This window comes from Amphibiibacter pelophylacis, from assembly GCF_037688875.1.
In the GTDB taxonomy this organism is placed as follows: domain Bacteria; phylum Pseudomonadota; class Gammaproteobacteria; order Burkholderiales; family Burkholderiaceae_C; genus Amphibiibacter; species Amphibiibacter pelophylacis.
Map to the genome: position 1 here is coordinate 1 of NZ_JAWDIE010000023.1, position 43,759 is coordinate 43,759.

Annotated in this window: 55 protein-coding genes and 1 pseudogene; 43 read left to right on the plus strand and 13 right to left on the minus strand. The window is 64.1% G+C overall.

What is annotated here, in order from left to right:
- Positions 1-61: 61 nt before the first annotated feature.
- From rpsJ to RV045_RS12805, 32 genes and pseudogenes are all read left to right on the plus strand, one after another.
- Positions 62-373: a 30S ribosomal protein S10 gene (rpsJ, locus tag RV045_RS12650; protein WP_423236153.1), complete on the plus strand. Its 312-nt coding sequence runs from the start codon at positions 62-64 to the stop codon at positions 371-373.
- 118 nt (positions 374-491) lie between these two features.
- Positions 492-1,160, plus strand: coding sequence for a 50S ribosomal protein L3 (rplC, locus tag RV045_RS12655; protein WP_423236154.1), 669 nt, complete (start codon positions 492-494; stop codon positions 1,158-1,160).
- Positions 1,160-1,780: a 50S ribosomal protein L4 gene (rplD, locus tag RV045_RS12660; protein WP_423236155.1), complete on the plus strand. Its 621-nt coding sequence runs from the start codon at positions 1,160-1,162 to the stop codon at positions 1,778-1,780. Before rplC ends, rplD begins: the two co-directional genes overlap by 1 nt.
- Complete coding sequence (gene rplW / locus RV045_RS12665; RefSeq protein WP_423236156.1) at positions 1,777-2,091, plus strand: 50S ribosomal protein L23; 315 nt, start codon at positions 1,777-1,779, stop codon at positions 2,089-2,091. The genes rplD and rplW overlap by 4 nt, the downstream gene beginning before the upstream one ends.
- Complete coding sequence (gene rplB / locus RV045_RS12670; RefSeq protein WP_423236157.1) at positions 2,091-2,915, plus strand: 50S ribosomal protein L2; 825 nt, start codon at positions 2,091-2,093, stop codon at positions 2,913-2,915. The genes rplW and rplB overlap by 1 nt, the downstream gene beginning before the upstream one ends.
- 9 nt (positions 2,916-2,924) lie before the next feature.
- Positions 2,925-3,200 carry a 30S ribosomal protein S19 gene (gene rpsS, locus RV045_RS12675; protein ID WP_423236158.1) on the plus strand — a complete coding sequence of 92 codons (276 nt, stop codon included), beginning with the start codon at positions 2,925-2,927 and terminating at the stop codon, positions 3,198-3,200.
- A gap of 2 nt (positions 3,201-3,202) precedes the next feature.
- On the plus strand, positions 3,203-3,538 hold the full coding sequence (gene rplV / locus RV045_RS12680) for a 50S ribosomal protein L22 (protein ID WP_423236159.1): 336 nt from the start codon (positions 3,203-3,205) through the stop codon (positions 3,536-3,538).
- Positions 3,539-3,555: 17 nt separating this feature from the next.
- Positions 3,556-4,308 (plus strand): annotated as a pseudogene (gene rpsC, locus RV045_RS12685) (30S ribosomal protein S3); the annotation flags it as partial.
- A 38-nt stretch (positions 4,309-4,346) separates the two neighbouring features.
- Positions 4,347-4,763, plus strand: a complete 417-nt coding sequence (gene rplP, locus RV045_RS12690) for a 50S ribosomal protein L16 (protein ID WP_423236160.1) — start codon at positions 4,347-4,349, stop codon at positions 4,761-4,763.
- A gap of 10 nt (positions 4,764-4,773) precedes the next feature.
- A complete protein-coding gene (gene rpmC, locus RV045_RS12695) occupies positions 4,774-4,977 on the plus strand; it encodes a 50S ribosomal protein L29 (protein ID WP_423236161.1) in 204 nt (67 codons plus the stop codon).
- Complete coding sequence (gene rpsQ / locus RV045_RS12700; protein WP_423236162.1) at positions 4,974-5,255, plus strand: 30S ribosomal protein S17; 282 nt, start codon at positions 4,974-4,976, stop codon at positions 5,253-5,255. The genes rpmC and rpsQ overlap by 4 nt, the downstream gene beginning before the upstream one ends.
- Before the next feature lie 213 nt (positions 5,256-5,468).
- Positions 5,469-5,837, plus strand: a complete 369-nt coding sequence (gene rplN / locus RV045_RS12705; RefSeq protein WP_423236163.1) for a 50S ribosomal protein L14 — start codon at positions 5,469-5,471, stop codon at positions 5,835-5,837.
- A 24-nt stretch (positions 5,838-5,861) separates the two neighbouring features.
- Complete coding sequence (gene rplX, locus RV045_RS12710) at positions 5,862-6,188, plus strand: 50S ribosomal protein L24 (RefSeq protein ID WP_423236164.1); 327 nt, start codon at positions 5,862-5,864, stop codon at positions 6,186-6,188.
- A gap of 11 nt (positions 6,189-6,199) precedes the next feature.
- Complete coding sequence (rplE, locus tag RV045_RS12715; RefSeq protein WP_423236165.1) at positions 6,200-6,757, plus strand: 50S ribosomal protein L5; 558 nt, start codon at positions 6,200-6,202, stop codon at positions 6,755-6,757.
- A 7-nt stretch (positions 6,758-6,764) separates the two neighbouring features.
- A complete protein-coding gene (gene rpsN, locus RV045_RS12720) occupies positions 6,765-7,070 on the plus strand; it encodes a 30S ribosomal protein S14 (protein WP_423236166.1) in 306 nt (101 codons plus the stop codon).
- A 21-nt stretch (positions 7,071-7,091) separates the two neighbouring features.
- Positions 7,092-7,487 carry a 30S ribosomal protein S8 gene (gene rpsH, locus RV045_RS12725; protein WP_423236167.1) on the plus strand — a complete coding sequence of 132 codons (396 nt, stop codon included), beginning with the start codon at positions 7,092-7,094 and terminating at the stop codon, positions 7,485-7,487.
- A 13-nt stretch (positions 7,488-7,500) separates the two neighbouring features.
- Positions 7,501-8,031 (plus strand): 50S ribosomal protein L6, encoded by a 531-nt coding sequence (gene rplF / locus RV045_RS12730; protein ID WP_423236168.1) that lies wholly within the window; start codon positions 7,501-7,503, stop codon positions 8,029-8,031.
- An 11-nt stretch (positions 8,032-8,042) separates the two neighbouring features.
- Positions 8,043-8,405 (plus strand): 50S ribosomal protein L18, encoded by a 363-nt coding sequence (gene rplR, locus RV045_RS12735; protein WP_423236169.1) that lies wholly within the window; start codon positions 8,043-8,045, stop codon positions 8,403-8,405.
- A gap of 17 nt (positions 8,406-8,422) precedes the next feature.
- Positions 8,423-8,944, plus strand: coding sequence for a 30S ribosomal protein S5 (rpsE, locus tag RV045_RS12740; protein WP_423236170.1), 522 nt, complete (start codon positions 8,423-8,425; stop codon positions 8,942-8,944).
- Positions 8,945-8,955: 11 nt separating this feature from the next.
- Positions 8,956-9,141, plus strand: a complete 186-nt coding sequence (rpmD, locus tag RV045_RS12745; RefSeq protein ID WP_423236171.1) for a 50S ribosomal protein L30 — start codon at positions 8,956-8,958, stop codon at positions 9,139-9,141.
- A gap of 8 nt (positions 9,142-9,149) precedes the next feature.
- Positions 9,150-9,581, plus strand: a complete 432-nt coding sequence (rplO, locus tag RV045_RS12750; RefSeq protein ID WP_423236172.1) for a 50S ribosomal protein L15 — start codon at positions 9,150-9,152, stop codon at positions 9,579-9,581.
- Between the two features lie 30 nt (positions 9,582-9,611).
- Complete coding sequence (gene secY / locus RV045_RS12755) at positions 9,612-10,940, plus strand: preprotein translocase subunit SecY (protein WP_423236173.1); 1,329 nt, start codon at positions 9,612-9,614, stop codon at positions 10,938-10,940.
- 12 nt (positions 10,941-10,952) lie between these two features.
- The gene (infA, locus tag RV045_RS12760; RefSeq protein WP_114403589.1) at positions 10,953-11,171 is read left to right on the plus strand and encodes a translation initiation factor IF-1; all 219 of its coding nucleotides are present in this window, start codon (positions 10,953-10,955) and stop codon (positions 11,169-11,171) included.
- A 17-nt stretch (positions 11,172-11,188) separates the two neighbouring features.
- Complete coding sequence (rpmJ, locus tag RV045_RS12765) at positions 11,189-11,302, plus strand: 50S ribosomal protein L36 (RefSeq protein ID WP_011830995.1); 114 nt, start codon at positions 11,189-11,191, stop codon at positions 11,300-11,302.
- Between the two features lie 15 nt (positions 11,303-11,317).
- The gene (rpsM, locus tag RV045_RS12770) at positions 11,318-11,680 is read left to right on the plus strand and encodes a 30S ribosomal protein S13 (RefSeq protein ID WP_423236174.1); all 363 of its coding nucleotides are present in this window, start codon (positions 11,318-11,320) and stop codon (positions 11,678-11,680) included.
- Between the two features lie 35 nt (positions 11,681-11,715).
- Positions 11,716-12,117, plus strand: coding sequence for a 30S ribosomal protein S11 (gene rpsK / locus RV045_RS12775; RefSeq protein ID WP_423236175.1), 402 nt, complete (start codon positions 11,716-11,718; stop codon positions 12,115-12,117).
- A 125-nt stretch (positions 12,118-12,242) separates the two neighbouring features.
- Positions 12,243-12,866 (plus strand): 30S ribosomal protein S4, encoded by a 624-nt coding sequence (rpsD, locus tag RV045_RS12780; RefSeq protein ID WP_423236176.1) that lies wholly within the window; start codon positions 12,243-12,245, stop codon positions 12,864-12,866.
- A gap of 94 nt (positions 12,867-12,960) precedes the next feature.
- Positions 12,961-13,947, plus strand: coding sequence for a DNA-directed RNA polymerase subunit alpha (locus RV045_RS12785; RefSeq protein ID WP_423236177.1), 987 nt, complete (start codon positions 12,961-12,963; stop codon positions 13,945-13,947).
- Between the two features lie 91 nt (positions 13,948-14,038).
- Complete coding sequence (gene rplQ, locus RV045_RS12790; protein WP_423236178.1) at positions 14,039-14,431, plus strand: 50S ribosomal protein L17; 393 nt, start codon at positions 14,039-14,041, stop codon at positions 14,429-14,431.
- A gap of 109 nt (positions 14,432-14,540) precedes the next feature.
- Positions 14,541-16,598, plus strand: coding sequence for a protein-disulfide reductase DsbD (dsbD, locus tag RV045_RS12795; RefSeq protein ID WP_423236179.1), 2,058 nt, complete (start codon positions 14,541-14,543; stop codon positions 16,596-16,598).
- A complete protein-coding gene (murI, locus tag RV045_RS12800; RefSeq protein WP_423236180.1) occupies positions 16,537-17,520 on the plus strand; it encodes a glutamate racemase in 984 nt (327 codons plus the stop codon). Before dsbD ends, murI begins: the two co-directional genes overlap by 62 nt.
- 11 nt (positions 17,521-17,531) lie before the next feature.
- Positions 17,532-20,156 (plus strand): ABC transporter permease, encoded by a 2,625-nt coding sequence (locus RV045_RS12805; protein ID WP_423236181.1) that lies wholly within the window; start codon positions 17,532-17,534, stop codon positions 20,154-20,156.
- A 15-nt stretch (positions 20,157-20,171) separates the two neighbouring features.
- On the opposite strand, the gene RV045_RS12810 is transcribed toward RV045_RS12805, so the two are convergent.
- From RV045_RS12810 to RV045_RS12835, 6 genes are all read right to left on the minus strand, one after another.
- Positions 20,172-21,023, minus strand: coding sequence for an ABC transporter permease (locus RV045_RS12810; RefSeq protein ID WP_423236182.1), 852 nt, complete (start codon positions 21,021-21,023; stop codon positions 20,172-20,174).
- Complete coding sequence (locus RV045_RS12815) at positions 21,007-22,248, minus strand: ABC transporter permease (RefSeq protein ID WP_423236183.1); 1,242 nt, start codon at positions 22,246-22,248, stop codon at positions 21,007-21,009. The genes RV045_RS12810 and RV045_RS12815 overlap by 17 nt, the downstream gene beginning before the upstream one ends.
- A 24-nt stretch (positions 22,249-22,272) precedes the next feature.
- Positions 22,273-23,340 carry an ABC transporter substrate-binding protein gene (locus RV045_RS12820; protein ID WP_423236184.1) on the minus strand — a complete coding sequence of 356 codons (1,068 nt, stop codon included), beginning with the start codon at positions 23,338-23,340 and terminating at the stop codon, positions 22,273-22,275.
- 45 nt (positions 23,341-23,385) lie between these two features.
- Positions 23,386-24,477 (minus strand): ABC transporter ATP-binding protein, encoded by a 1,092-nt coding sequence (locus tag RV045_RS12825; protein ID WP_423236185.1) that lies wholly within the window; start codon positions 24,475-24,477, stop codon positions 23,386-23,388.
- Positions 24,478-24,511: 34 nt separating this feature from the next.
- A complete protein-coding gene (locus RV045_RS12830; RefSeq protein ID WP_423236186.1) occupies positions 24,512-25,729 on the minus strand; it encodes a M24 family metallopeptidase in 1,218 nt (405 codons plus the stop codon).
- A 175-nt stretch (positions 25,730-25,904) separates the two neighbouring features.
- Entirely contained in the window at positions 25,905-26,879 is a 975-nt protein-coding gene (locus RV045_RS12835) for a GlxA family transcriptional regulator (protein ID WP_423236187.1), read from the minus strand.
- Between the two features lie 84 nt (positions 26,880-26,963).
- Between RV045_RS12835 and RV045_RS12840 the strand changes: the two genes are divergently transcribed.
- From RV045_RS12840 to RV045_RS12880, 9 genes are all read left to right on the plus strand, one after another.
- Positions 26,964-27,920: a GlxA family transcriptional regulator gene (locus tag RV045_RS12840; RefSeq protein ID WP_423236188.1), complete on the plus strand. Its 957-nt coding sequence runs from the start codon at positions 26,964-26,966 to the stop codon at positions 27,918-27,920.
- Between the two features lie 88 nt (positions 27,921-28,008).
- Positions 28,009-29,268, plus strand: a complete 1,260-nt coding sequence (glyA, locus tag RV045_RS12845; RefSeq protein WP_423236189.1) for a serine hydroxymethyltransferase — start codon at positions 28,009-28,011, stop codon at positions 29,266-29,268.
- 17 nt (positions 29,269-29,285) lie between these two features.
- Positions 29,286-30,665 (plus strand): L-serine ammonia-lyase, encoded by a 1,380-nt coding sequence (locus RV045_RS12850; RefSeq protein ID WP_423236190.1) that lies wholly within the window; start codon positions 29,286-29,288, stop codon positions 30,663-30,665.
- Positions 30,666-30,675: 10 nt separating this feature from the next.
- Complete coding sequence (locus RV045_RS12855) at positions 30,676-31,920, plus strand: sarcosine oxidase subunit beta family protein (protein WP_423236191.1); 1,245 nt, start codon at positions 30,676-30,678, stop codon at positions 31,918-31,920.
- A 10-nt stretch (positions 31,921-31,930) separates the two neighbouring features.
- Entirely contained in the window at positions 31,931-32,224 is a 294-nt protein-coding gene (locus RV045_RS12860; RefSeq protein ID WP_423236192.1) for a sarcosine oxidase subunit delta, read from the plus strand.
- A complete protein-coding gene (locus RV045_RS12865; RefSeq protein WP_423236193.1) occupies positions 32,221-35,223 on the plus strand; it encodes a sarcosine oxidase subunit alpha family protein in 3,003 nt (1,000 codons plus the stop codon). The genes RV045_RS12860 and RV045_RS12865 overlap by 4 nt, the downstream gene beginning before the upstream one ends.
- Complete coding sequence (locus tag RV045_RS12870) at positions 35,216-35,806, plus strand: sarcosine oxidase subunit gamma (protein ID WP_423236194.1); 591 nt, start codon at positions 35,216-35,218, stop codon at positions 35,804-35,806. The genes RV045_RS12865 and RV045_RS12870 overlap by 8 nt, the downstream gene beginning before the upstream one ends.
- A complete protein-coding gene (locus RV045_RS12875) occupies positions 35,803-36,693 on the plus strand; it encodes a formyltetrahydrofolate deformylase (RefSeq protein WP_423236195.1) in 891 nt (296 codons plus the stop codon). The genes RV045_RS12870 and RV045_RS12875 overlap by 4 nt, the downstream gene beginning before the upstream one ends.
- 51 nt (positions 36,694-36,744) lie before the next feature.
- On the plus strand, positions 36,745-37,332 hold the full coding sequence (locus tag RV045_RS12880; protein WP_423236196.1) for a nitroreductase family protein: 588 nt from the start codon (positions 36,745-36,747) through the stop codon (positions 37,330-37,332).
- 10 nt (positions 37,333-37,342) lie between these two features.
- Here RV045_RS12880 and RV045_RS12885 read toward each other — a convergent pair whose 3' ends face one another.
- Genes RV045_RS12885 through rocF form a run of 3 tightly spaced genes read right to left on the minus strand, consistent with a single transcriptional unit; the run spans position 37,343 to position 39,467 of the window.
- Entirely contained in the window at positions 37,343-38,086 is a 744-nt protein-coding gene (locus RV045_RS12885; RefSeq protein ID WP_423236197.1) for a class I SAM-dependent methyltransferase, read from the minus strand.
- Positions 38,087-38,101: 15 nt separating this feature from the next.
- Positions 38,102-38,491, minus strand: a complete 390-nt coding sequence (locus RV045_RS12890; protein WP_423236198.1) for an MAPEG family protein — start codon at positions 38,489-38,491, stop codon at positions 38,102-38,104.
- A gap of 49 nt (positions 38,492-38,540) precedes the next feature.
- Complete coding sequence (gene rocF, locus RV045_RS12895) at positions 38,541-39,467, minus strand: arginase (protein ID WP_423236199.1); 927 nt, start codon at positions 39,465-39,467, stop codon at positions 38,541-38,543.
- 94 nt (positions 39,468-39,561) lie between these two features.
- Here rocF and RV045_RS12900 point away from each other — a divergent pair, with 94 nt between their 5' ends.
- Both RV045_RS12900 and RV045_RS12905 read left to right on the plus strand, forming a co-directional pair.
- A complete protein-coding gene (locus tag RV045_RS12900) occupies positions 39,562-40,062 on the plus strand; it encodes a flavin reductase family protein (protein WP_423236200.1) in 501 nt (166 codons plus the stop codon).
- 41 nt (positions 40,063-40,103) lie between these two features.
- On the plus strand, positions 40,104-40,742 hold the full coding sequence (locus RV045_RS12905; RefSeq protein WP_423236201.1) for an MOSC domain-containing protein: 639 nt from the start codon (positions 40,104-40,106) through the stop codon (positions 40,740-40,742).
- Here RV045_RS12905 and RV045_RS12910 read toward each other — a convergent pair.
- The 4 genes from RV045_RS12910 to RV045_RS12925 all read right to left on the minus strand — a co-directional run.
- Positions 40,732-41,307, minus strand: a complete 576-nt coding sequence (locus tag RV045_RS12910; RefSeq protein ID WP_423236202.1) for a hypothetical protein — start codon at positions 41,305-41,307, stop codon at positions 40,732-40,734. The genes RV045_RS12905 and RV045_RS12910 overlap by 11 nt on opposite strands.
- A gap of 36 nt (positions 41,308-41,343) precedes the next feature.
- On the minus strand, positions 41,344-42,531 hold the full coding sequence (locus tag RV045_RS12915) for a hypothetical protein (protein ID WP_423236203.1): 1,188 nt from the start codon (positions 42,529-42,531) through the stop codon (positions 41,344-41,346).
- Positions 42,532-42,559: 28 nt separating this feature from the next.
- On the minus strand, positions 42,560-43,120 hold the full coding sequence (locus tag RV045_RS12920) for a hypothetical protein (protein WP_423236204.1): 561 nt from the start codon (positions 43,118-43,120) through the stop codon (positions 42,560-42,562).
- A gap of 108 nt (positions 43,121-43,228) precedes the next feature.
- A partial coding sequence (locus RV045_RS12925; RefSeq protein ID WP_423236205.1) for a DUF1415 domain-containing protein occupies positions 43,229-43,759 on the minus strand: 531 nt, incomplete at its 5' end.

The window sequence follows — 43,759 nt, forward strand, 5'->3', positions numbered from 1 at the left end:
CCGCACGGTGGGCGCTGGCGTTGTGGCCAAGGTCCTGGAATAAGACTGAACAGGAATAACCATGGCCAAGCAAAAAATCCGCATCCGCCTCAAGGCATTTGACTATCGCCTGATCGACCAGTCCGCACTGGAAATCGTTGACACCGCCAAGCGCACCGGCGCCGTGGTCCGTGGCCCCGTGCCGCTGCCCACGCGCATGAAGCGCTTTGACATCCTGCGCTCGCCGCACGTCAACAAGACCTCGCGTGACCAGTTCGAGATCCGCACGCACCAGCGCCTGATGGACATCGTCGACCCGACCGACAAAACGGTTGACGCTCTGATGAAGCTGGACCTGCCCGCAGGTGTGGACGTCGAAATCAAGCTGCAGTAAAAGCAACAAGACGGTGATTTTGGTGCGCTGCGCCTTGCCGACCAGCGGGCTGGCGTGTCATAATCATCGACTTTCTTAACGCCGCCCGGCCAATCGAAGCCGGGATTTGGAGAAAACAATGAGTCAAAGCAGTCGATTGGGCCTGCTTGGGCGCAAAGTTGGCATGATGCGTCTCTTCACGGACGACGGGGATACCATCCCGGTCACTGTGCTTGATGTGTCGAACAACCGCGTGTCCCAAGTCAAAACCGAGGCCAACGAAGGTTACAACGCCATTCAGGTGGCGTACGGTGTACGCAAGTCCAGCCGTGTGACCCAGCCGCAGCGCGGCCACTTCGCAAAAGCCAGTGTTGAAGCGGGCCAGCTGGTTCGTGAATTCCACCTGAGCGCCGAAGAGCTGGCCAGCTACCCCGCAGGCACCGCCATTCCCGCTACCCTGTTTGCCGCCGGCCAGAGCGTCGACGTGCAGGGCACTTCGATCGGTAAAGGCTTCGCCGGTACCATCAAGCGCCACAATTTCGGATCGCAGCGTGCCTCGCACGGTAACAGCCGCTCGCACAACGTGCCCGGCTCGATCTCGATGGCGCAGGATCCGGGTCGGGTGTTCCCGGGCAAGAAAATGTCGGGTCACCTCGGTGACGTGACGGTGACGGTGCAGAACCTCTCCGTGGTTCGTGTGGACGAAGCCCGCCAGCTGCTGCTGGTGCGTGGCGCCGTTCCCGGTTCGAAAAACGGGTTCGTGGTGGTCAAGCCGTCGGTGAAGTCGCAAGGCAAGGGGGCTGAATAATGGAACTGGACCTCTTGAACGCACAAGGTCAGGCTTCTGGCAAAGTCAGCGCGCCTGACGAGCTGCTGGGCCGCGACTACAACGAATCCCTGGTTCACCAGCTGGTGACGGCCTACCGGGCCAACGCCCGTCAGGGCACGCGCTCGCAAAAGACGCGCGCCACCGTCGCTCATACGACGAAAAAGCCGTGGAACCAGAAGGGCACCGGCCGCGCTCGCGCCGGTATGACGTCTTCCCCGATCTGGCGTGGGGGCGGTCGCGCTTTCCCGAACCAGCCCTGGGAGAACTTCACCCAGAAGGTCAACAAGAAGATGTACCGCGCCGGTATGGCCAGCATCTTCTCGCAGCTGGCCCGTGAAGGCCGCCTCGTGGTGGTGGAAACCATCGCCGTCGACGCGCCCAAGACCAAGATGCTGGCGGACAAGTTCAAGTCCATGGGCCTGGAGTCGGTGATGTACATCGCCGCTGAGGTTTCGGACAACCTGTACCTGGCTTCGCGCAACCTGCCCAACGTGCTGGTGACCGAGACGCGCTACGTCGATCCGATGTCCCTGATCTTCTACAAGAAGATTCTGGTGACCCAGGAGGCTCTCGACCAGCTCAAGGAGATGTTCGCATGAACGCGCAAGTGAAAGACGAGGGCCGTCTGGCCCAGGTGCTGCTGGCGCCGATCATTTCCGAGAAGGCCACGATGGTGGGCGAAAAGCGCAACCAGGTGGTGTTCAAGGTGCTGCGCGACGCGACCAAGCCCGAGATCAAGGCGGCCGTCGAGCTGCTGTTCAAGGTCAAGGTTGACAAGGTCGCCGTGATGAATGTCAAGGGCAAGATCAAGCGCTTCGGACGCTCGGTGGGCCGCCGTGACCACGTCAAGAAGGCCTATGTCTGTCTGCAAAAGGGAGAAGAACTGAACTTCTCCGGGGAGTCCGCATAATGGCCGTCGTTAAAGTCAGACCCACCTCGCCCGGCCGCCGTGGCGTGGTGAAGGTTGTCCACAAGCATCTGCACAAGGGCAAGCCCGAAGCGTCGCTGCTCGAGCCTCAGAAGCAGAATGCCGGCCGCAACAACAACGGCCACATCACCATCCGTCACCGGGGCGGTGGTCACAAGCATCATTACCGCGTGGTCGATTTCGTCCGCAACAAGGACGGCATCCCGGCCAAGGTCGAACGCATCGAGTACGACCCCAACCGCACGGCCCACATCGCGCTGCTGTGTTACGCCGACGGCGAGCGCCGCTACATCATTGCCCCGCGTGGCATTGAAGTGGGCGCCACGCTGGTGTCGGGCGCGGAAGCCCCGATCAAGGCCGGTAACGCGCTGCCCATCCGGAATATTCCGGTGGGCTCGACCATCCACTGCGTCGAAATGATGCCGGGCAAGGGCGCGCAGATCGCCCGTTCGGCAGGCACTTCGGTGACGCTGATGGCCCGTGAAAGCGCTTATGCCCAGGTTAGGCTGCGCTCGGGTGAGGTCCGCAAGATCCACATCGACTGCAAGGCCACGATTGGCGAGGTCAGCAACGAAGAGCACAACCTGCGCCAGTACGGCAAGGCCGGTGCGATTCGCTGGAAGGGCATCCGCCCGACGGTGCGTGGCGTGGCCATGAACCCGGTGGATCACCCGCACGGCGGTGGTGAAGGTCGTACCGGCGAGGGCCAGGCGCCCGTTTCGCCGTGGAACACCCTCACCAAGGGCTACCGTACGCGCAGCAACAAACGCACGCAGGGCATGATTGTCTCGCGTCGCAAGAAATAAGGGGGCACCATGAGTCGCTCACTGAAAAAAGGTCCGTTTGTTGACCATCACCTGATGGCCAAGGTCGAGAAGGCCGCTGCCGCCAAGGACAAGCGTCCCATCAAGACCTGGTCGCGCCGCTCCACCATCCTGCCCGAGTTCATCGGACTGACGATTGCCGTGCACAACGGCAAGCAGCACGTGCCGGTGTACGTCACCGACCAGATGGTCGGTCACAAGCTGGGTGAATTCGCGCTGACCCGCACGTTCAAGGGTCACCCCGCGGACAAGAAGGCCAAGAGGTAATCATGCAAAACGAAACTCAAGCCGTTGTGCGTGGCGTGCGCCTGTCGGCCTTCAAGGGTCGCCTGGTGGCGGACATGATCCGCGGCAAGGACGTGGCTACGGCCATCGATATCCTGACCTTCACGCCCAAGAAGGCCGCCGGAATCATCAAGAAAGCGCTGGAGTCGGCCATCGCCAACGCCGAGCACAACAACGGAGCCGACATCGACGAGCTGCGCATCACGCGCATTTACGTTGAAGAAGGCACGGTGCTCAAGCGCTTCTCGGCCCGTGCCAAGGGCCGCGGCAACCGCATCAGCAAACCCACCTGCCACGTCTACGTGGCGGTTGGCCAGTAAGAAAGATCAGGTTCAACATGGGACAGAAAATCCACCCGACTGGGTTTCGCCTGCCGGTGACCAAAGCCTGGTCTTCGCGCTGGTACGCCTCTAACCGCAATTTCAGCAAGATGCTGGCTGAAGATCTGGAAGTGCGTGAATTCCTGCGCAAGCGTCTGAAGAACGCTTCCGTGGCGCGCATCCTGATCGAGCGTCCGGCCAAAAGTGCCCGCATCACCATCTTCTCGTCGCGTCCCGGTGTCGTGATCGGCAAGAAGGGCGAGGACATCGAAAAGCTGAAGGCCGAGCTGAACGCCCGTCTGGGTGTGCCCGTTGCCGTCAACATCGAAGAAGTGCGCAAGCCCGAAATCGATGCCCAGCTGATCGCTGACAGCATCACGCAGCAGCTCGAAAAGCGCATCATGTTCCGCCGTGCCATGAAGCGCGCCATGCAGAACGCCATGCGTCTGGGTGCCAAGGGCATCAAGATCATGTCGGCAGGTCGTCTGAACGGCATCGAGATCGCGCGCACCGAGTGGTATCGCGAAGGCCGTGTGCCGCTGCACACGCTCAAGGCAGACATCGACTACGGCACGTCCGAAGCCGAAACCACCTACGGCATCATCGGTGTCAAGGTGTGGGTCTACCGCGGTGATAACCTGACCAAGGGCGAGGCTCCGGCCGCGACCCGTCCGGACACCAGCCCGGCCGAAGAGCGCCGTCCGCGCCGTCCCCGTCGTGAAGGCGAAGTCCGCCGCGATGGCGATGCGCCGCGCCGTGGTCCCCGCCGTGCCGAGGCCGCTGACGCCGACGCCAAGGGAGAATAAGCATGCTGCAACCATCCAGAAGAAAATTCCGCAAAGAGCACAAAGGCCGCAACACCGGCGTTGCCACCCGTGGCAACGAGGTGTCCTTTGGCGAATTCGGCCTGAAAGCCACCGAACGTGGCCGCATCACGGCGCGTCAGATCGAATCTGCACGTCGGGCGATCTCGCGTCACATCAAGCGCGGTGGCCGCATCTTCATCCGCATTTTCCCCGACAAGCCCATCAGCCAGAAGCCGGCTGAAGTGCGTATGGGTAACGGCAAGGGCGGGGTCGAGTACTACGTCGCCGAAATCCAGCCGGGCAAGATGCTTTACGAAATCAACGGTGTTCCCGAGCAGTTGGCCAAAGAAGCCCTGCTGCTGGCGTCCGCCAAACTGCCTCTGCGCACGACGTTTGTCGTGCGTCAGATTGGCACCTGAGGAGTGAGGGATGAAAACATCTGAACTCAGAGAAAAGTCGGTCGATCAGCTCAAGACGGAAGCCGTCAGCCTGCTGAGAGCCCATTTCGGTCTGCGCATGCAAAAGGCCACCCAGCAGCTGGGCAACACCGCGACCCTCAAGGCCCTGCGCCGTGACGTGGCCCGCGTGAAGACCATCATTGCCGAGAAACAGCGTAACGGGGCCCAAAAATGAGCGACATCCAGCAAGAAGTTCGCGCCAAGGTGCGCCGCACCTACGTGGGTCGCGTGGTCAGTGACAGCCGCAACAAGACGGTGTCTGTGCTGGTCGAGCGCCGCGTCAAGCACGCCCTGTATGGCAAGTTTGTGACGAAGTCGCAAAAGTTTCACGCGCACGACGAAAGCAACACCTATCAGGCGGGCGATGTGGTCGAGATCGTGGAATCGCGCCCCATTTCCCGCACCAAATCGTGGGTGGTGGAGCGTCTGGTGAAGAAGGCCGGTCTGGTCTGATTCGCCAGCGGACCTGCCGCTGTACTGCGGCGGTCCGTTGTTTTTGTGCACAACGTTAAAAAAGTCTGCAACAGGCTTGACGGGCCTGCCAAAAGCGTCGATACTGCAAGGCTTGACCAAGCGATCGCTTGGTTTTCTTCTCTGCGCAAGGCGCTCGCCTTTCGCACTACGAGGCCAAGACTGACAGCCCAAGGCTGTCAAGTTGGAGTACACATGATTCAAATGCAATCGCGACTGCAGGTCGCAGACAACACCGGCGCCAAGTCGGTGATGTGTATCAAGGTGCTTGGCGGTTCCAAGCGGCGCTATGCCGGCATCGGCGACATCATCAAGGTGTCGATCAAGGATGCTGCTCCGCGTGGTCGTGTCAAGAAAGGCGAGGTTTACAGTGCCGTCGTCGTGCGTACCGCCAAGGGCGTGCGCCGTCAGGATGGTTCGCTGATCCGCTTCGATGGCAATGCCGCCGTGTTGCTGAATGCCAAGCTGGAGCCCATCGGCACCCGCATCTTTGGCCCGGTGACCCGTGAGCTGCGTTCCGAGCGTTTCATGAAGATCGTGTCGCTGGCCCCTGAGGTCCTGTGATCGTCCCGGCGCAAAGAGAGCGAAATGAACAAGCTTAAAAAGAATGACCAGGTCATTGTTCTGACCGGCAAAGACAAAGGCAAGCGCGGCACCGTGTCGCAGCGCGTCGATGACAACATGCTCCTCGTTGATGGCATCAATCTGGTGAAAAAGCATGCTAAACCCAATCCCATGAAAGGGATCGAGGGCGGCATCATCACCAAGTCCATGCCCATCCACCAGTCCAACGTGGCCATCTTCAACCCGAAGACGTCCAAGGCGGATCGCGTGGGTATCCGCGAGGTCGAGGAAAACGGCAAACGCGTCAAGCAGCGCGTTTACAAATCCACCGGCGACGTGATTCAGGCGTGAGTGAGGACAAGATGAGCGAAAAATCCGAGCTGGCGCGTCTGCATGCGCACTACCTGAATACCGTGGTGCCCGCGCTGAAAGAGCAATTTGGTTTCAAGTCGGTCATGCAAGTGCCGCGCCTTGAGAAAATCACCCTGAACATGGGTGTGGGCGAGGCTGTTGCCGACAAGAAGGTTATGGACCACGCGGTCAGTGATCTGACAAAAATTGCAGGCCAGAAGCCTGTGGTGACCAAGTCCAAGAAGGCTATTGCGGGTTTCAAGATCCGCGACAACGTCCCGGTGGGCTGCATGGTGACCCTGCGTGGCAAGCGCATGTATGAATTTCTGGACCGCTTTGTGACGATCGCACTGCCTCGCGTGCGCGATTTCCGTGGTGTTTCGGGTCGTGCTTTTGATGGCCGTGGGAATTACAACATCGGCGTCAAGGAACAGATCATCTTCCCGGAAATCGAATATGACAAGATCGACGCTTTGCGCGGTCTGAATATCTCGATCACGACCAGTGCGAAAAACGACGAAGAGTGCAAGGCGCTGTTGTCGGCTTTCAAATTCCCCTTCAAGAACTGAGCGTCATATGGCTAAAGTATCTTTGATTCAGCGCGAACTCAAGCGCAAGAAACTGGTGGAAAAGTTTGCCAAGAAGTACAGCGAACTGAAAGACATCAGCAACGACGCCAAGCGCAGCGATGAAGAGCGGTATGCCGCACGTCTTGAACTGCAAAAGCTGCCGCGCAATGCGAACCCCACACGCCAGCATGCCCGCTGCAATCTGACCGGTCGCCCTCGTGGCACTTTCCGTCAGTTCGGCTTGGGTCGCTCCAAAATCCGCGAACTGGCGTTCAAGGGTGACATTCCTGGCGTCATCAAGGCCAGCTGGTAATCGCGATCTGGAGAATATCTGATGAGCATGAGTGATCCTATCGCTGATATGCTGACCCGTATTCGCAACGCCCAGAGCGTTGAGAAAGCCACGGTGTCCATGCCGGCGTCCAAACTGAAAATGGCCATTGCCCGTGTTCTGCACGAGGAAGGCTATATCGATGGTTTCAATGTTTCTGGCGATTCCGCCAAGAAAGAATTGACCATCACCCTGAAATACTATGCAGGTCGCCCCGTGATCGATTCTATCGAGCGCGTGAGCCGTCCGGGTCTGCGCATTTACCGGGGCTCAGGCAACCTGCCCAAGGTGATGAATGGCCTCGGTGTGGCGATTGTGACCACGCCCAAGGGCGTGATGACTGACCGCAAAGCACGCTCCGCCGGTCTCGGTGGCGAAGTGCTGTGCTACGTGGCCTAAGGGAGAGAGCAAGATGTCCAGAATCGGGAAAATGCCCGTGGCTCTGCCCGCAGGGGTTGAAGTCAAGATCGGCGACAGCATCGTGGTCAAGGGTTCGGGCGGTACGCTCAGCCTTAAGGCCAACGCGCTGGTGACCGTCCGTCAGGATGGCGCCCAGCTGCTGGTTGATGCGGCCAATGACAGCACCGAAGCCAATGCACTGCGCGGCACCTTTCGTGCCCTGCTGAACAACATGGTGACCGGCGTGACCAAGGGGTTCGAGCGCAAGCTAAACCTGGTTGGCGTGGGCTATCGTGCCCAGGCGCAAGGTCAGGCGCTGAACCTGCAGGTCGGCTATTCGCACCCGGTATCCAAAAAGATGCCCGAAGGCGTGAAAGTCGAAACCCCGACGCCCACCGAGATTGTGCTGAAAGGCGCCAATCTGCAGGTGATCGGTCAGGTGGCTGCTGAAATCCGTGCCTTCCGTCCGCCTGAGCCTTACAAAGGCAAGGGGATCCGCTACGCCGACGAGCGCGTGGTGATCAAGGAAACCAAGAAGAAATAAGGGATCACGTCATGCTGAACACCAAATCCCGCCGCGAACGCCGCGCCCGCCAGACGCGGGTGCGTATCGCCAAACAAAACGCCGTGCGCCTGTCGGTTTTCCGTTCGAATACGCACATTTACGCCTCGCTGATTTCACCGTGTGGCACCAAGGTGCTGACATCGGCTTCGACACTGGAAAAAGACCTGCGCGCCGAACTCGGCGACGCACCGTCCTCCAGCGTGGCTGCTGCCGCACTCGTGGGCAAGCACATCGCTGCCAAAGGCCTTGCCGCTGGCGTCAAGGAAGTGGCTTTCGACCGTTCAGGCTTTGCCTACCACGGTCGTGTGAAAGCTCTGGCTGACGCCGCCCGCGAAGCGGGTCTGCAGTTCTAATCCAGACAAGGTACATCATGGCAAGCAAACATCAAGCCAAAGCGCAAGAAGAAGCCCGCGACGATGGCATGAAAGAGAAGATGATCGCCGTCAATCGCGTGACGAAGGTGGTCAAGGGCGGCCGCATCCTGAGTTTTGCGGCTCTGACGGTGGTCGGTGACGGCGAAGGCCGCATCGGCATGGGCAAGGGCAAAGCCCGTGAAGTGCCTGTCGCCGTGCAGAAAGCCATGGAGCAGGCCCGCCGCAACATGGTCAAGGTCAGCCTGCGCAACGGCACCGTCCAGCATGACCTGCATGGTCAGCATGGCGCCGCGCGTGTTCTGCTGGCTCCGGCTGTCGCTGGTACCGGTGTGATCGCAGGTGGCCCGATGCGCGCCGTTTTCGAAGTGATGGGTGTGACCGATGTCGTGGCCAAGAGCCACGGTTCGTCCAACCCGTACAACATGGTTCGTGCCACGCTGGATGCGTTGAGCAAGAACAACACCCCGGCCGAAATTGCTGCCAAGCGCGGCAAGTCGGTTGAAGACATCCTGAACTGAGCGAGACTGACATGAGCAACTCCGCGTCCGTCGTCACCGTCAAGCTGGTGCGCAGCGTCATTGGCACCCGTCAATCGCACCGCGACACCGTCCGTGGTCTGGGCCTGCGTAAGGTGGGCAGCCAAGCGACCCTGGAAGATACGCCTGCCGTGCGCGGCATGATCAATAAGGTGTCCTACCTTGTTCAAGTGATTTGAGGTTATCCATGCAGCTCAATACGATTGCCCCCGCTTCCGGGGAAAAACACGCCCGCCGCCGGGTGGGCCGTGGTATTGGTTCCGGTCTCGGTAAAACCGCAGGTCGTGGTCACAAGGGCCAGCACTCGCGTGCCGGTGGCTATCACAAGGTGGGTTTCGAAGGCGGTCAGATGCCTTTGCAGCGTCGCCTGCCCAAGCGCGGTTTCAAATCAATGGCAGCTGGCACTGTAGCCGACATCACGCTGGCAGCACTGGAGCTGCTGCAGGCCCCTGAAGTTGATATCAATGTGCTGAAGGCCGCTTCGGTGATTCCTTCACACATCCGTGGCGTCAAGGTCATCAAGTCGGGTGAGATCACTCGTGCGGTCAAGCTGAACGGCATCGCGGTGTCGGCCGGTGCCAAAGCGGCGATTGAAGCCGCTGGCGGCTCGGTCGCCTGATAGCAGCAGCGACAGACGGGATACAAGCGCGTGGCGACCAACTCTCTTGCACTGGCGGCTGGAAAAAACAAGTTCGGCGAACTCAAGTCGCGCCTGATTTTTCTGCTGCTGGCCTTGCTGGTGTATCGCATCGGCTCGCATATCCCTGTGCCGGGAATTGATCCGCAGCAGTTGCAACAGCTTTTCAGTGGCCGCCAAGGCGGCATTCTGAATCTGTTCAATATGTTTTCGGGCGGTTCACTGTCGCGGTTTGCGGTGTTTGCGCTGGGCATCATGCCCTATATTTCAGCGTCCATCATCATGCAGCTGATGACCCATGTGGTCCCCATGCTGGAAGCGCTGAAAAAAGAGGGCGAGTCAGGCCGCAAGAAAATCACGCAGTACACGCGCTATGGCACGTTGTTTCTGGCTTTGTTCCAGTCTTACGGTATTGCCGTGGCTCTGGAAGCGCAGCCCGGGCTGGTGATTGATCCGGGCATGATGTTTCGCCTGTCCAGCGTGGTCAGTCTGACGGCGGGGACGATGTTCCTGATGTGGCTGGGCGAGCAGATCACCGAGCGTGGCATTGGCAATGGCATTTCTGTGCTGATTTTCGCGGGTATTGCTGCTGGCCTGCCGCATGCTTTGGGCGGTCTGGCAACGATGATCAATACGCAGGCAGTCAGCTATGGCGCTGCGCTGATTATTGTGGCGCTGGTTTTGCTGGTGACCTGGTTTGTGGTGTTTGTCGAACGTGGTCAGCGCAAAATTCTGGTGAATTACGCCAAGCGCCAGCAAGGCAACAAGGTGTACGGCGGGCAATCGTCGCACCTGCCGCTCAAGCTGAATATGGCGGGCGTGATCCCACCGATTTTCGCTTCTTCCATCATCCTGTTGCCGGCCACACTGGCAAGCTGGCTGTCTTCCGGACAGAACAGAGGGGCGATTGCTCGCTGGATCAATGATGCGTCCGGGGCTCTGGCTCCGGGACAGCCCGTGTACATCCTGCTCTTTGTGTCGATGATTGTTTTTTTCTGTTTTTTCTATACGGCACTGGTGTTCAACAGCCGTGAGACAGCCGACAACCTGAAGAAAAGCAACGCCTTCATTCCGGGCATCCGCCCGGGCGATCAGACGGCCCGTTACATTGACCGCATTTTGTTGCGCCTGACGCTGGCGGGTGCGATCTACATCTCGGCGGTGTGTCTGGTCCCCGAATTTCTGATCCTGGAGTACAATGCTCCGTTTTATTTCGGTGGCACATCGCTGCTGATTATTGTTGTGGTCTCGATGGACTTCTGGGAGCAGGTTCGCTCCTACATGATGAGTCAGCAGTACGAGTCCCTGCTCAAGAAGGCAAACTTCAAGGGCAAGTTTTAAGAAAGCGAATTTGTGGCAAAAGACGATGTGATCCAGATGCAGGGGGAGATTGTTGAAAACCTCCCCAATGCGACCTTTCGGGTCAAGCTCGAAAACGGTCATGTCGTCCTCGGCCACATATCCGGCAAGATGCGCATGCATTACATTCGCATTCTTCCCGGTGATAAGGTCACTGTGGAGTTGACGCCCTACGATCTCTCGCGGGCTCGTATTGTGTTCCGGGCCAAGTAAGCCCAAGGAGAAAAGAAATGAAAGTCGCAGCATCCGTCAAGAAAATGTGCAGAAACTGCAAAGTCATCCGTCGCAAGGGTGTCGTGCGGGTGATCTGCACGGATCCCCGTCACAAACAACGTCAAGGTTAATCGTTAGGTATCGCTATGGCACGCATTGCAGGCATCAACATTCCGCCGCACAAACATGCGGAGATTGGTCTGACCTCCATTTTTGGTGTGGGTCGTCCGACGGCTCAGAAAATTTGTGACACGGTCGGCATTCCCTATTCCAAAAAGATCAAGGAGTTGACCGATTCCGATCTGGAAAAGATTCGTGACGTTCTGGGTCAGATCACCATTGAAGGTGATCTGCGCCGTGAAAACTCGATGAGCATCAAGCGCCTGATGGACTTGGGCTGCTATCGCGGTTTCCGTCACCGTCGCGGTCTGCCCGCGCGTGGCCAGCGCACCAAAACGAATGCCCGCACCCGCAAAGGTCCGCGCAAAGCCATCGCTGGCAAGAAATAAGCAAATCTGACGTTCTGTAGAACTGGACTCGACAAATGGCCAAAGCCTCCAACTCCGCTGCACAGCGCGTGCGCAAAAAGATTCGCAAGAACATTGCGGACGGTATCGCGCACATTCACGCCTCGTTCAATAACACCATCATCACCATCACGGACCGACAGGGTGGCGCCTTGTCGTGGGCGTCGAGCGGGGGTCAGGGCTTCAAAGGGTCGCGTAAATCGACCCCGTTTGCAGCCCAGGTGGCGGCCGAAGTGGCGGGCCGTGCGGCACAGGAGCAGGGCATCAAGAACGTGGACGTGCAGATCAAGGGCCCCGGCCCGGGTCGCGAGTCCTGCGTGCGTGCTCTGGGCACGCTGGGCATCCGGATCAATTCCATCTCTGATCTGACGCCTGTTCCCCACAATGGCTGCCGCCCCCAGAAGCGCCGCCGTATCTGATTTTTCATGAAGACCACTGTCCGTTGAGCATCCTTTTTGCGGGATGCCATCAACGGACTTGTGTCGTTTGTGGTCCAGCTTTTTGATCCACACGCGACATCAGCTCAACGTTCAAAGGAACCACCGTGGCACGTTACCTCGGCCCCAAGGCCAAACTCTCCCGCCGTGAAGGCACCGACCTTTTCCTGAAAAGCGCCCGTCGCTCGATCTCGGACAAAGCCAAATTTGACACCAAACCCGGCCAGCATGGCCGCACGTCGGGTTCACGGACGTCGGATTACGGCATCCAGCTGCGTGAAAAGCAGAAGGTCAAGCGCATGTACGGCGTCCTGGAAAAGCAGTTTCGTCGCTATTTTGCTGAGGCTGAGCGCCGTCGCGGCAATACGGGTGCCAACCTGCTGAGCCTGCTGGAATGTCGCTTGGATAACGTCGTGTACCGCATGGGCTTTGGTTCCACCCGCGCTGAAGCCCGTCAGCTGGTTTCCCACAAGGCGATTTCGGTGAACGGCCAGCTGGTCAATATCCCGTCTTATCTGGTCAAAGCCAATGACGTGGTGGCTGTGGTCGAGAAATCCAAAAACCAGCTGCGCATCACGGATGCCCTGAAACTGGCCGAATCGATTGGTCTGCCCGATTGGGTTCAGGTCGATGCCAGCAAAAAAGAAGGCGTCTTCAAGAAGGCTCCGGACCGCGACCAGTTTGGCGCCGAGATCAACGAATCCCTGATCGTCGAACTGTACTCGCGCTGATTTTTCGCTTGCTCCCCCGAAGGTGACTGTTCTGGTCACCTTTTTCAGCCTTACCGGTGTAACGAGCCGAGGGTATTGAAACCAGAGAACCCCTATGCAAGTCAACCTGCTCAAACCCAAAGCCATTCAAGTCGAACCTCTGTCGGGCAACCGCGCCAGAGTGGTGCTGGAGCCGTTCGAACGGGGCTATGGGCACACCCTGGGCAACGCCCTGCGCCGCGTGCTGCTGTCGTCCATGGTGGGCTATGCGCCGACCGAAGTGTCCATCGACGGTGTCCTGCACGAGTACTCGGCGCTGGACGGCGTTCAGGAAGACATCGTGCATGTCATGCTGAACCTCAAGGGTGTGGTGTTCAAGCTGCACGGCCGTGACTCCGTGACGCTGTCGCTGCGTAAAACCGGGGAAGGCGCTGTGCTGGCGTCTGACATCCAGGTCCCGCACGACGTGGAAATCATCAATCCCGCGCACGTCATTGCCAATCTGTCGCAGAACGGCCGCCTGGACATGCAGATCAAGGTTGAGCAGGGCCGTGGCTATGTGCCGGGCACCATGCGCAAGTTTGTCGACGAAACGTCGGCGGGTGTGGGCCGCATCGTGCTGGACGCTTCCTTCTCGCCAATCCGCCGTGTCAGCTACGCGGTCGAGAGCGCCCGCGTCGAGCAGCGCACCGACCTCGACAAGCTGGTGATGGAGATCGAAACCAACGGCGCCATCACACCCGAAGATGCGATCCGCGAATCGGCCAAGATCCTGCGCGAACAGCTGGCCGTATTTGCCCAGCTGCCGGGCTTCAGCGGCGAAGAGGCCGAAGATCTGCCCACGTCCGAAGTGCAGTTCGACCCCATCCTGCTGCGTCCTGTCGACGAGCTTGAGCTGACCGTGCGTTCGGCCAACTGCCTGAAGGCCGAGAACATTTACTACATCGGCGATCTGATCCAGCGTACCGAAACCGAGCTGCTCAAGACGCCCAACCTGGGCCGCAAATCGCTCAACGAGATCAAGGAAGTGCTGTCTACGCGCGGCCTCTCGCTGGGTGTGCGCCTGGAAGCCTGGCCGCCGCAAGGTCTGGACAAGCGCTGATTCCCTTTTTTCCTGGGGCACTGCCCCATTTTGTGCAACACCAGGTACCTTGATCCGGCCTGGCTGATTTTTACTGATAAGGAAGCACATCATGCGTCACCGCAATGGTCTGAAGAAACTCAACCGCACCAGTTCGCACCGCACCGCCATGTTCCGCAACATGAGCGTGTCGCTGATCACCCACGAGGCGATCAAAACCACTCTGCCCAAGGCCAAGTCCCTGCGCGGCGTGGTCGAGCCCCTGATCACGCTGGGCAAGGTCGACACCGTGGCCAATCGCCGTCTGGCTTTTGCCCGCCTGCGCGACGATGCCGCCGTGGCCAAGCTGTTCACAGTGCTGGGCCCGCGTTATGCCGCGCGTCCGGGCGGCTACACCCGCGTGCTGAAAATGGGTTTTCGCGTGGGTGACAACGCGCCCATGGCTTTCATGGAGCTGGTGGACCGTCCTGACGAAACCACCGACGAGGCGACGGCCGAGGCCTGACCCTGACGATTCCCGGAGCGCCCCGCGCGCTTCGGCTGCATCAAGGCCAGCTCTGTCTGGCCTTTTTTTATGCCAGACTGGCTGGCTGTGAACGAGAGGTGGCGTTGTGATGGAAGGCAGGCAGATCCTGAAAACAGGGCGACTGGCCCGGCTGTTGGGTTGGCTGCCCCTGCTGATGCTTCTGGCGCTGCTGCCCGGGCGCGCAGCCATCGCGGCGGGGGACAAGCCGCCGCCGATGCCCGATCTGGCAACGCTGGCCGCCGATGGCACGGCATTGGATGGACCGCAGTTCCTGGCCCCGCGTGAGGCCTTCGCGCTGAAGGCGGATGGGCCGGATGGGGCGGATGCGGCGGATGCGGCGGACGGGCGCACGCTGCACCTGCACTTTGACATTGCGCCGGGCTATTACCTCTACCGTGAGCGCATTGCCGTGCACCTGGACGCTTCGACAAAGCCGTGGCCGGTGTCGCTGCCGCAGGGCGAATCCAAGCAGGATCCGACTTTCGGGCACGTGCAGGTCTTCCACCACAAGCTGGCTTTTGATCTGCCACTGGATGCGGTGCAGCCGCTGCCTGCCTCGGTTCGGGTGTCCTTCCAGGGCTGTGCCGATGGCGGCATCTGCTATCCGCCGGATCAGGCGGTGCTGTCTCTGAGCGCGGGGGAGGGAGCGGCTGGGGCCCTGAGTGCGAAGCTGGTCTCCTACCAGTCCGACAGCGACGTGGCGGCGGTTCAGGGCGGTGGTGTTGGCGCAGCGCTGGCCGGTGCGCTGGCCCAGCCCGCTGCCCCCATCGCAAAGCCCGCCCCGGCCACCGCGACAGCGTCCAAAGCCAATGCCATGCCCGAAGAGGGCTGGTGGCAGACCCTGCAGGACTACTACGACAGTCCTCAGGCGCTGTTCGACCGCGACAACTCGCTCTTGCTGGCAGGGATTTTCTTCGTGCTGGGCGTGCTGCTGTCGCTGACGCCCTGCGTGCTGCCCATGCTGCCGATTCTGTCGGCGATTTTGACGCGCCAGCACGGCCAGAACGCGCGACCGGGCCACGGCTTTCTGCTTTCGCTGGCCTACAGCGTGGGCGTGATGGCGGTCTACACGCTGCTGGGCGTGCTGGCGGGACTGGCCGGGCAGGGGCTGGCGCCTCTGCTGCAGACGCCGTGGGTGATGGGCGTGTTTGCGTCGGTGATGGCGCTGCTGGCGCTGTCCATGTTCGGGGTGTACGAGCTGCGCCTGCCTCACAAGCTGTCGCAACGCCTGGACGCCACGAGCCGCCGTCTGCCCGGTGGGCAGTATGGCAGCGTGCTGTTGATGGGCGGGGTGTCGGCGCTGTTGGTCAGCCCCTGCGTGAGTGCGCCGCTGGCGGGGGCGATGCTGTTCATCAGCCAGAGCCAGGACGTGCTGCTCGGGGGCCTGGCGCTGATGATGCTCTCGCTGGGCATGTGTGTGCCGCTGCTGCTGCTGGGCGCTTCGGCGGGCTGGCTGCTGCCCCGAGCGGGGGCCTGGATGGATGGCGTCAAGGTGCTGTTTGGCTTCATGCTGCTGGCAGTGGCGCTGTACATGATCCAGCCCTTCATTCCGACCGCGTGGACACTGGCGGGGGCCGGAACGCTGCTGCTGATGGCCGGCTACTGGCTGCGCCCCTTCGCGCCAGATACCGATCTGAGCCTGCCGCTGGTGCTGCAGCGTGCGCTGGCCCTGCTGCTGCTGGCGCTGGGACTGATGCAGTGGGTGGGCGTGAGCACCCAGGGCCGCAGCGTGCTGCAGCCGCTCTCGGGCCTGAGCGCCCGGGCTGCGGCACCGGTGAACGCGCAAGGACCGGTTTTCCAGCCAGTGGACAGCGTGGCTGATTTTGATGCCCGCGTGGCGCAGGCGAACAAAGCGGGCCAGCGCGTGGTGCTCGATTTTTACGCCGACTGGTGCGTGAGCTGTGTCGAAATGGACGAGCAGACCTTCCCGCAGCCCGATATTGCGAAGCGCCTGGGCCGTGCCGTGCTGCTGCGCGCCGATGTGACGGCGATGACGCCACCGCAGCGCGAGCTGCTGAGGCGCTTTCGCCTCTTCGGGCCGCCGGGGCTGATTTTCATCGACCTGCAGGGCCGCGAGCAGCATCGTGTGGTGGGCTTCCAGCCCCCAGCGCGCTTCGAGCGCAGCCTGGCTGCAGCCGGGCTGTAAGGGCCGCACTGTGCCGCAGGCCCGTCTTGCCAGCGTGGGGGTGTTTGATTCGGGCCTCGGCGGCCTGTCGGTGCTGGAGGCATTGCGGCGCGAGCTGCCGCACGAATCTTTCCTTTATGTCGCCGACTCGCGCAACGCGCCCTATGGCAACAAGCCCGAGGACTGGATCGTCGCCCGCTGCCGCGAACTGGCGCACGATTTCGCCCGCGTCCCGATCAAGAGCTGGGTCTGGGCCTGCAACACGGCCACGGGCGTGGCGGTGCACACGCTGCGCGAAGTCATGCCTGGGTTGATCGGGCGCGAGGCTTTTCCCATCGTCGGGCTGGAACCCGCGCTCAAGCCCGCCGTTCTGGGCACGCAGACGGGCGTGGTCGGCGTGCTGGCCACGGCGCGCACGCTCGCCAGCGACAAATACCGCCGCCTGCGCGAGCGCGCCTTCAGCGACTGGGCGCCGCTCAATCCGCAGGCGCGGGCGCTGCGTGTCATCGACCAGGTCGGGGCTGGGTTTGTTGAAACCGTCGAAGCCGGCGCGGTCAGCGGGCCGCAGGTCCAGGCGCTTGTGCATGCGGCCGTGGCTCCCCTGCTGGCGGCGGGGGCCGACACGCTGGTGCTGGGCTGCACGCACTATCCCTTTCTGGCGGACGCCATCCGGGAGGTGATCGCCACCTGCGCGCCGCGCCAGCCTGTCGCGCTGATCAACCCCGCTGCGGCCGTCGCGCGTGAGCTGCGCCGACGCCTGCAGGCGGCGGACCTGCTCGCCCCCGAAACCGGCCCCGCGCCCGCACAATGCCTTACGGTCTATTGCAGTACTGCGCCTGTGGAATCATCGCGGCAGATTTTTGCCCGGCTGCTGGGTTACGGGGTGGATGTCCATCTGTGGCCTGACTGGCTGGATCGGCGCCAAGCGCCAGGACGGGATTGAAAGGGGCCGCCATGGTGTGGCAATGGGCTTGGAAGCAGACGTGGCGCGACTGGCGCGCGGGGCAGTTGCGCCTGCTGGCGCTGGCTTTGTGGCTGGCGGTGGCTGCGGTGACGTCGGTGGGATTTCTCTCGCAGCGCGTGCAGCTGGGTTTCGAGCGCGATGCGCGCGCACTCCTGGGCGGCGACTTGGCTCTGAGCGCTGACCAGTCGCTGCCTCCCGATTTTGCGCAGGAGGCGGCTCGGCTGGGCCTGAAAGTCAGCCAGACCCTGGATTTCCCCAGCGTTGCGCGCGCGCCGCAGGACAAGGGCGGACAGGTGCGCCTGGTCAGCCTGAAAGCGGTCGATGCCGCCTGGCCCTTGCGTGGCGCGGCCAAAGTCACTCCCGCGCCGGGCGAACCCGCCGGACGGGCGCGTCCCGCACCCGGCACCGCCTGGGTAGACCCGGACGTACTGCCCGCTCTGGGCCTGAAGCTGGGCGATCGCCTGCTGCTGGGTGACAGCACGCTGCGCATCAGCCACACCCTGGTCAGCGAACCCGATCGCGGCGGGCAGCTGGCCTTCTTCACCCCGCGTGTGCTGATCAACAGCGCGGACATCGCGGCCACGGGCCTGGTCCAGCCAGCCAGCCGGGTGCGCTACCGCCTGGCGGTGGCCGCACCGCAGTTCGAAGCCAACCCGCCCGCTGTCGAACGCTTTGGCGCCTGGGCTTCGAAGGAGATCAAACGCACCGGCCTGCGCGGCGTGCGCACCGAAACGCTGGAAGACGGCAACCCGCAGATGCGCCGCACGCTGGAGCGCGCCGGGCTTTTCCTGCGTCTGGTGTCGCTGCTGGCGGCGCTGCTGTGCGCCGTGGCGGTGGCCGTGGTGTCGCGCGATTTTGCCCGCCAGCAGCTGGACACCTGCGCGCTCCTGCGCGTGCTGGGCCAGCCGCAGCGGCGCATTGCCACGCTGTATGCGCTGGAATTTTTCATCATCGGCGTGCTGGCCAGTGGGGCCGGGGTGCTGGCCGGGTGGGCGTTGCACGGCGTTTTTGTGCAGCTGCTGACCGGGCTGATCGACGCGCAACTGCCCGCACCGGGCGTGCAGCCTGCGCTGGTGGGCGGCCTGCTGGGGCTGAGTCTGATGGTGGCGTTTGGCCTGCCGCCGGTGTTGCGGCTGGCGCAGGTCTCGCCGCTGCGCGTGCTGCGCCGCGATCTGGGCGCGCCGGGCTGGCCGGCGATGGGCGTGCTGCTGCTGGGCGGCCTGGGCGTGGGCGCGCTGCTGTGGGGTGTGGCGGGCGATGCGCGCCTGGGCTCGTGGGTGATCGGCGGCTTTGTCGCGGCGCTGGCCCTGTTTGCGGCGGTGGCTTATGCGGTGGTCTGGGGTTTGCAGAAACTGCTGGCGCGCGTGGGCGACACGCCGCGCCCGGCGCTGCAGACGCTGCGCCTGACGGTGCGGCAGATGGCCTCTCGGCCGGGTCTGCTGACGCTGCAGGTCGCGGCCCTGAGCGTGGGGCTGACCGCGCTGGTGCTGCTGGTGATCCTGCGCACCGACCTGATCCAGCAGTGGCAGGATTCGGCCCCGGCCGACGCACCCAACCGCTTCGTCATTAATATCCAGCCCGATCAGGCGCAGACCTTCCAGCAGCAGATTCGCACCGAAGGCGTGGGCCCCTACGACTGGTCGCCGATGGTGCGTGGGCGCCTGGTGAGCATCAACGCCACGCCTGTGAACGCCGAGAAGTTCGAAGACCCCGACGCGCGGCGCATGGTCGAGCGCGAGTTCAACCTGAGCTACACCCCCGCCATTCCGCCGCACAATATTCTGGAAGAAGGCCAGTGGCGGCCTGGCCCGCAGAGCGCCGACGGCGTGGCGCCGGGGCAGACGCCAGTCATCAGCGTCGAATCCGGGCTGATGCAGCGCCTGGGCCTGAAGCTGGGCGACACGCTGCACTTCGATGTCGCGGGGCAGATGCTCAGCGCGCGCATCAGCAGCACGCGCAAGGTGGATTGGGCGTCGATGCGGGTCAACTTCTTCGTGCTTTTCCCCTACCGCACGCTGCAGGCCGATGCGCCTGGGGCGGCTGTGCCGGGCGCGCCGGTGATGGCCGGGGACAGTGGCCTGCCCGCGACCTGGATTTCGGCTTTTCACGCGCCCGCTGATCCGGCCTTTGACGCGCGCATGATGCAGCGCTTTCCCAACATCACGCTGATGAACATCGAGCAGACGCTGCAGCAGGTGCGCGCCGTGCTCAACCAGGTGGTGCGTGCGGTGGAGCTGCTGTTTGTCTTCAGCCTGGCTGCGGGCCTGGTGGTGCTGGTGGCGACCATGGCTTCGACGCGGCAGGAGCGCCTGCGCGATCTGGCGCTGATGCGCGCTTTGGGCGCTTCGCGTGCGCTGCTGGGGCGCATGCAGCGGCTGGAGCTGCTGGCGCTGGGCGCACTGGCCGGGGTGCTGGCCAGCGTCTGCGCCAATGCCGTGGCCTGGGGCCTGGCGACGCAGGTCTTCAGCTTCGAGAACTGGACCCCCGCCTGGACGACGTCGCTGGTGGCCGTGCTCGGCGCCAGCCTGCTGTGCGTTGCCGTGGGCGGCTGGCAGTTGCGCGGCGTGGTTCACGCCAGCGTCACGCAGACATTGCGCAATGCCGGGGCGGGTTGAGCAAGCGCGGCTGGTTTATTCCGCCATGCCGCGCAGCCTCATGCTGCGGCGGCGCAGGGCTTCCAGCGTCAGCAGCATCAGCACCGAGATCAGGATCAGCACCACCGCCGCCGCCAGAATGGTGGGGCTGAGCTGTTCGCGCAGGCCGGTCCACATCTGGCGCGGGATGGTGCGCTGCTCGACGCTGCCCAGAAAGAGCACCACCACCACCTCGTCAAACGAGGTGGCAAAGGCGAACAGCGCGCCCGAAAACACCCCCGGCCAGATGATGGGCAGGGTGATGCGCCGGAACGCCGTCCAGGGCGAGGCCCCCAGGCTGCGCGCGGCGCGGAACAGGCCCTGATCGAAGCCCGCCAGTGTCGCGCAGACGGTGATGACGACAAAGGGCGTGCCCAGCACGGCGTGCGCCAGCACGATACCCGTCAGGCTGTTGGCGATGCCCAGGGTGGAGTAGAAAAAGTAGGCGCCCACCGCCACGATGACAATCGGCACGATCATGGGCGAGACCAGAAACGCCGTGATCAGCGCGCGGCCCGGCAGGTTGCGCTGCGTCAGCCCCACCGCGGCCAGCGTGCCCAGCGTGGTGGCAATTGCCGTGGCCGAGATCGCGATCATGAAGCTGTTTTTCACCGCGATCTGCCAGACCTCGTCGGTGAAAAACTCGTGGAACCACTTCAGGCTCCAGTCGTGGATGGGGTAGGTGAAATAGGGGTCGGCGTTGAAGGCCAGCGGAATCACCACAAGCACCGGCGCCATCAGGAAAATCAGCGCTGCCACACAGAACGCCAGCAGCGCGTAGTGCGCGATTTTCCCGCCTGCACTCACGTAGGGCGGGAAGCGGGCGACTGACTTAGCCGAGGCGGACATTGGCGATCCCCACATATCGTTCGTAAACCGTGTACAGCACCAGCACGCCCGCCAGCAGCAGGCCGCCCAGCGCCGAGGCCAGGCCCCAGTTCAGGCTGCGCGTGAGGTGGTCAGCGATGAAGTAGCTCATCATTTGGTCCTCGGCGCCGCCCACCAGCGCGGGCGTGATGTAGTAGCCGATCGACAGGATGAACACCAGCAGCACCCCGGCGCTGATGCCGGGCACCGACTGCGGCAGGTAGACCCGCACGAATGCCGTCAGCGGCGACGCTCCCAGCGAGCGCGCGGCGCGCACGTAGCTGGGCGGAATCTGGCGCATCACCGAGACCAGCGGCAGGATCATGAAGGGCAGCAGGATGTGCGTCATGGCGATGACCACGCCAAAGCGGTTGAAAACCAGATCCAGGGGCGCATGGATCAGGCCGGTGGCCAGCAGCAGCGAGTTGACCACGCCCTCTTTCTGCAGCAGCACCACCCAGGCCGTGGTGCGCACCAGCAGCGAAGTCCAGAACGGCAGCAGCACCAGCACCATCATCAGGTTGGCGGTTTTGGGCGGCAGGTGCGACAGCCAGAACGACAGTGGATAGCCGATGGCCAGGCACAACAGGGTGACCAGCAGGCTGACCCAGAAGGTGCGCGCAAACACGTCGACATAGATACGGCTGTCTGCGGCCTCGCGCTGGATGTGGCCCTGGTCGTCGCGTGTCAGATCAACGGCGTGCAGGTAGTAGTCGGCGGTGTAGCGGTGACTGGTCTGTCGCAGCACCGACCAGATCTTGGGCTCGCCCCAGGCGGGGTTGATCTCCAGGAAGGCCGGTTTCCACGGCCCGTGCTCCACATTGACGATCTGGCGCGTGGTGGACATGAACAGAGAGCGCAGTCCGCTGCGCTCGTAATTGATGCGGCTGCCCACCTGGCTGGCCGTCTGGGCCTCAGTGGCCTCTTTCATGTCGGCGGCCAGGGCGGCGAACACGGGCTCATCCGGAATGGCGGTACTGTCCGGCGCGGCACGCAGCAGCGCCGTGGTGCGAGGCAGGGTGCCCGAGACCACCGGATCATTGACGCTGTTGAACAGCATCATCGCGATCGGGACCAGAAAGGTCAGCAGCGTGAAACCGAACAGCGGCAGGATCAGGGCGTAGGCCCGCAGACGCTGACGCATCTCGGCCCGGCGCAGCTTGCTGCGCAGTCCGGCGGCGCTGTCAGGCAGGGTGGCAGTGGTCATCGGGGGCTCTTTGGTGCGTGTCGCTTATTTCGCCAGCCAAGCGGCAAACTTCTGATTCAGCTCGTCGGCATGGTCAGCCCACCAGCCCGCATTGGTCTGGAAGGCGCGCCCCGGATGGGAGGCGCCGGGCAGCCAGGGCTTGATCTTGTCATCGACCAGTGCCAGCGACGATTTGCGCGCCGGGGCGTAGGGGATGAATTTGGTCTGCTCGGCCAGCGGCTTGGTGCTGGTGGCGAACATCACGAAATCCATCGCTGCCTTGGTGTTCTTCGAGCCTTTGACGACAGCGAACAGGTCGGGCACGGTGATCTGGCCGTCCCACAGTACGGCGAAGTTCTTGCCGTCCTTGACATTGGCGTCGTAAATGCGGCCGTGGTAGACCGAGGTCATGGCGACTTCGCCCGAAGCCAGCAGCTGCGGCGGCTGGGCGCCCGCGCTCCACCACACAATCTGCGGCTTGATGGTGTCCAGCTTTTTGAAGGCGCGATCAACGCCGGCCGGGGTGGACAGCACCTTGTAGACGTCAGCTGCGGGCACGCCGTCGGCCATCAGTGCCCATTCCAGGTTCACGCCCGCTTCTTTCTTCATGCCGCGCTTGCCGGGGAATTTCTTCAGATCGAAAAAGTCTTCCAGTTTCGTCGGGGCATTGGCGCCCATCTTGGCTTTGTCGTAGGCCACGACGTTGGCGTAGGAGATGTTGGCGATGGCGCAGGCGTTGACCATGCCAGGCAGGAAATCGGCTTTGGCGTCGCTGCCATCGTCGCCTTTGGGCAGTTTGCTGGCGTCGATTTTCTCAAAGAGGCCCTCGTCGCAGCCGCGCAGCGCTTCGGCCAGTTCCACGTCCACCACATCCCATTTGATGTTGCCGGTTTTGACCTGCGCCTGAATCTCGGCAAGCCCCCCGTTGTAATCCTCGCTGAGCACCTTCACGCCGGTTTTGGCGGTGAAGGGCTTGTGCATGACTTCGACCTGGCTTTTGCCGTAGGCCCCGCCCCACGAGGTCACGGTGATCTGCTGGGCGCTGGCGCCCGCAGCGGACAGGGCGGCGATGGCCGCCACGGCCAGCGGTTTCAGACTGGATCGCATTGTCATGGGTGTCTCCAAAAGAGAGGGTCGCGTTGAAAAAACTGTAAAAAATCAGGCTGCCGGGGCGTCCAGCGCGTGGCAATCGCTCATGCGCCAGCCGATGCGCACCGCGTCGCCTTGGGCAAACGGACGCTCCTGCGTGGCGTTGGGGTGCTTGACGACAATGTCCTGCCCGCCAAATGCACTGACGTGCAGGCGCAGGTGATCGCCCAGATAGGTCACGTCGCTGATGCGGGCGTCGGCGTGCACGTCGCACTGGCCTTCGCGGGGATGCAGCACGATGCGCTCGGGGCGCAGCGACAGCAGCGTGCGCGCACCCGGCGCCAGCGCCGCCACCGCCTGGGCGCGCACCGGCGTGCCGTCGGCCAGAACCACGCTGCAGGACTCGCCATCGCGCTCTTTCAGGGTGCCGATGAGCTTGTTGTTCTCGCCGATGAAGCTGGCCACGAAGGCGTTGGCCGGGTGCTCGTACAGGCGCTCGGGCGTGTCCAGCTGCTGGATCACCCCGGCATTGAACACGGCAACGCGGTCGGACATGGTCAGCGCCTCGGCCTGGTCGTGCGTGACGTAAACCACCGTCACGCCCAGGCGCTGGTGCAGCTGCTTGATCTCGTACTGCATCTGCTCGCGCAGCTGTTTGTCCAGCGCGGAGAGCGGCTCGTCCATCAGCACCAGCTTGGGCTCGAAAACCAGCGCGCGCGCCACGGCCACGCGCTGCTGCTGTCCGCCCGAAAGCTGCGCGGGCCGCCGGTCGTTGAAGCCCTTCAGCCCGACCAGGGACAGGATGTTGGTCACACGCTCGCCAATCGCGCTGCGCGGAACGCCGCGCACCGTCAGCGGAAAGGCCACGTTCTCGGCCACCGTCATGTGCGGGAAGAGCGCATAGCTCTGGAACACCATGCCGATGTTGCGGGCCTCCGGCGCCAGACGATTGATGGGCTGGCCGTCCAGGAAGATTTCACCGTGCGTCGCGGTCTCGAAGCCCGCCAGCATCATCAACGTGGTGGTCTTGCCCGAGCCCGACGGCCCGAGCAGGGTCAGGAATTCGCCCTCGCGGATGTCGAGGTTCAGATCCTTCACGACCAGGCTGTCGCCGTCGTAGGTTTTCTGCACGCCTTTGAGCTGGACGATGTTCTGGGTCACTGCGCGATCCTTGTGCGGCGGCGGCGGTCTGCCGTCAGGCCTTGATGATGTTGTGCTCGGGGCCGTAGGGGAAGGCCGTCAGGTTGCGGTTGCCGTCGGGCGTGATGACCAGGATGTCGTGCTCGCGGTAGCCGCCCGCGCCGGGCAGGCCCTCGGGCAGCATCAGCATGGGCTCCATGGAGATGACCATGTCCGGTTCGAGCACGGTGTCGATGTCCTCGCGCAGCTCCAGCCCCGCCTCGCGGCCGTAGTAGTGGCTGAGCACGCCAAAGCTGTGGCCATAGCCGAAAGTGCGGTACTGCAGCACGTCGTGCGCGGCGAAAATCTGGTTGAGCTCGCGGGCGATGTCGCTGCAGCGTGCACCGGGCACGAGCAGCTTTTTGCCCTCGTCGTGCACCTTGCAGTTGATCTCCCACAGGCGCAGGTGGGCGTCGCTGGCGTGATCCAGGAAGAGCGTGCGCTCCAGCGCCGTGTAGTAGCCGCTGATCATGCTGAAGCAGTTCAGGCTCAGGATGTCGCCCTTCTGAACCTGGCGCGTTGTGACCGGGTTGTGCGCGCCGTCGGTGTTGATGCCGCTCTGGAACCAGGTCCAGGTGTCCATCAGTTCGGTGTGCGGGTAGCGTTTCGCGATTTCGCGCACCATGGCCTGGGTGGAGGCCAGTGCCACTTCGTGCTCTGGCACGCCCTCTTTGACGGCCGCCACCAGCGCCGCACCGCCGATGTCGCAGACCTGCGCGCCGTTGGCGATGAAGTCGATTTCCTCGGCGCTCTTGATCATGCGCATCTTCATGCAGGCCGGGGCGATATCGACAAAGGTGGCCTGCGGCAGTGTCTGTTCCAGCGCCTTCAGGCGGTCCACGGGCAGGTGGTCGAACTCCAGCCCGATGCGGCCGCGTGCGGGCAGGCATTCGGCGACGGCCCGGAAGTAGTTACCGCGCTGCCAGTCGGTGTAGGTCAGCGCGTCGTCGGCCACGCCTTTGCGCCAGGGTTGGGCGCCGTCGATGTTGGCGGCGATGACGGTGGTTTTGTCGTGCGTGACGGCCAGGCCGTAAAAGCGGCCAAACGAGCAGAACAGGAAATCGCTGTAGTAATTGATGCAGTGGTAGGACGTGAACAGCACCGCGTCAATCTGCTGTTCGGCCATGTGGCGGCGCAGTTTCTCCAGGCGGCGGGCATATTCGGCAGCGGAGAACGTGTTCTGGACTTTTTCTCCGTTACGCAGGCGGATCAGGGCAGGCATATTGTCGATCATCGGGACACTCCGGTTTGAAATCCGATGGCGAATCATGGCCAGACCAAGGAATGGACGCCATTCATTTTGCGACAGAGAATGTCACGTTTGCGTCATGACCCGCCCCGTGTTTTCCCTTGGGTTTTCCGCTTGAAGGGAAAGCTTGTTGAAACCCTTAAGGGTTTATCCGCGCTGATTATTCCGGGCGGCTGGCCCGGTCAGCCGCCGGAGTTTTGCCATAAGCCTGGCGATATCGCGCGATGAAGTGGCTGGTCGAGGCAAACCCCGCCGACTGCGCCACCTCGTCCACCGGGCGGTTGCCGCGCAGCAGCGCCAGCCGCGCGCGCTCCAGGCGGATCTGCAGGTATTTCTGCCCGGGCGACTGGCCGGTCTGGCGCTGGAAGAGGCGCTCCAGCGTGCGCCGCGCCAGGCCCAGATGGTGGGAGATTTCGGCCAGGCTCAGGGGTTCTTCGACGTTGTTTTCCATCATTTCCAGCGCGTCGATCAAAAGGCCGGGCGATTGCGCCTGACGCTGCAGGCGGCACAGGGCCTGGCGCTCGTCCGGGCGTCGCTGCTGGGCCAGCAGCAGGTCGGCCACCTGCGCGGCCATGGCCGGATGACCGGGCGGGCGGCTGAGCAGCCGGATCATCAGATCAATCGGGCTGACGCCGCCGCTGCAGGTGTAGCGGTCGCGGTCGATTTCGGCCAGACAGGTCGAGACGATGAGCTGCGGAAAGGCCTCCAGCAGCAGATCGCGGTCTTCCCAGTGGATGGTGCAGCGGTAGCCGTCCAGCAGCCCGGCCTGGGCCAGGTAGTAGCTGCCGGTGTCCACGCCGCCCAGCGCCGCGCCGCGTGCGGCCTGACGGCGCAGCCAACCGGTGATCTCTCCCAGGCCGTTGCGCTGGATCGGGTTGGGGCCGATCACGAACACAGCATCCAGCCGGCCGCTGTCGGCCATGGCGCAGTCGGGCACGACGCGGATGCCGTCGCTGGACGCCACGGCCTCGGGCCCCAGGCCCAGCGTCACGTACTCGTACACCCGGCGGCCCAGCACGCCGTTGGCCAGCCGCAGGGGGTCAACGACCGCGCCCAGCGCGATCAGCGAAAACTGCGGCACCAGCAGCAGGCCGTAGCGCTGGGGCTCGGTGGGCGGTGGGGCGGTGGTTTTCAAGGCGAGAGGTCACCGAAGAAGTCAAAGCCGATGCATTATCACGGGGCTTCGGCCACACTCCGCCCATTTCAAAAGCCTGCTTTCATGACCCCAAGCCCCATCCGCCCCCTGCGGGTTGGTTTCATCCTGGCGCCGCGCTTCACGCTGACGGCGTTTTCGGGCTTTGTCGATGCCCTGCGCCTGGCCGCCGACGAGGGCGACCGCAGCCAGCGCGTGCACTGCGACTGGGAGGTGCTGGGCCCGCCGCAGTCGCCCATTGTGTCCAGCAGCGGAGTGGCTGTGCTGGCCACAGCGGAGCTGGACGACCCCAGCCGCTTTGATCTGATCGCCGTGGTGGGCGGCCTGCTGGACGGGCACCGCCAGGTCAGCGCGCAGACCTGGCGCGACCTGCAGCGCGCCGCGCAGGCGGGCGTGACGTTGGCGGGGCTGTGCACGGGCTCTTTCCTGCTGGCGCGGGCGGGGTTGCTGGAGGGCTATCTGACTTGCGTGAGCTGGTTTCACCGCGAGGAGTTCGAGGCCGAATTCCCGAACTGCCGCGTCACTTCCAACCAGATGTATGTGCTGGACCGCGACCGCATGACCTGCGCCGGGGGCACCAGCGTGGTCCACCTGGCCGCGCACCTGATCGCGCAGCGCATGGGCCGCTCGGCCTCGGTCAAGGCGCTGCGCATCCTGCTGGAAGACCAACCCCTGCCGTCGCGGGCGCTGCAGCCCGAGGGGGTGCTGACGCACAAGTCGCGCGACCCCATCGTGCACCGCGCCATGCTGCTGATCGAGCAGCACATGCAAAAGCCCGGCCCGGTCAGCCAGTGCTTCGGCAGCATGGCCGTGGGCATGCGCCAGCTGGAGCGCCGCTTCCTGGCCGACATCGGCATGAGCCCGGCGCGGTACCGCACCCTGCTGCGTCTGCAGCGCGCGCAGTGGCTGTTGAAGAACACCCGCATGGGGGTGGCGGCGGCAGCGCTGGAGTGCGGCTTTCAGGAGGCTTCGTCGCTGTCGCGGGCGCTCAGGCAACACCAGGGTAATCCCGAAATGTCGTAAAAATCAGGAAATCTGTCGTGATTGGTCTGGCTGCGGCGGGGGCAACAGGACACCATGAGCGACATTTCCCGCTTTGCAGGAGCGACACATGTTCAGCCACACGTCCGACAGTCTTCCCAACAGTGACCCTGACCTGTGGGCCGTGATCCAGCAGGAGCACCAGCGCCAGGAGGATCACATCGAGCTGATCGCCTCCGAGAACTACACCAGCCCCGCCGTGATGATGGCGCAGGGCAGCCAGCTGACCAACAAGTACGCCGAAGGCTACCCCGGTCGCCGCTACTACGGCGGCTGCGAGTTTGTCGATATCGCCGAGCAGATGGCCATTGACCGCGTCAAGCGCCTTTTTGCTGCCGACGTGCACGGCTGGGGCGCCAACGTGCAGCCTCACTCGGGGGCGCAGGCCAACGAGGCCGTTTTCATGGCCTTCATGAAGCCTGGCGACACCTTCATGGGCATGAACCTGGCCGAAGGCGGGCACCTGAGTCACGGCATGGCGCTGAACATGTCGGGCAAGTGGTTTAACGTCGTGCCGTATGGCCTGAACGAGCGCGAAGAAATCGATTACGACGCCATGGAGCGCCTGGCGCATGAATCGCGTCCGAAAATCATCATCGCGGGCGCGTCGGCCTATGCCTTGCGGATTGATTTCGAGCGCTTTGCCCGGGTCGCCAAAGACGTCGGCGCGCTGTTGATGGTGGATATGGCGCACTACGCGGGCCTGATCGCGGCGGGCGAGTATCCCAGCCCGATTCCGCACGCCGACATCGTCACCAGCACCACGCACAAAAGTCTGCGCGGCCCGCGCGGCGGCATCATCCTGATGAAGCCGGAGCACGAAAAAGCCATCAACAGCGCCATTTTCCCTGGTCTGCAGGGCGGCCCGCTGATGCACGTCATCGCGGCCAAAGCGGCGGCTTTTCACGAGGCGCTGCAGCCGGGTTTCAGGATCTACCAGCAGCAGGTGGTGAAGAACGCCGCCGCGCTGGCCGAAACGCTGGTGCAGCGCGGTCTGCGCATCGTGTCGGGCCGCACCGAAAGCCATGTGATGCTGGTCGATCTGCGCGCCAAAGGCCTGACGGGCAAGGCCGCCGAAGCGCTGCTGGGCGCGGCGCACATCACCGTCAACAAGAACGCCATTCCCAACGACCCGGAAAAACCCATGGTGACCAGCGGCGTGCGTCTGGGCTCGCCCGCCATGACCACACGCGGCTTCAAAGAGGAGCAGGCCCGCCAGGTGGGCCACTGGATCGCCGACCTGCTCGACGCACCGCAGGACGCCGCAGTGCTTGCGCAGGTGCGCGCGGCGGTGGGCGATCTGACCCGCGCTTTTCCCGTCTACGGCTGACCGGGCTGGACGCCACCATGGCCATCAGCACATTCGACATTTTCAAGGTGGGCATCGGGCCCAGCAGCTCGCACACCGTGGGCCCGATGCGGGCGGCGGCGATGTTCGTGCGCGATCTGCGCGCCAGTTGCTGGCTCAAGGCCACGACGCGTGTCTGCTGCGAGCTGTATGGCTCGCTGGGCGCGACGGGCAAGGGCCACGGCAGCGACAAGGCCGTGCTGCTGGGCCTGGAAGGCCACGAGCCGGACCGCATCGACCCCGACGAGATCGCGCCGCGCATGGCGGACATCCGCGCCAGTGGCCAGCTGCGCCTGGGCGGACGCCAGAGCATCGCCTTCGACGAGAAGACCGACCTGATCTTCCTGCGTCGGGAGACGCTGCCGTTTCACTCCAACGGCCTGCGCATCACGGCCTGGGACGCTGCGGGCCACCCGCTGCTGCAAAAGACCTACTACTCGGTGGGGGGCGGCTTTGTCGTCCAGCCCGATGCGGCCGGTTCGCCCGCCCTGGTGCCTGACGATCGCGTGCTTCCGCACCCTTTTCGCACCGGCGCCGAGCTGCTGGCGCAGTGCCGCACCACCGGCCTGAGCATCGCGGGCGTGATGATGCGCAACGAGCAGGCCTGGCGGCGCAAGGATGCCGTGCGCAGCGGCCTGCTGGAAATCTGGGCGGTGATGCAGGCCTGCGTGCGGCGCGGCTGCGCCACGGAGGGCGTGCTGCCCGGCGGCTTCAAGGTGCGCCGCCGCGCCGCCGAGCTGCACCGCCAGCTCTGCGCTCACCCCGAGGCCGCGCTGCGCGATCCGCTGCAGGTGCTGGATTGGGTCAACCTCTACGCCCTGGCGGTCAACGAGGAAAACGCGGCGGGCGGGCGCGTGGTCACGGCGCCAACCAACGGCGCGGCTGGCATCGTCCCGGCGGTGCTGCATTACGCCACGCGCTTTGGCCCGATGATCAACGAGGCGCAGGTGGTCGATTTCCTGCTGACGGCGGCGGCAATCGCGCTGCTCTACAAGGAAAACGCCAGCATCAGCGGTGCCGAAGTCGGCTGCCAGGGCGAAGTGGGCGTGGCCTGCTCCATGGCGGCCGGAGCGCTGTGCGCGGTCATGGGCGGCACGCCGGAGCAGGTCGAGAACGCCGCCGAGATCGGTATGGAGCACCACCTGGGCCTGACCTGCGACCCGGTCGGCGGACTGGTGCAGATTCCGTGCATCGAGCGCAACGCGATTGCGGCGGTGAAGGCGCTCAACGCGGCGCGCATGGCGATGCGCGGCGACGGCGTTCACCACGTCAGTCTGGACAAGGTCATCAAAACCATGCGCGAGACCGGCGCGGACATGAAAACCAAATACAAGGAAACCGCCCGGGGCGGTCTGGCTGTCAACATCGTCGAGTGCTAGGAGCACCAGCATGCAACATTTTTCGATCTGGTCCCTGCTGCGCAATGCCGTGAGCTATCACGAGGGCTGGCAGCGCCAGTGGCGCTCGCCGCAGCCGCGCAGCGAATACGACGCCGTCATCGTGGGCGGCGGCGGCCACGGCCTGGCCACGGCCTACTATCTGGCCAAGGAGCACGGAATGCGCCGCATCGCGGTGCTGGAGCGCGGCTACCTGGGCGGCGGCAACACGGCGCGCAACACCACCATCGTGCGCTCCAATTACCTCTGGGACGAATCCACCCAGCTCTACGAAAAGGCGATGAAGCTGTGGGAGGGGCTCTCGCAGGACATCAACTACAACGTGATGTTCAGCCAGCGCGGCGTGATGAACCTGGGTCACACCCTGCAGGACATGCGCGACATCGAACGGCGCGTGGGCGCCAACCGGCTCAACGGCGTGGACGCCGAGGTGCTCAGCCCGGCGCAGATCAAGGCCATCGTCCCCTTCATCAACCTGCAGACGCGCTACCCGGTGCTGGGCGCGTCCTGGCAGCCGCGTGCAGGCGTGGCGCGACACGACGCCGTCGCCTGGGGCTTTGCCCGCGCCGCCGATGCGCGTGGCGTGGACATCATCCAGAACTGCGAGGTGACGGGCATCCGGCGCGAGAACGGCGCGGTGGTGGGGCTGGAGACAGCGCAGGGCTTCATCAAGACGCCCAAGGTCGCGCTGGTCGCCGCCGGGCACAGCAGCGTGCTGGCGGCCATGGCCGACATCCGCCTGCCCATCGAAAGCCACCCGCTGCAGGCGCTGGTGTCCGAGCCGCTCAAGCCGATTTTCCCGACGGTGGTCATGAGCAACGCCATTCACGCTTACATCAGCCAGTCCGACAAGGGCGATCTGGTCATCGGCGCGGGCATCGACCAGTACAGCGGCTACGGCCAGCGCGGCAGCTATCACACCATCGAGCACACGCTGCAGGCCATCGTGGAGATGTTCCCGATTTTCTCGCGCGTGCGCATGAACCGGCAGTGGGGCGGCATTGTCGATGTCTCGCCCGACGCCTGTCCCATCATCAGCCGCACGCCGGTGAAGGGGCTGTACATCAACTGCGGCTGGGGCACGGGCGGTTTCAAGGCCACGCCCGGATCGGGCTGGGTCATGGCGCACACCGTGGCCACCGACCAGCCGCACGCGCTCAACGCGGCTTTTGCGCTGGACCGCTTTTACAGCGGCCATCTGATCGACGAACACGGCGCTGCAGCCGTGGCCCACTGAAGGAGTCGCCATGCTGGAAATTCCCTGCCCCTGGTGCGGACGCCGGGCCGAAATCGAGTTCATCTGCGGCGGCGAAGGCAGCATCGTGCGCCCGCTGGACACCGACGCGATGACGGACGAGGCCTGGGGCGATTACGTCTTCATGCGCCACAACCCCAAAGGCCTGCACCACGAACAGTGGCGCCACGCCAGCGGCTGCGGGCGCTGGTTCAACGCCCTGCGCGATACCGTCAGCTACCGCATCCACGCCACCTGGAAGATCGGCGAAACTGCGCCCGACCTGTCCGCCGGAGAACAGCCATGAGCCAGCGCCTGAACCAGGGCGGCCGCCTGGACCGCAGCCGAACCATCCAGTTCACCTTCAACGGCAAAGCCTGCACCGGCTATCGGGGCGACACACTGGCTTCGGCGCTGCTGGCCAGCGGCACACGCCTCGTGGCGCGCAGCTGGAAATACCACCGCCCGCGCGGCCTGCTGGGCAGCGGCGTCGAGGAGCCCAATGCCCTGGTCCAGCTGTTTGGCGGCAACCGCACCGTGCCGAACGCCCGCATGACCGAGGTCGAACTGGTCGATGGCCTGATCGCCCAGTCGGTTCACGCCCGGCCCAGCCTGGAGTTTGACGTGGGCGCGGTCAACGGCTGGTTTTCGCGCCTGATTCCGGCGGGCTTCTATTACAAGACCTTCATGGCCTCGCAGGCGGCATGGCAGTTTTTCGAGAAACACATCCGCGCCGCCAGTGGCCTGGGGTCTTCGCCGACCGAGGCCGACCCGGCGCACTACGACAAGCAGTTCGCGCACTGCGACGTGCTGGTTGTCGGCGGCGGTGTGGCCGGACTGTGCGCTGCGCTGGCGGCGGGCGAGGCGGGGGCGCGCGTCATCCTGTGCGACGAGCAGTCCGAGCCCGGCGGCTGGCTGCTGTCCAGCGACGAGACGCTGGACGGCCAGCCCGCCGCACAGTGGGTGGCGCAGGCGCTGCAGCGTCTGTCGGCCCTGCCCGAGGTGCGTGTGCTGCGCCGCACCACCGCGTTTGGCTTCCACGATCACCACTTTGTGACGCTGGCCGAGCGCCGCGCCGACCACCTGGAGCCCGAACAGCAGCCGCACTGCCGCGAGCGCCTGTGGCGCGTGCGCGCCCGCGAAGTCGTGCTGTGCACCGGCGCGCACGAGCGCACCCTGGTTTTTGCCAACAACGATCTGCCCGGCATCCTGCTGGCGTCGGCAGTCAGCACCTACATCCGGCGCTACGCCGTGCTGCCGGGGCAGCAGGCGCTGGTCTTCACCAACAACGACCACGGCTATGACGCCGCGCTGGCGCTCAAGGCCGCCGGGGCCAGCGTGCAGGTGCTCGATGCGCGTCCGCGATCCAGCGGCACGCTGCCCGCCCGGGCCGTCCAGGCCGGGATCGCGGTGCAGTGGTCCAGCGTGGTCACCGAGGCCGTGGGGCGGCGCCAGGTGCAGTCAGTGCGCGTCCAGAACCTGGACGCCACGGGCGCGCTGACCGGCCCGCAGCGCACCCTAGGCTGCGACCTGCTGGCCATGTCGGGCGGCATGAATCCCGTCATCCACCTGCACAGCCAGGCGGGCAACAAGGCGGTCTGGAACGAGTCGCTGCAGGCCTTCACGCCCGGCAAGCCTTTTCAGGGCGAGCGCTGGGCGGGCGCCTGTGGCGGTGGCGAGGGCCTGCTGGCCTGCGCACGCCAGGGGCTGGAGCAGGGTCTGGCCGCAGCGCAGGCGGCGGGCTTCGAGCCCGGTTCCGCGCCTGCCGAGCCCGTCATCGAGGCGCAGCAGCTCGATCCCATCCGCCCGCTGTGGCTGGTGCCCCACCCGCGCAAGCCCAGCCGCGCGCCCAAGCAGTTTGTCGATTTCCAGAACGATGTGGCCGCGTCCGACATCCTGCTGGCGGTGCGCGAGGGCTTTGAATCCATCGAGCACATCAAGCGCTACACCGCCATGGGCTTTGGCACCGACCAGGGCAAGACGGGCAACATCAACGGCATGGGCATTGCGGCGCAGGCCATGGGCAAGCCCATTCCGCAGGTGGGCACCACCACCTTCCGGCCCAACTACACGCCGGTCACTTTTGGCGCCGTGGCCGGGGTCGAGCTGGGCGCGGTTTTCGATCCCATGCGCTTCACCGCCATGCACGAGTGGCATGTGCAGCACGGCGCCCTGTTCGAGGATGTCGGCCAGTGGAAGCGGCCCTGGTACTATCCGAAGCAGGGCGAGGATCTGCACGCCGCCGTTCACCGCGAGGTGCTGGCCGTGCGCAACGCGGTGGGCACGCTGGACGCGTCCACGCTGGGCAAAATCGACATTCAGGGCCCGGATTCGGCCACCTTCCTCAACTGGCTTTACTGCAACGCTTGGAGCAAGCTGGAGGTCGGCAAGTGCCGTTACGGCTTCATGCTGGACGAGAACGGCATGGTCTTTGACGATGGCGTGACGGTGCGCATTGCCGAGAACCACTTCCTCATGCACACCACCACCGGCGGCGCGGCGCGCGTGCTGGCCTGGATGGAGCGCTGGCTGCAGACCGAATGGCCGCATCTCAAGGTCTACCTCACTTCGGTGACCGACCACTGGACGACGACCGCCGTGGTCGGGCCGAAAAGCCGCGACGTGATCCGCGCGCTGTGCCCGGATGTTGATTTTGACGATGCCGCCTTCCCCTTCATGTCCTACCGCGAAGGCACGGTGGCCGGGGTGGCGGCGCGCATCATGCGCATCAGCTTCTCGGGCGAGCGCAGCTACGAAATCAGCGTGCCCTGGCAGCACGGCCTGCACGTCTGGAAGGCGATTCACGCCGAAGGCCGGGCTTACGGGATCACGCCCTACGGCACCGAAACCATGCACGTGCTGCGCGCCGAGAAGGGCTTTGTCATCGTCGGCCAGGACACCGATGGGTCGGTCACGCCGGTCGATCTGGGTATGGGCGGCATGGTCTCGAAGACCAAGGATTTTCTGGGACGGCGTTCGCTGACCCGCAGCGATACCGCGCGCAGCGACCGCAAGCAGCTGGTCGGCCTGCTGACCGAAGACCCGGCGCTGGTGCTGCCCGAAGGCGCGCAGATTCTGGCCGGGCCCTTCCAGCCGCCGCCCGCGCTCACGCCCATGCAAGGCCATGTCACGTCCAGCTACGCCAGCCCGACACTGGGCCGATCCATCGCCATGGCGCTGCTCAAGGCCGGCCTGGGTCGCATGGGCGAAACCGTGCAGGTCGCCCTGCGCGATGGGCGCAATGTGACCGCCACGGTGGTCAGCCCCGTCTTTTTTGATCCGAAATCGGAGCGCCAGAATGCCTGATCCCACTGATTTGACCGCCGCTTGGCAGACCTGTGCCGCCATCCTCAACCTGCGCGGCAACCCCGATGACGCGGCCTTTCGCGATGGCGTGCGCCAGGCGCTGGGCGCTGATCTGCCTGTGGCCGCGTGCAGCGCCAATCTGGACGCTGGGGCGCAGGCCGGACTGCGCCTGATCTGGGCCGGGCCGGACGACTGGTTTGTGCTCAGCCGCTATGACACCGCCGCTGCGCTGGAACTGCGCCTGCGCCAGGCGCTGGCCGGGCAGCACGTGGCCGTCACGGATGTCAGCGGCGGCTACACCGTGCTGGAGCTGGCGGGCGCAGGAGCGCGCGAACTGCTGGCCCAGGGCTGTCCACTCGATCTGCACCCGCGCCAGTTTCGTGTGGGCCAAAGCGCCGGGTCGGTGTTCTTCAAGGCCTCGGTCTGGCTCTGGCAGACGCAGGACGAGCCGCGTTTCGAGGTGCTGGTGCGCAACAGCTTCCGGGGCTATGTCGCGCTGCTGATCGAGCGTTGCAGCGCAGGCGCGGTGCGCGTCCGCCCACCAGCGATCACTCCCGCCGCTGCGCTGGAGACCCTGCCATGAGCGCCTCTTCGGCCGCGCAGGCCTGCGCCGACCCGCGCTTCATCCTGACCCTGGAAGGGCCCAGCGCGCGGGGCCAGGTCGCCGCCGTCACGGCCCTGCTGGAAGAGCTTGGCGCCTACATCGAAGAATTCTCGGTGTTCGATGACGTGCTGACCACGCGCTTTTACCTGCGCACGCAGGTGCGGCTGCCACCCAGCCCCACGCCCGACATTCAGGCGCTGGAAGCGACGCTCAACCAGCGCCTGGCGCCGTTTGCCGGATCGTGCGGGCGGGTCTACAGCAAGGACACGCCGGTGCCGGTGCTGATCATGGTGTCCAGAACCGATCACTGCCTGAAAGAGCTGTTCACCCAGATCAGCAGCGCCGGGCTGAACATGCGTGTGGTGGGTGTGGTGTCCAACCACACGCTGCTGCAGCCGCTGGTGCAGGCCGAAGGCGTGCCCTTTCACCACCTGCCCATCACCCCCGAAACCAAGCCCGCGCAGGAGGCCGCGCTGTTGGCGCTGATCGAGCAGACGGGCGCCGAGTTCGTGCTGCTGGCGCGCTACATGCAGGTGCTCAGCGATGGCCTGTGCCGCACGCTGCAGGGCCGGGCCATCAACATCCACCACTCCTTCCTGCCGGGATTCAAGGGCGCGCGCCCTTACGAGCAGGCGCACGCGCGCGGCGTCAAGCTGATCGGCGCGACGGCGCACTTCGTCACGCCCGATCTGGACGAAGGCCCCATCATCGAACAGGCGCTGGAGCGCGTGGACCACACCTGCCTGCCCGAACAGTTTCTGCACGTCGGCCGCCACACCGAAAGTCTGGTGCTGGAGCGCGCCGTGCGCCTGGTGGTCGAGCGGCGCGTGTTCGTCAACGGCCAGCGCACGGTCATCCTGCGCTGAGGCTTTGCCCCCACGGCCCAGGCTGCTTTGTGGCCGGGCTATGCTACGCACATGAACCCCAAACTCCCCACCCCCGATCACGACATCCTGCCGGTGCTCAGCCAGCGCTGGAGCCCCTACGCCTGGGCCAGCACGCCCGTAGCGGACGCCGATCTGTACGCGCTGTTTGAGGCCGCACGCTGGGCGCCCTCCGCGTTCAACGAGCAGCCCTGGCAGTTTGTCGTCGCCCGCCAGGGGGACGATCTGCACGCGACGCTGCTGGATTGCCTGGTCGAACCCAACCGCGTCTGGGCCCAGAATGCGCCGGTGCTGGTGCTCAACCTGGTGCGCCAGAGCCTGGCCGCCACGGGCCAACCCAACCGCTGCGCCGAGCACGACCTGGGCCTGGCTGTGGGCAACCTGCTGGCGCAGGCCACGCACCTGGGGCTGTCGGCGCACCAGATGGCCGGCATCCTGCCCGACGTGGCGCGCGAGCGCCTGGCCCTGCCCGAAGGCACGGTGGCGGTCACCGCCATGGTCATTGGCTACGCGGGTCAGGCCAGCAGCCTGCCCGAGGCCCTGGCCGCGCGCGACACCGCGCCGCGCCAGCGCAAGCCGATCGACCAGTTCGTGTCCGGCGCAGTGGGCGCGGCACGCTGATCCGGACAGATCACGCCAGATCGGCGATGAAGCGCAGGCGCACGTAGTCGGCGACCCACTGCTGGCCGTCCCAGAGCTGCGGGCGCAGGCGCTCGCAGACTTCGTCCTGGAAGCGCGTTTTTTGCGCCTCGTCCAGGCGGCGCGTGATGCCCGCGCTGAAGGTGACCAGCCATTCGCGCAGCCCCGACGCCAGCGGCGTGGGCCGCGGGATCAGCGCGATGCGGCGCACATTCAGGCCGTGCGCCTGCAGCCGCGCGGCGTAATCGTCCGGGCTGGGGAAGAACCAGGGGTTGTCGAAGGCCCCAAACTCCGGGTGCTGCGCAAAGGTCTCCTGCATGGCCTGCAGCAGCGCGGCGATGTTGCCCGCACCGCCCATTTCAGCGACAAAGCGCCCGCCGGGTTTGAGCGCCCGCACCACGCCTGCGATGACGGCGTCCGGCTTCAGCATCCAGTGCAGCGCGGCGTTGCTGAAGACGGCGTCAAAGCGCGGCTCAAAGTTCAGCGCAGCGCCATCCATCACTTGCGCGTCCAGCCCCCGGGCCTGTGCGGTGGCGATCATGTCGGGGCTGGCGTCCACGCCCACCACCTGCGCACCCGCCTGCTGCAGGCGCAGCGTCAGAGCCCCGTCGCCGCAGCCCACATCCAGAATCTGTTCGCCGGGTTTCGGGGCCAGCCAGTCCAGCACGGGCTGGCCCAGTTCGGGGACAAAGGCCGCGTGGGTGGTGTACTGCTGGGCGTTCCAGGGCTGGTTCATGCATTCTCCCGGTGATCAGACGAAGAAAAGGAGTACCGCGCAGGCCGAGGCCACGGCCCACAGGACCGAGCGCAGCGTGGCGCGGTCGCTGATATAGGCCCAGATGTAGGCCACGCGCAGCGCCACAAAAGCCAGCGCCAGCGCGTTGACCGCCCCTTGCGCAGCACCATGCTGCTGCGCCACCAGCACGGCGGCGATGAAGAGGGGCAGGGCCTCGAAGCTGTTCATCTGCGCCGCGTTGGCGCGGGCGGCGGCGCCTTGCTGGCGGGCCGTCCATTCGCGCGGGTTGCTGTTGTCGTAGCCCCCGTCCGCCGGCGGGCGACCAAAACCCTGGCGCTTGGCCAGGCCCGCGCAGACGATGGGCAGGAAACAGGCGACAAGGAGGCAGATTTCAGCAAGCGTCATGGTGGGCTTTCGGGGGTGGGGGATCAAAAAGAAGGAAAGGCGCCGTGGCTCACCGCCGCATCAGCGTCGATTTGCCAAACAGCGATTCGACCAGATCAACGGCGACTTCGGCGGTCTGGTTGCGCACGTCCAGCGCGGGGTTGAGCTCGACAATGTCCAGCGAGCCCAGGCGCCCGCTGCCGTGGATCATCTCCATGCACAGGTGCGCCTCGCGGTAATCGGGCCCGCCGCGCACCGTGGTGCCGACGCCGGGCGCCATCGACGGATCGAGGAAATCGACATCGAAACTCACGTGCAGGTGGGTGCTGTCGTCCATGCCGTCCAGTGCGCGTTCCATCACGGCGCGCATGCCCAGCTCGTCGATGGCGCGCATGTCGTAGACATCCAGCCCCTGCTCGTGGACGAAGCGCTTCTCGCCCGCATCCACGCTGCGGATGCCGATCTGGCGCACCTCGTGCGGCGCGATGGCCGGTGCCGCGCCCGCCAGCGTGGTCAACCCGTCGGGGCCAAAACCGCACAGGCAGGCGACCGGCATGCCGTGGACGTTGCCTGATGGCGTCAGCGCGCTGGTGTTGAAATCGGCGTGGGCGTCCAGCCACAGCACGCGCAGTTTGCGGCCGGTGTCGCGGCAGTGGCGGGCCACCGCGCTGATCGATCCGATGGCCAGGCAGTGATCGCCGCCCAGCATGATGGGCAGATGTCCCAGGCGCAGCTGTGCCAGCGTGGCGTCATACAGGCTGCGGTTCCAGGCGATGTTTTCGGCCAGGTGCCGGTAGCCATCCTGCGGCGGCAGGCAGGGGTTGGCCGGGCCGGACAGGTTGCCGGTGTCGATGACACGCAGGCCCTGATGCTCCAGCGCGGTCTGCAGTCCGGCCACGCGCAGGGCCTCGGGGCCCATCGAGGCGCCGCGCACGCCAGCGCCCACGTCGGTGGGCACGCCAATCAGGGCGGCGGTGGTCACAGGGGCAGAAGTCATGATCGGGCTCCGGTCGGGTCAGGTCTTGCGCGCATTGTGCTGCATGGGAAGGGACGCTGAGGCATACTCCCCGCACCTTTGCGCCCTTGCCACCATGACCGACCCCACCGACCTGACTGCCGCGTTCAAATCGTGCATGCGCACCCTGTTCAGCGGGGTGTGCATCGTCACCATGGACGACGGCCCGGAGCGCGGTGGCTTCACCGCCACCTCGGTGACCTCGCTCAGCGCCGAGCCGCCCGCGCTGCTGGTGGCGTGCAACGCCAGCTCGTCCTCGGGGCAGATGGTGGCGCGCACGCGGCGCTTCGCCGTCAATGTGCTGCGCGACGACCAGCGCGACATCGCTGACCGCTTCGCGGGCCTCGGCGGTCACCGGGGCGCAGCGCGTTTCCAGGAGGGCCTGTGGCGCCAGAACAGCGCCGATTCGCCGCCCATCCTGTCTGGCGCTCTGGCCTGGCTGGATTGCGAGGTGGAAGAGCTGCTGACCCGGCACTCCCACCACATCCTGATCGGCCGCGTCACCGCCTGCCACAGCCACAGCGGAGAGCCTTTGCTCTACGGCCACGGCGGTTACCACCGGGGCGTCGGCCTGTAGGCTGACCTGCAGGCCGGACGATTTTCACTGAAGGACGATTCATGATTCTTGCCAGCATCAACCTGGGCCAGGCGCAGCCGCTGCCTGGACACAAAAGCCCCAGCGGCATCGCCAAAAAGCCGGTTGCCGGGCCGGTTCTCCTCGACGCGCAGGGCCTGATGGGCGATGCGGTGTGCAACCGGAGCGTCCATGGCGGCCCCGATCAGGCGGTTTATGTCTATGGCGAACCCGATTACGCCGCGTGGTCCGAACTGCTGGGCCGCACCCTGCCGCCCGGGACCTTGGGCGAGAACCTGACCGTGTCCGGGCTGGACAGCCGCGATCTGGCCGTGGGCGACCGCCTGCAGATCCAGGAGGTGCTGCTGGAGGTGACCGCGCCGCGCTTCCCCTGCGCCACGCTGGCGCAGCACATGGACGACCCCGGTTTTGTGAAGCGCTTTCGCGACGTGGGGCGCCCGGGCGTGTACTGCCGCGTGCTGGAGGGTGGCTTTCTGACGCCGGGCGACGCCGTGCAGATGACGCCGTTTGCGGGCGACCGCATCGGCATGACCGACCTGTTCAGCGACCACTTCCACGCCTCCCGCGACCCAGCCCTGCTTCGCCGCTGGCTGGCCGCGCCGCTGGCCCAGCGCCTGCGGCAGGAGCTGGGGGAGCGGTTGGAGAAGCTGCTTACTGCTTGACGCCGCAGTTGGCCTTTGTGATGTCCTGCGGGGTGCCCAAATTGCTCAAGCGTGCACACAGTTTGCCGTCTGCCGCAAACCCTGCCACAAACTGCAGTTGCGCTCCATTTTTGCTGGGTGCATCCTGTAGCGCAATACCACTTCCACCATCCCTGCCATAGGTAATGCCGGTGTTGGTCGCTATTCCGGTTCGGACGTCCGTATATCCGCTGGCCGAACTTGGCTTGACTTCACTGAGAGCATCAGTGAAGGTGGCCAAGCCAGCTTTGCTGGCGCAGGTGTTGTCGCTGTAGATGACCTCTTTGGTGGTCAATGTATTTGCAGTGCTATCAATCGTGATGGCGTTGCCATTGCCGTAGTAATAGCTGTCGCCGTTCGCTGCGACGGTGCTTCGCTTGTATGTCGATTCACAAGGGACGGTGTACACCCACGTGCCATCAAATGAGGCCGGGATAGCGTTTGAGCTGGCGGTCGATGTCGAGTCACTGCTTCCACCGCCCCCACAGGCGGCCAGCAGCACAGACAGGCATGCGGCGCTGAGCAGCGCAAGGGTGTTGTTTTTCATGGGGTTTCCTTGCTGTTCTGATTTTGAGTCAGTGGGTTATTGCTTGGTGTAGCAGATGGTCTGCGTGCCCGTCCCACTGGGGTTGACGGGAGTCACGCACAGCGTTCCGTTGGGTTTGATCCCTGCGAGAATCGACGGGCTCCCGGCGGTCACCGGTGACTTCAAATCCAGCGAACTGTCGGAAGTGGCTGTGGTTTCTGTCAAGGTGCCTCTGCGTGCAATGACATAGCCTTCCTGAGTGACTTGTTGAAGCTGGCTGGTATCGGCGACATAACGGATTGAGCCCGCTTTGCTGGTGCATTGATTGTCGCTGTACAGAATATCTTCCACGCTAACTGTGTTGTCTGTGCTATTGAAAGTCAGATTGGCTTGGTTTTCATAATAGGAACCATAGCCGGAGTCACTCCGGCGATCATAGGTTCTGTGGCAGGCCATGGGGGCCACCCATTTGCCCGACCAGAAGGCTGGAACGGCTGCCCCTGTATCGACCGGCTTGGAAAAATTCCCATCATCACGAATAGCACAATCGGCGGTACTCAGATCATCCGTCGTGTTCGTGCGGCTGTCTGCAAGGCAGAGTGAACCTTTGCTGTTCAATCCTGCGGTGAATTTACGCTGAATTCCCGTGTGATCGGTTGGCGCTGCTGCAGGAAAAAATCCGACGCCACTCCCATCATCGCCAGAGGTTTGGCTGATCACCGTTGATACTCCGGTCTGGACATCCTGGTAGCTTTCCACAGTGGGAGATTGAAGTTGCTGGAGTGAAATTGTGGTGACTATCGCCCCAGCTTTTTGCGTGCACTGATCATCACTGTATTGAATATCTTTTCCGGCGATAGTCTGTGCCTTGACATCAACTGTGAGCAAAGTGCCGTCACCATAATAAGTGCCCCCGCCGCTCTTGCTGAATGAGGGCTCGCAGGTCGAAGTGAAAATATAGCTTCCCGCCCATGAAGCAGGAAGGCCTGGAGGGTGTGCAGCTGGTTGGTCCGGTGTTCCACTGCTTGAATCGGTGGAAGTGCCTGTGCCGGTTGTCCCCGTCGTGCCAGTTGCTATCCCGGTATCAGCCACGCCAGTATTCGTGCTAGGGGTGCTTGTGCTTCCTACGTCAGCTGTTGTTGTTCCGGTGCTGGTTGTGGCCGTACTACTGCCCCCGCCCCCGCAAGCCGCCAGCAACACAGACAGAGAGACTGCACTCAACAAGGCCAATGTATTCGTTTTCATGAGATTTTCTTGAGCTTGAAAGAGTTGATTACTTCTGTTTGTTTCCGCAACCAGCTTTGGCCATATTGGGAGCCACTTTAAGGTCGCCGTTGCTGGAAGCTCCGCACAGTTGCCCGCTGGCATTGATGCCGAAACTTTGGTTGTTTTGTGCGCCCTTGTAAATGGGTTCTGGATTCAGCGTAAATCCGCTGCCATCGCCATCAGAACTGATTTTTACATTGCTGACGGTTATTACGCCGGTTCGTGCGTTCTGATAGCCATCGAACGAGGCCTGCTTGAACTGGCTGCCATCGAAGGTGACTTCGAGGGCGCCTGCTTTTTGAGTGCATTTATCATCCGTGTAAGCAATTTCTTTGAGTATCAAAGTTTGATCTGTGCTATTGCTGATGAACATTGCGCCCGCATCATAATAATCCCCCGAAGAATCGGTTCGAGGGTAGCTTGGGGTGCAAGGTTCGGGGCTCGCCCACGTCCCGTCCCAAGCGGCGGGGACTGCCCGGGTGTCTTCGGAGGAGCCTCCGCCCCCACAAGCTGCCAGCATCACAGACAGAGAGAGGCTGCTAAACAGCGCCAGCGTGTTCTTTTTCATGGGGTTTCCTTGTGAATGTCAGGTTTGAATGTCTCGCATCAGACGGAAATATCCAAGCCCTGCAAGCCCTTGCCCGAGTCAAAAGCCAGGTCTTTTGTTGGAAAAAAATCACACCTTAGGATGTGAAAAAAGTGTTTGCCAACCCGCCACCCCCAACCCTCGCAGATGACGGATATTCTGTTCATAAATACGATCCGTATCGCCGCGGCGTGCGGCATAGGATTCAATCGCTTCGGCCAGGCTGTCTTCGCGCAGCAGATGCAGCGTGGGATAGGGCGAGCGGTTGGTGCAGTGGCTCATATCGTCTTCGGGCTCGCCCGCGAAGACAAAGCCGGGGTGAAACGGCGCAATCTGGAAAATGCCGTCCAGCTCCAGCGCTTCAAGCAGCGCATCGGTTGCGTCGAGAAACTGGTTGAAATCCAGAAAATCCGGCCACAGGTGCGGCAGCACCAGCAGCGTGGTGTCGCGCGTGCTGGCGGGCAGGTCCGCCAGGGCCTGCAGCTCGGTCTGGAGATCGGCCAGCGCAGCGTCTTCGTCGCGGGCGGCCGACACTGTCAGGTGCAGGCGTCCCGCGTCGAGCACCGGCTTGGCGAAGGGGCACAGGCCCAGGCCCACGACGGCGGCCTCCAGCCAGCGGCG

What these genes read in the sequence shown, in the direction of transcription:
- rpsJ (WP_423236153.1), top strand. Translation starts at nt 62, where the DNA reads ATGGCCAAGCAAAAAATCCGCATCCGCCTCAAGGCATTTGACTATCGC.
- rplC (WP_423236154.1), top strand. Translation starts at nt 492, where the DNA reads ATGAGTCAAAGCAGTCGATTGGGCCTGCTTGGGCGCAAAGTTGGCATG.
- rplD (WP_423236155.1), top strand. Translation starts at nt 1,160, where the DNA reads ATGGAACTGGACCTCTTGAACGCACAAGGTCAGGCTTCTGGCAAAGTC.
- rplW (WP_423236156.1), top strand. Translation starts at nt 1,777, where the DNA reads ATGAACGCGCAAGTGAAAGACGAGGGCCGTCTGGCCCAGGTGCTGCTG.
- rplB (WP_423236157.1), top strand. Translation starts at nt 2,091, where the DNA reads ATGGCCGTCGTTAAAGTCAGACCCACCTCGCCCGGCCGCCGTGGCGTG.
- rpsS (WP_423236158.1), top strand. Translation starts at nt 2,925, where the DNA reads ATGAGTCGCTCACTGAAAAAAGGTCCGTTTGTTGACCATCACCTGATG.
- rplV (WP_423236159.1), top strand. Translation starts at nt 3,203, where the DNA reads ATGCAAAACGAAACTCAAGCCGTTGTGCGTGGCGTGCGCCTGTCGGCC.
- rplP (WP_423236160.1), top strand. Translation starts at nt 4,347, where the DNA reads ATGCTGCAACCATCCAGAAGAAAATTCCGCAAAGAGCACAAAGGCCGC.
- rpmC (WP_423236161.1), top strand. Translation starts at nt 4,774, where the DNA reads ATGAAAACATCTGAACTCAGAGAAAAGTCGGTCGATCAGCTCAAGACG.
- rpsQ (WP_423236162.1), top strand. Translation starts at nt 4,974, where the DNA reads ATGAGCGACATCCAGCAAGAAGTTCGCGCCAAGGTGCGCCGCACCTAC.
- rplN (WP_423236163.1), top strand. Translation starts at nt 5,469, where the DNA reads ATGATTCAAATGCAATCGCGACTGCAGGTCGCAGACAACACCGGCGCC.
- rplX (WP_423236164.1), top strand. Translation starts at nt 5,862, where the DNA reads ATGAACAAGCTTAAAAAGAATGACCAGGTCATTGTTCTGACCGGCAAA.
- rplE (WP_423236165.1), top strand. Translation starts at nt 6,200, where the DNA reads ATGAGCGAAAAATCCGAGCTGGCGCGTCTGCATGCGCACTACCTGAAT.
- rpsN (WP_423236166.1), top strand. Translation starts at nt 6,765, where the DNA reads ATGGCTAAAGTATCTTTGATTCAGCGCGAACTCAAGCGCAAGAAACTG.
- rpsH (WP_423236167.1), top strand. Translation starts at nt 7,092, where the DNA reads ATGAGCATGAGTGATCCTATCGCTGATATGCTGACCCGTATTCGCAAC.
- rplF (WP_423236168.1), top strand. Translation starts at nt 7,501, where the DNA reads ATGTCCAGAATCGGGAAAATGCCCGTGGCTCTGCCCGCAGGGGTTGAA.
- rplR (WP_423236169.1), top strand. Translation starts at nt 8,043, where the DNA reads ATGCTGAACACCAAATCCCGCCGCGAACGCCGCGCCCGCCAGACGCGG.
- rpsE (WP_423236170.1), top strand. Translation starts at nt 8,423, where the DNA reads ATGGCAAGCAAACATCAAGCCAAAGCGCAAGAAGAAGCCCGCGACGAT.
- rpmD (WP_423236171.1), top strand. Translation starts at nt 8,956, where the DNA reads ATGAGCAACTCCGCGTCCGTCGTCACCGTCAAGCTGGTGCGCAGCGTC.
- rplO (WP_423236172.1), top strand. Translation starts at nt 9,150, where the DNA reads ATGCAGCTCAATACGATTGCCCCCGCTTCCGGGGAAAAACACGCCCGC.
- rpmJ (WP_011830995.1), top strand. Translation starts at nt 11,189, where the DNA reads ATGAAAGTCGCAGCATCCGTCAAGAAAATGTGCAGAAACTGCAAAGTC.
- rpsM (WP_423236174.1), top strand. Translation starts at nt 11,318, where the DNA reads ATGGCACGCATTGCAGGCATCAACATTCCGCCGCACAAACATGCGGAG.
- rpsK (WP_423236175.1), top strand. Translation starts at nt 11,716, where the DNA reads ATGGCCAAAGCCTCCAACTCCGCTGCACAGCGCGTGCGCAAAAAGATT.
- RV045_RS12785 (WP_423236177.1), top strand. Translation starts at nt 12,961, where the DNA reads ATGCAAGTCAACCTGCTCAAACCCAAAGCCATTCAAGTCGAACCTCTG.
- rplQ (WP_423236178.1), top strand. Translation starts at nt 14,039, where the DNA reads ATGCGTCACCGCAATGGTCTGAAGAAACTCAACCGCACCAGTTCGCAC.
- dsbD (WP_423236179.1), top strand. Translation starts at nt 14,541, where the DNA reads ATGGAAGGCAGGCAGATCCTGAAAACAGGGCGACTGGCCCGGCTGTTG.
- RV045_RS12805 (WP_423236181.1), top strand. Translation starts at nt 17,532, where the DNA reads ATGGTGTGGCAATGGGCTTGGAAGCAGACGTGGCGCGACTGGCGCGCG.
- RV045_RS12810 (WP_423236182.1), bottom strand. Translation starts at nt 21,023, where the DNA reads ATGTCCGCCTCGGCTAAGTCAGTCGCCCGCTTCCCGCCCTACGTGAGT.
- RV045_RS12815 (WP_423236183.1), bottom strand. Translation starts at nt 22,248, where the DNA reads ATGACCACTGCCACCCTGCCTGACAGCGCCGCCGGACTGCGCAGCAAG.
- RV045_RS12820 (WP_423236184.1), bottom strand. Translation starts at nt 23,340, where the DNA reads ATGACAATGCGATCCAGTCTGAAACCGCTGGCCGTGGCGGCCATCGCC.
- RV045_RS12830 (WP_423236186.1), bottom strand. Translation starts at nt 25,729, where the DNA reads ATGATCGACAATATGCCTGCCCTGATCCGCCTGCGTAACGGAGAAAAA.
- RV045_RS12840 (WP_423236188.1), top strand. Translation starts at nt 26,964, where the DNA reads ATGACCCCAAGCCCCATCCGCCCCCTGCGGGTTGGTTTCATCCTGGCG.
- glyA (WP_423236189.1), top strand. Translation starts at nt 28,009, where the DNA reads ATGTTCAGCCACACGTCCGACAGTCTTCCCAACAGTGACCCTGACCTG.
- RV045_RS12850 (WP_423236190.1), top strand. Translation starts at nt 29,286, where the DNA reads ATGGCCATCAGCACATTCGACATTTTCAAGGTGGGCATCGGGCCCAGC.
- RV045_RS12855 (WP_423236191.1), top strand. Translation starts at nt 30,676, where the DNA reads ATGCAACATTTTTCGATCTGGTCCCTGCTGCGCAATGCCGTGAGCTAT.
- RV045_RS12860 (WP_423236192.1), top strand. Translation starts at nt 31,931, where the DNA reads ATGCTGGAAATTCCCTGCCCCTGGTGCGGACGCCGGGCCGAAATCGAG.
- RV045_RS12865 (WP_423236193.1), top strand. Translation starts at nt 32,221, where the DNA reads ATGAGCCAGCGCCTGAACCAGGGCGGCCGCCTGGACCGCAGCCGAACC.
- RV045_RS12870 (WP_423236194.1), top strand. Translation starts at nt 35,216, where the DNA reads ATGCCTGATCCCACTGATTTGACCGCCGCTTGGCAGACCTGTGCCGCC.
- RV045_RS12875 (WP_423236195.1), top strand. Translation starts at nt 35,803, where the DNA reads ATGAGCGCCTCTTCGGCCGCGCAGGCCTGCGCCGACCCGCGCTTCATC.
- RV045_RS12880 (WP_423236196.1), top strand. Translation starts at nt 36,745, where the DNA reads ATGAACCCCAAACTCCCCACCCCCGATCACGACATCCTGCCGGTGCTC.
- RV045_RS12885 (WP_423236197.1), bottom strand. Translation starts at nt 38,086, where the DNA reads ATGAACCAGCCCTGGAACGCCCAGCAGTACACCACCCACGCGGCCTTT.
- RV045_RS12890 (WP_423236198.1), bottom strand. Translation starts at nt 38,491, where the DNA reads ATGACGCTTGCTGAAATCTGCCTCCTTGTCGCCTGTTTCCTGCCCATC.
- rocF (WP_423236199.1), bottom strand. Translation starts at nt 39,467, where the DNA reads ATGACTTCTGCCCCTGTGACCACCGCCGCCCTGATTGGCGTGCCCACC.
- RV045_RS12900 (WP_423236200.1), top strand. Translation starts at nt 39,562, where the DNA reads ATGACCGACCCCACCGACCTGACTGCCGCGTTCAAATCGTGCATGCGC.
- RV045_RS12905 (WP_423236201.1), top strand. Translation starts at nt 40,104, where the DNA reads ATGATTCTTGCCAGCATCAACCTGGGCCAGGCGCAGCCGCTGCCTGGA.
- RV045_RS12910 (WP_423236202.1), bottom strand. Translation starts at nt 41,307, where the DNA reads ATGAAAAACAACACCCTTGCGCTGCTCAGCGCCGCATGCCTGTCTGTG.
- RV045_RS12915 (WP_423236203.1), bottom strand. Translation starts at nt 42,531, where the DNA reads ATGAAAACGAATACATTGGCCTTGTTGAGTGCAGTCTCTCTGTCTGTG.
- RV045_RS12920 (WP_423236204.1), bottom strand. Translation starts at nt 43,120, where the DNA reads ATGAAAAAGAACACGCTGGCGCTGTTTAGCAGCCTCTCTCTGTCTGTG.